The sequence below is a fragment of the Kitasatospora griseola genome (genome assembly GCF_044999035.1).
Lineage (GTDB): Bacteria > Actinomycetota > Actinomycetes > Streptomycetales > Streptomycetaceae > Kitasatospora > Kitasatospora griseola.
Genome location: NZ_CP173360.1, coordinates 5,228,684 through 5,286,354 on the forward strand (window position 1 = coordinate 5,228,684; position 57,671 = coordinate 5,286,354).

General features: G+C 71.6%; 44 protein-coding genes and 3 rRNA genes (2 of these 47 running past the window's edge). 31 read left to right on the forward strand and 16 right to left on the reverse strand.

Annotated features, from left to right (window positions below):
• The 5 genes from ACI1MP_RS23810 to ahcY all read left to right on the forward strand — a co-directional run.
• Nucleotides 1-684, forward strand: the 3' end of a protein-coding gene (locus ACI1MP_RS23810; protein ID WP_404870823.1) for a phosphomannomutase/phosphoglucomutase. It extends 705 nt beyond the left edge of the window; the window shows 684 of its 1,389 coding nt (coding positions 706-1,389); the start codon falls outside the window, past its left edge; its stop codon occupies nucleotides 682-684.
• 124 nt (nucleotides 685-808) lie between these two features.
• The gene (locus ACI1MP_RS23815) at nucleotides 809-991 is read left to right on the forward strand and encodes a Trm112 family protein (protein WP_043914240.1); all 183 of its coding nucleotides are present in this window, start codon (nucleotides 809-811) and stop codon (nucleotides 989-991) included.
• A 33-nt stretch (nucleotides 992-1,024) separates the two neighbouring features.
• The gene (locus ACI1MP_RS23820) at nucleotides 1,025-2,191 is read left to right on the forward strand and encodes an SIS domain-containing protein (RefSeq protein ID WP_380344022.1); all 1,167 of its coding nucleotides are present in this window, start codon (nucleotides 1,025-1,027) and stop codon (nucleotides 2,189-2,191) included.
• Nucleotides 2,192-2,261: 70 nt separating this feature from the next.
• Nucleotides 2,262-3,236, forward strand: coding sequence for a cation diffusion facilitator family transporter (locus ACI1MP_RS23825; protein WP_100590225.1), 975 nt, complete (start codon nucleotides 2,262-2,264; stop codon nucleotides 3,234-3,236).
• 185 nt (nucleotides 3,237-3,421) lie between these two features.
• On the forward strand, nucleotides 3,422-4,870 hold the full coding sequence (gene ahcY, locus ACI1MP_RS23830) for an adenosylhomocysteinase (RefSeq protein WP_404869426.1): 1,449 nt from the start codon (nucleotides 3,422-3,424) through the stop codon (nucleotides 4,868-4,870).
• A 68-nt stretch (nucleotides 4,871-4,938) separates the two neighbouring features.
• Here the strand turns inward: ahcY and ACI1MP_RS23835 are convergent, their stop codons facing one another.
• Together ACI1MP_RS23835 and ACI1MP_RS23840 are read right to left on the reverse strand one after the other, a co-directional pair.
• Nucleotides 4,939-5,946, reverse strand: coding sequence for a hypothetical protein (locus ACI1MP_RS23835; RefSeq protein ID WP_404869427.1), 1,008 nt, complete (start codon nucleotides 5,944-5,946; stop codon nucleotides 4,939-4,941).
• Nucleotides 5,943-6,455 (reverse strand): SigE family RNA polymerase sigma factor, encoded by a 513-nt coding sequence (locus ACI1MP_RS23840; RefSeq protein WP_404869428.1) that lies wholly within the window; start codon nucleotides 6,453-6,455, stop codon nucleotides 5,943-5,945. The genes ACI1MP_RS23835 and ACI1MP_RS23840 overlap by 4 nt, the downstream gene beginning before the upstream one ends.
• 222 nt (nucleotides 6,456-6,677) lie before the next feature.
• On the opposite strand from ACI1MP_RS23840, the gene ACI1MP_RS23845 reads away from it, so the two are divergent.
• Nucleotides 6,678-7,298 (forward strand): hypothetical protein, encoded by a 621-nt coding sequence (locus ACI1MP_RS23845; protein ID WP_100590222.1) that lies wholly within the window; start codon nucleotides 6,678-6,680, stop codon nucleotides 7,296-7,298.
• A gap of 42 nt (nucleotides 7,299-7,340) precedes the next feature.
• Here ACI1MP_RS23845 and ACI1MP_RS23850 read toward each other — a convergent pair whose 3' ends face one another.
• Complete coding sequence (locus tag ACI1MP_RS23850; protein WP_404869429.1) at nucleotides 7,341-8,420, reverse strand: RDD family protein; 1,080 nt, start codon at nucleotides 8,418-8,420, stop codon at nucleotides 7,341-7,343.
• 238 nt (nucleotides 8,421-8,658) lie between these two features.
• On the opposite strand from ACI1MP_RS23850, the gene ACI1MP_RS23855 reads away from it, so the two are divergent.
• From ACI1MP_RS23855 to rrf, 4 genes are all read left to right on the forward strand, one after another.
• Nucleotides 8,659-9,663 carry a stage II sporulation protein M gene (locus tag ACI1MP_RS23855; protein ID WP_189278049.1) on the forward strand — a complete coding sequence of 335 codons (1,005 nt, stop codon included), beginning with the start codon at nucleotides 8,659-8,661 and terminating at the stop codon, nucleotides 9,661-9,663.
• 540 nt (nucleotides 9,664-10,203) lie between these two features.
• A 16S ribosomal RNA gene (locus ACI1MP_RS23860) occupies nucleotides 10,204-11,720 on the forward strand.
• 281 nt (nucleotides 11,721-12,001) lie between these two features.
• A 23S ribosomal RNA gene (locus ACI1MP_RS23865) occupies nucleotides 12,002-15,107 on the forward strand.
• A 97-nt stretch (nucleotides 15,108-15,204) separates the two neighbouring features.
• A 5S ribosomal RNA gene (gene rrf / locus ACI1MP_RS23870) occupies nucleotides 15,205-15,321 on the forward strand.
• The 16S, 23S and 5S rRNA genes sit together here, the layout of an rRNA operon.
• A gap of 126 nt (nucleotides 15,322-15,447) precedes the next feature.
• Here the strand turns inward: rrf and ACI1MP_RS23875 are convergent.
• From ACI1MP_RS23875 to ACI1MP_RS23900, 6 genes are all read right to left on the reverse strand, one after another.
• Nucleotides 15,448-16,707 carry a hypothetical protein gene (locus tag ACI1MP_RS23875; protein WP_404869430.1) on the reverse strand — a complete coding sequence of 420 codons (1,260 nt, stop codon included), beginning with the start codon at nucleotides 16,705-16,707 and terminating at the stop codon, nucleotides 15,448-15,450.
• 27 nt (nucleotides 16,708-16,734) lie between these two features.
• Entirely contained in the window at nucleotides 16,735-18,048 is a 1,314-nt protein-coding gene (locus ACI1MP_RS23880; RefSeq protein WP_404869431.1) for a DUF58 domain-containing protein, read from the reverse strand.
• An 81-nt stretch (nucleotides 18,049-18,129) separates the two neighbouring features.
• Nucleotides 18,130-19,116, reverse strand: coding sequence for a MoxR family ATPase (locus tag ACI1MP_RS23885; RefSeq protein ID WP_373295502.1), 987 nt, complete (start codon nucleotides 19,114-19,116; stop codon nucleotides 18,130-18,132).
• Nucleotides 19,113-20,348, reverse strand: coding sequence for a DUF4350 domain-containing protein (locus ACI1MP_RS23890; RefSeq protein WP_380344710.1), 1,236 nt, complete (start codon nucleotides 20,346-20,348; stop codon nucleotides 19,113-19,115). The genes ACI1MP_RS23885 and ACI1MP_RS23890 overlap by 4 nt, the downstream gene beginning before the upstream one ends.
• Nucleotides 20,345-21,019 carry a DUF4129 domain-containing protein gene (locus ACI1MP_RS23895; protein WP_043914224.1) on the reverse strand — a complete coding sequence of 225 codons (675 nt, stop codon included), beginning with the start codon at nucleotides 21,017-21,019 and terminating at the stop codon, nucleotides 20,345-20,347. The genes ACI1MP_RS23890 and ACI1MP_RS23895 overlap by 4 nt, the downstream gene beginning before the upstream one ends.
• 5 nt (nucleotides 21,020-21,024) lie before the next feature.
• The gene (locus ACI1MP_RS23900; protein WP_380344706.1) at nucleotides 21,025-22,110 is read right to left on the reverse strand and encodes a glycerophosphoryl diester phosphodiesterase membrane domain-containing protein; all 1,086 of its coding nucleotides are present in this window, start codon (nucleotides 22,108-22,110) and stop codon (nucleotides 21,025-21,027) included.
• Between the two features lie 227 nt (nucleotides 22,111-22,337).
• Between ACI1MP_RS23900 and mtrA the strand changes: the two genes are divergently transcribed.
• From mtrA to ACI1MP_RS23915, 3 genes are read left to right on the forward strand one after another with little or no spacing between them, the layout of a single operon-like run.
• Entirely contained in the window at nucleotides 22,338-23,015 is a 678-nt protein-coding gene (mtrA, locus tag ACI1MP_RS23905) for an MtrAB system response regulator MtrA (RefSeq protein WP_030459579.1), read from the forward strand.
• 2 nt (nucleotides 23,016-23,017) lie between these two features.
• Nucleotides 23,018-25,117 carry an MtrAB system histidine kinase MtrB gene (mtrB, locus tag ACI1MP_RS23910; protein ID WP_100590244.1) on the forward strand — a complete coding sequence of 700 codons (2,100 nt, stop codon included), beginning with the start codon at nucleotides 23,018-23,020 and terminating at the stop codon, nucleotides 25,115-25,117.
• Complete coding sequence (locus ACI1MP_RS23915) at nucleotides 25,092-26,957, forward strand: LpqB family beta-propeller domain-containing protein (RefSeq protein ID WP_380344701.1); 1,866 nt, start codon at nucleotides 25,092-25,094, stop codon at nucleotides 26,955-26,957. Before mtrB ends, ACI1MP_RS23915 begins: the two co-directional genes overlap by 26 nt.
• Here ACI1MP_RS23915 and ACI1MP_RS23920 read toward each other — a convergent pair.
• Entirely contained in the window at nucleotides 26,941-27,720 is a 780-nt protein-coding gene (locus tag ACI1MP_RS23920) for a ComF family protein (RefSeq protein ID WP_404869432.1), read from the reverse strand. The genes ACI1MP_RS23915 and ACI1MP_RS23920 overlap by 17 nt on opposite strands.
• A 369-nt stretch (nucleotides 27,721-28,089) precedes the next feature.
• On the opposite strand from ACI1MP_RS23920, the gene hpf reads away from it, so the two are divergent.
• Both hpf and ACI1MP_RS23930 read left to right on the forward strand, forming a co-directional pair.
• On the forward strand, nucleotides 28,090-28,782 hold the full coding sequence (hpf, locus tag ACI1MP_RS23925; protein WP_404869433.1) for a ribosome hibernation-promoting factor, HPF/YfiA family: 693 nt from the start codon (nucleotides 28,090-28,092) through the stop codon (nucleotides 28,780-28,782).
• Nucleotides 28,783-28,962: 180 nt separating this feature from the next.
• On the forward strand, nucleotides 28,963-29,676 hold the full coding sequence (locus ACI1MP_RS23930; protein WP_043914218.1) for a response regulator transcription factor: 714 nt from the start codon (nucleotides 28,963-28,965) through the stop codon (nucleotides 29,674-29,676).
• An 18-nt stretch (nucleotides 29,677-29,694) separates the two neighbouring features.
• On the opposite strand, the gene ACI1MP_RS23935 is transcribed toward ACI1MP_RS23930, so the two are convergent.
• A complete protein-coding gene (locus ACI1MP_RS23935; protein WP_380340918.1) occupies nucleotides 29,695-30,861 on the reverse strand; it encodes a winged helix-turn-helix domain-containing protein in 1,167 nt (388 codons plus the stop codon).
• 219 nt (nucleotides 30,862-31,080) lie between these two features.
• On the opposite strand from ACI1MP_RS23935, the gene secA reads away from it, so the two are divergent.
• On the forward strand, nucleotides 31,081-33,855 hold the full coding sequence (secA, locus tag ACI1MP_RS23940) for a preprotein translocase subunit SecA (protein WP_189273322.1): 2,775 nt from the start codon (nucleotides 31,081-31,083) through the stop codon (nucleotides 33,853-33,855).
• Between the two features lie 70 nt (nucleotides 33,856-33,925).
• Here secA and ACI1MP_RS23945 read toward each other — a convergent pair whose 3' ends face one another.
• Entirely contained in the window at nucleotides 33,926-34,441 is a 516-nt protein-coding gene (locus ACI1MP_RS23945; protein WP_380340922.1) for an Rv3235 family protein, read from the reverse strand.
• 302 nt (nucleotides 34,442-34,743) lie between these two features.
• On the opposite strand from ACI1MP_RS23945, the gene ACI1MP_RS23950 reads away from it, so the two are divergent.
• The 9 genes from ACI1MP_RS23950 (at nucleotide 34,744) to ACI1MP_RS23990 (ending at nucleotide 46,564) form a co-directional block, all read left to right on the forward strand.
• A complete protein-coding gene (locus ACI1MP_RS23950; protein ID WP_100588564.1) occupies nucleotides 34,744-35,253 on the forward strand; it encodes a DUF6912 family protein in 510 nt (169 codons plus the stop codon).
• A 178-nt stretch (nucleotides 35,254-35,431) separates the two neighbouring features.
• On the forward strand, nucleotides 35,432-36,619 hold the full coding sequence (locus tag ACI1MP_RS23955; protein ID WP_404869434.1) for an MFS transporter: 1,188 nt from the start codon (nucleotides 35,432-35,434) through the stop codon (nucleotides 36,617-36,619).
• Nucleotides 36,620-36,651: 32 nt separating this feature from the next.
• Nucleotides 36,652-37,077 (forward strand): heme-binding protein, encoded by a 426-nt coding sequence (locus tag ACI1MP_RS23960; RefSeq protein ID WP_404869435.1) that lies wholly within the window; start codon nucleotides 36,652-36,654, stop codon nucleotides 37,075-37,077.
• Nucleotides 37,074-37,421, forward strand: coding sequence for a nuclear transport factor 2 family protein (locus ACI1MP_RS23965; RefSeq protein ID WP_380340928.1), 348 nt, complete (start codon nucleotides 37,074-37,076; stop codon nucleotides 37,419-37,421). Before ACI1MP_RS23960 ends, ACI1MP_RS23965 begins: the two co-directional genes overlap by 4 nt.
• 5 nt (nucleotides 37,422-37,426) lie before the next feature.
• Nucleotides 37,427-38,263 (forward strand): aldo/keto reductase, encoded by an 837-nt coding sequence (locus tag ACI1MP_RS23970; protein WP_404869436.1) that lies wholly within the window; start codon nucleotides 37,427-37,429, stop codon nucleotides 38,261-38,263.
• Nucleotides 38,264-38,329: 66 nt separating this feature from the next.
• Nucleotides 38,330-38,986, forward strand: coding sequence for an HAD family hydrolase (locus ACI1MP_RS23975; protein WP_380340932.1), 657 nt, complete (start codon nucleotides 38,330-38,332; stop codon nucleotides 38,984-38,986).
• Between the two features lie 91 nt (nucleotides 38,987-39,077).
• Entirely contained in the window at nucleotides 39,078-40,712 is a 1,635-nt protein-coding gene (gene pruA, locus ACI1MP_RS23980) for an L-glutamate gamma-semialdehyde dehydrogenase (RefSeq protein WP_100588711.1), read from the forward strand.
• Between the two features lie 294 nt (nucleotides 40,713-41,006).
• Complete coding sequence (locus ACI1MP_RS23985) at nucleotides 41,007-45,947, forward strand: NAD-glutamate dehydrogenase (protein ID WP_380340934.1); 4,941 nt, start codon at nucleotides 41,007-41,009, stop codon at nucleotides 45,945-45,947.
• Nucleotides 45,948-46,030: 83 nt separating this feature from the next.
• Nucleotides 46,031-46,564, forward strand: coding sequence for a hypothetical protein (locus tag ACI1MP_RS23990; protein WP_404869437.1), 534 nt, complete (start codon nucleotides 46,031-46,033; stop codon nucleotides 46,562-46,564).
• On the opposite strand, the gene ACI1MP_RS23995 is transcribed toward ACI1MP_RS23990, so the two are convergent.
• Together ACI1MP_RS23995 and ACI1MP_RS24000 are read right to left on the reverse strand one after the other, a co-directional pair.
• Nucleotides 46,515-47,651, reverse strand: a complete 1,137-nt coding sequence (locus ACI1MP_RS23995; protein ID WP_404869438.1) for a sensor histidine kinase — start codon at nucleotides 47,649-47,651, stop codon at nucleotides 46,515-46,517. The two genes, ACI1MP_RS23990 and ACI1MP_RS23995, sit on opposite strands and share 50 nt — an antisense overlap.
• A complete protein-coding gene (locus ACI1MP_RS24000; RefSeq protein WP_100588572.1) occupies nucleotides 47,648-48,310 on the reverse strand; it encodes a response regulator transcription factor in 663 nt (220 codons plus the stop codon). The genes ACI1MP_RS23995 and ACI1MP_RS24000 overlap by 4 nt, the downstream gene beginning before the upstream one ends.
• 144 nt (nucleotides 48,311-48,454) lie before the next feature.
• Between ACI1MP_RS24000 and ACI1MP_RS24005 the strand changes: the two genes are divergently transcribed.
• Entirely contained in the window at nucleotides 48,455-48,988 is a 534-nt protein-coding gene (locus tag ACI1MP_RS24005) for a M15 family metallopeptidase (protein WP_404869439.1), read from the forward strand.
• A gap of 27 nt (nucleotides 48,989-49,015) precedes the next feature.
• Here the strand turns inward: ACI1MP_RS24005 and ACI1MP_RS24010 are convergent, their stop codons facing one another.
• Nucleotides 49,016-51,721: an FtsK/SpoIIIE domain-containing protein gene (locus ACI1MP_RS24010; RefSeq protein WP_380341104.1), complete on the reverse strand. Its 2,706-nt coding sequence runs from the start codon at nucleotides 51,719-51,721 to the stop codon at nucleotides 49,016-49,018.
• Between the two features lie 342 nt (nucleotides 51,722-52,063).
• Here ACI1MP_RS24010 and ACI1MP_RS24015 point away from each other — a divergent pair, with 342 nt between their 5' ends.
• The 3 genes from ACI1MP_RS24015 to prfB all read left to right on the forward strand — a co-directional run bounded on the left by ACI1MP_RS24015 (nucleotide 52,064) and on the right by prfB (nucleotide 56,419).
• Nucleotides 52,064-53,893 carry a protein kinase domain-containing protein gene (locus ACI1MP_RS24015; protein ID WP_404869440.1) on the forward strand — a complete coding sequence of 610 codons (1,830 nt, stop codon included), beginning with the start codon at nucleotides 52,064-52,066 and terminating at the stop codon, nucleotides 53,891-53,893.
• A 136-nt stretch (nucleotides 53,894-54,029) separates the two neighbouring features.
• The gene (locus ACI1MP_RS24020; RefSeq protein WP_404869441.1) at nucleotides 54,030-55,280 is read left to right on the forward strand and encodes a serine/threonine-protein kinase; all 1,251 of its coding nucleotides are present in this window, start codon (nucleotides 54,030-54,032) and stop codon (nucleotides 55,278-55,280) included.
• Between the two features lie 35 nt (nucleotides 55,281-55,315).
• A complete protein-coding gene (gene prfB / locus ACI1MP_RS24025; protein WP_043916412.1) occupies nucleotides 55,316-56,419 on the forward strand; it encodes a peptide chain release factor 2 in 1,104 nt (367 codons plus the stop codon).
• 96 nt (nucleotides 56,420-56,515) lie between these two features.
• Here the strand turns inward: prfB and ACI1MP_RS24030 are convergent, their stop codons facing one another.
• Nucleotides 56,516-56,704: a hypothetical protein gene (locus ACI1MP_RS24030; RefSeq protein WP_043914202.1), complete on the reverse strand. Its 189-nt coding sequence runs from the start codon at nucleotides 56,702-56,704 to the stop codon at nucleotides 56,516-56,518.
• 260 nt (nucleotides 56,705-56,964) lie between these two features.
• Between ACI1MP_RS24030 and ftsE the strand changes: the two genes are divergently transcribed.
• Together ftsE and ftsX are read left to right on the forward strand one after the other, a co-directional pair.
• A complete protein-coding gene (gene ftsE, locus ACI1MP_RS24035) occupies nucleotides 56,965-57,654 on the forward strand; it encodes a cell division ATP-binding protein FtsE (RefSeq protein ID WP_033253741.1) in 690 nt (229 codons plus the stop codon).
• An 11-nt stretch (nucleotides 57,655-57,665) separates the two neighbouring features.
• Nucleotides 57,666-57,671 carry the beginning of a permease-like cell division protein FtsX gene (gene ftsX, locus ACI1MP_RS24040; RefSeq protein WP_043914200.1) on the forward strand. Its footprint extends 903 nt past the window's final position, so the window shows 6 of its 909 coding nt (coding positions 1-6); the start codon lies at nucleotides 57,666-57,668; the stop codon falls past the right edge of the window.

The following is a 57,671-nucleotide window of genomic DNA, read 5'->3' on the forward strand; positions in this document are numbered from 1 at the left end:
CGCGAGGTCGGCGCCGACCTCGGCCTGGCCTTCGACGGCGACGCCGACCGCTGCTTCGTGATCGACGAGAACGGCGACCCGGTCTCCCCGTCCGCGATCACCGCCCTGGTCGCCGAGCGCGAGATCGCCCGCGCCCAGGCCGCCGGCGAGGCCAACCCGACGATCATCCACAACCTGATCACCTCCTGGACCGTCCCCGAGGTCGTCCGTGACCTCGGCGGCGTCCCGGTCCGCACCCGGGTCGGCCACTCCTTCATCAAGCAGGAGATGGCCGTCACCGACGCGGTGTTCGGCGGCGAGCACTCCGCGCACTACTACTTCCGGGACTTCTGGCGCGCCGACACCGGCATGCTGGCCGCCCTGCACGTGCTGGCCGCCCTCGGCGGGCAGCAGGCGCCGCTGTCCGCGCTGACCGAGCAGTACAACCGGTACGCCGCCTCCGGCGAGATCAACTCCACCGTCGCCGACCAGGCCGCCGCCACCGAGCAGGTCCGGGCCGCCTACGCCGGCCTGGAGGGCGTCACCGTCGACGAGCTGGACGGCCTCACCGTGGCCGGCCCGGACTGGTGGTTCAACCTGCGCGCCTCCAACACCGAGCCGCTGCTGCGCCTGAACGCCGAGGCCAAGGACCCGGCGAAGATGGCGGAGCTGCGGGACGGCGTGCTGGCCATCGTGCGGGCCTGACCGCCGGGTCAGCCTGCCGCTGACTTTTCGAGTGCCCCGGCCGGTAGGGTTGCCACCGGCCGGGGTACTGCTGTGTCACCGGCCATCCGTACCGCGACAGCCCACAGACCGGAGCCCGACCACCATGAGCCTGCCGTCCTTCCTGCTGGAGATCCTGGTCTGCCCGGAGTGCCGTGCACCGCTCGCCGAGGAGATCGAGGGCGAGACCCACGAGCTGCGCTGCACCGGTGAGGGCTGCGGCCTGGTGTACCCGGTGCGCGACGGCATCCCGGTCCTGCTGGTGGACGAGGCCCGCCGCCCGTCCTGACCCTGCCCCGCCAGTCGCTGGAGGCCAGCCGCCATGTTCGACGACTCCCTGCTGGACGACCCGGCCGCCCTGCAGCGCGCCGACCGCCGACGTGAACTGCTGGCCCTGGCCGGGGCGGGCGCCCGGATCCGGGTCGCGCTGCGCCGGGCCGACGCGGCCGGCGTCAACGCGCTGAACCCGGAGGGCCGCCCGCGCGCGGTGCTGGTCGCCGGGCACGGCGGAGTGCTGACGGCGGCCGCGGTGCTGGCCGCGCTGGCGGTGCCCAACTGCCAGGTGTGGCCGCTGCCGCCGTCCGACGCGCGCCCCGCCGGGCCCGCCTTCACCGACGGCGAGTCCTGGCAACTGCCCGGCTGGGCCGGCCCGTTGGACCTGGTGGTGCTGGCCAGCGAGGGCGGCCGCGAAGGCGGGATGATCAACCTCGCCGAGCAGGCCTACACCCGCGGCTGCGCGATCGCGGTGATCGCCCCCGACGGCTCGGAGCTGGCCGAGGCCGCCCTCCAGGTGCGCGGCCTGCCGCTGCCGTTCGAGCCGAGCGCGGTGGAGCCCGACGGCGCCGACGCCGAACCCGACCTGCCCGCCGAGGACCCGGCCGCGCTGTGGGCGGTGCTCGCTCCGCTGCTCACCCTGGCCGACCGGATCGGCGTGGCCCCGCTCGCCCCCGGCTCGCTGGAGGCCGCCGCCGACCGGCTGGACGAGGTGGCGGTGCGCTGCCGCCCCGACGCCCAGGCGTACGACAACCCGGCCAAGACGCTGGCGGGCCAACTCGCCGAGACCGTCCCGCTGCTGTGGTCCGACGGGGCCGCGGCCGCGGCCGTGGGGGAGCGGTTCGCCGCCGCCCTCGCCGACCGGGCCGGCCTGCCCGCGCTGACCGCCCGCCTCCCGCAGGCGCTGACCGCGCACCGCGGCATGTTCAACGGCCGGCTCGGCGCCGGGGCCGACCCCGACGACTTCTTCCGCGACCGGGTCGACGAGCCGGTGCCGCTGCAGCTCCAGGTGCTGATGCTCCGTCACACCCCGGGCGTCGCCGAACTGGAGGAGCCGGCCTGGCCGGTGGCCCGGGCCCGCCGCCTGGCGGCCGCCCACGAGGTGCGGATCACCGAGCACGCCTCCAGCCTGGAGGACCCGCTGCAGGCGCTCGCCGAACTGATCGGCCTGACCGACTTCGCCGCCGTCTACCTGGGCCTGGCCACCCGGAACTGACACGGTATCGTCCCCTCTCGTCAACCAAGGCCCGGCAAAGTCCGGGCCCGCTGCGGAGGGAAGTACCGGGTTGAGTACCGAAGGCGGCACCAAGGCTCTGGTGGCGGCACTGTCCGCGAACCTCGGCATCGCGGTCAGCAAGTTCGTGGCGTTCGCGTTCTCCGGCTCGTCCTCGATGCTCGCCGAAGGCGTGCACTCGCTGGCGGACTCCGGCAACCAGGTGCTGCTGCTGGTCGGCGGCAAGCGCTCCAAGCGCGCCGCCACCGAGGAGCACCCGTTCGGGTACGGCCGCGAGCGGTACGTGTACGGGTTCCTGGTCTCCATCGTGCTGTTCAGCCTCGGCGGCATGTTCGCCATCTACGAGGGCTACGAGAAGATCACCCACCCGCACGAGCTGGAGAACTGGTACTGGCCGGTCGGCGTGCTGGTGTTCGCCATCCTGCTGGAGGGCTGGTCCTTCCTCACCGCGTTCCGCGAGGCGTCCAAGGCCAAGGGCAAGCACGGCTGGGCGTCCTACATCCGCCGCGCCAAGGCCCCCGAGCTGCCCGTGGTGCTGCTGGAGGACAGCGGCGCGCTGGTCGGCCTGCTGCTGGCGCTGCTCGGCGTCAGCCTGACCGTCGCCACCGGCGACGCGGTGTGGGACGGCATCGGCACCCTGTGCATCGGCCTGCTGCTGGTGGTCATCGCGCTGGTGCTGGCGCTGGAGACCAAGTCGCTGCTGATCGGCGAGTCCGCCGACGCCGAGGTGGTGACGAAGATCCGCGAGGCGCTGGTCGACCACGACACCGTCACCGGCGTGATCCACATGCGCACCCTGCACGTCGGCCCCGAGGAGCTGCTGGTCGCCGCGAAGATCGGCGTCAACGCGGAGGACAGCGCCGCCGTGGTCGCCGAGGCGATCGACCGGGCCGAGGTCCGGGTCCGCAAGGCCGTGCCGATCGCCCGCGCCATCTACCTGGAGCCCGACATCTGGTCCGAGGAGAAGGCGCTCGCCGGCCCCGACGCCGATGCCACGCCGGGCGGTCCCGGCCCGAACGCCCACTGACTCGCGCCCGATCGGTGTAGATTCGTCGGCAGTGCCAAACGTCGCTGCTGATGGCGGTCGATCGGAGCCCGCTCCGGTCGAGGGAGAGAGGTCCTCCGACGGATTGTGCCGCAGCAGAGGGTCGCCACCGTGCCCCTCTGCCGCTCAGCACACCCGTAACCAGGCCCATGCAGCGAGGAGTTCGCATGTCCACCCAGCCCGCCGGCGACTACAAGGTCGCCGACCTCTCCCTGGCCCCGTTCGGCCGCAAGGAGATCCAGCTCGCCGAGCACGAGATGCCCGGCCTGATGGCGATCCGCGCCGAGTACGCCGAGTCCCAGCCGCTGGCCGGCGCCCGGATCACCGGCTCGCTGCACATGACCGTGCAGACCGCCGTGCTGATCGAGACCCTCACCGCCCTGGGCGCCGAGGTCCGCTGGTGCTCCTGCAACATCTTCTCCACCCAGGACCACGCCGCCGCCGCCATCGCGGTCGGCCCGAACGGCACCCCCGAGGACCCGCAGGGCGTCCCGGTCTTCGCCTGGAAGGGCGAGACCCTGGAGGAGTACTGGTGGTGCACCGAGCAGGCGCTCACCTGGCCGAACGGCCAGACCCCCAACATGATCCTGGACGACGGCGGTGACGCCACCCTGCTGATCCACAAGGGCGTCGAGTTCGAGAAGGCCGGCACCGCGCCGTCGCCCGACACCGCGGACAACGACGAGTTCCGGATCATCCTGGAGCTGCTCAACCGCACCCTGGTCGAGACCCCGCAGAAGTGGACCGAGGTCGCCGCCACCATCAAGGGCGTCACCGAGGAGACCACCACCGGCGTCCACCGCCTGTACGAGATGCACCGCGACGGCAAGCTGCTGTTCCCGGCCATCAACGTCAACGACTCGGTCACCAAGTCGAAGTTCGACAACAAGTACGGCTGCCGCCACTCGCTGATCGACGGCATCAACCGCGCCACCGACGTCCTCATCGGCGGCAAGGTCGCGGTCGTCTGCGGCTACGGCGACGTCGGCAAGGGCTGCGCCGAGTCGCTGCGCGGCCAGGGCGCGCGCGTCATCGTCACCGAGATCGACCCGATCTGCGCCCTGCAGGCCGCGATGGACGGCTACCAGGTCACCACGCTGGACGAGATCGTCGAGCTCGGCGACATCTTCGTCACCACGACCGGCAACAAGGACATCATCATGGCCTCCCACATGGCCCGGATGAAGCACCAGGCCATCGTCGGCAACATCGGCCACTTCGACAACGAGATCGACATGGCCGGCCTCGCCAAGCTCCCCGGCGTGGTGAAGACCGAGATCAAGCCGCAGGTCCACGAGTGGCGCAAGGAGGACGGCAAGACCATCATCGTCCTCTCCGAGGGCCGCCTGCTGAACCTCGGCAACGCGACCGGCCACCCGTCCTTCGTGATGTCCAACTCCTTCGCGAACCAGACCATCGCGCAGATCGAGCTGTTCGCCAAGACCGAGCAGTACCCGGTCGGCGTCTACGTCCTGCCGAAGCACCTGGACGAGAAGGTCGCCCGCCTCCACCTCGACGCCCTCGGCGTCAAGCTCACCACCCTCACCCAGGAGCAGGCCGACTACATCGGCGTCCCGGTCGAGGGCCCGTACAAGGCGGAGCAGTACCGCTACTGACGCAGCGCCAACCACCGGTGCCCGGCACCCCCGTTTGCAGGGGGTGCCGGGCACCGGCGCGTTCCGGCCTACGGGATGAGGACCGGGCGCCAGGCCGACTCGTCCGGGCCGTGCGGATTCAGCCGGCCGAACCAGGCCTTCACGTCGCTCTCCGAGACCTTCGGCGACGGGCCGTCCGGCCAGAACGGCGCGGCACACCACCACATGCCCTCACCGGACGCGCACTGCCGGGCCGGCGAGGGGTCCGCCGGAAGGCTGCCCGACTCCGCCGAAATCACCACCGTCGCGTTGTCACGCACCGACACCTGCACACTCAGCTGCCACCCGACCGCACCACGGACCGTCCGGCGGAAGTCCGCCGCGATCACGCTCGACAGCGGCGTCGACGCGTCCAGCGAGACCGGAACCGGCAGCACGTACCGGCCCACCTGCACCCCGGCCGCGATGCGCGACAGGACATCCTTGTCGAGCGCCCGGCTCCCCATGCCCGACACGGACAGCCAGCGCCCGTCCTGATCCCGGAACCGGAGCTCCATCAGGGTCACGCCCTTCACCGAAACCCAGAACGCCTCCCGGCCGTTGACCGCCGGCGCGGGCGTCCGCGTGATCTCCGCCTCGCCCGGCTCGGGCTGCCAGCCCGGGGGACGGGGCGGATCCGTCCGCGGATCCTCGTCCGACGAGCCCAGCATCCACTGCCGGTCGCTCGCGGCGGTGGCCAGCTGCTGGTCACTGGAATCGTGACGCCAGCTGGTGTCGACCGTGGCCACGTCGTCGGGCAGCCACCCGAATCGGACATGCCCCGCCAACGGCGACGGGTCGGTGCGCGCCGGACCACCGGTCGGAACCGCCGGCTGCACCGTAGCGGGGCGGCCGCCGCCCTGGAGCAGGCCCACCGTCAGCGAACCCAGCAGCACCGCCGCCACCCCGGCCGTCGCCGCCGCCCGGCGCCGCCGCACCTTCCGGCCCCGGCGAAGTGCCGACACCGAATCCACCGCCGACACCGGGGCCGAGCGCTCCTCCGACATCACCAACTCCTCCAGTTGCGACGACAGTTCCGCTTCCCAGTCCCGACTCATGCCGCCGACCTCCCCTGCTGCCGCAGAGCCGTCGAGCGCCGCAGCGCCTCCAGCGCCCGCGAACTCTGGCTCTTCACATTGCCGTTGGAACACCCCATCGCCGCCGCCGTCTGTTCGACCGTCAGATCGCAGTAGTAGCGCAGTACGACGGTCGCCCGTTGCCGCGGCGGCAGGGCCACCAGCGCCTTCTGCAGGTCCAGTGACACCGCCAGGTCCGCAGCCTCCGGCACCGCCCGCTCCGGCGGCTGTGCGGCTGGCCTGGACCGCCGCCACCACGCCGTGCGCTGCTCCGCCAGGAACACGTTCACCAGCACCGTCCGGGCATACCCGTCCGGGTTGTCCGCCCGGCTCGCCCGCCCCCAGTGCAGATACAGCTTGGTGACCGCCTCCTGCACCAGGTCGTCCGCACGATGCCAGTCCGCGCACAGCAAGTACGCGACCCTCCGCAACCAGACCGCCCTGGAGGCCACGAACGCGGTGAACTCCTCGTCCCGCGTCAGCTCAGCCATCTCCGGTGCCCCTCCTCCCCCTGAACCCGCGGCACGAACGCCGCCGCCGACCCCCTGATGCGGTCGGGCGCGGAGAAGGTTGCACGGCGGATCCCGCGGGATTCCCGCCCGTGCCGAACGGACGGGAACCGGGCGGCGGACGCCAACGGCAGCACGTCCGCGCTCCAGCCGCCCCGGCCTGCCCCGCCCGGCCCGCCCGATGGATTACGTAGGCTTTCCCCCATGCCGAACGGCCGCTACTCCCTCCACGACCCGCACGACGGAACACCGCTCGGCGAGGAGCGCTTCCAGTGCGCTCCCGGCCCCGCCGGCTGGCGCTACGTCGCCAAGAGCTACCGGCCCGACGGCACCGTCCTCGGCACCACCGACCTCACCCTCGACGCCCGGCACCGCCCGATCCGGGTCGAACTCCGCAGCGGCGGGTGGCAGGTGCGCGGCGGCGCACTCGACGGCGTGCACTGGGTCCGGGCCGCCACCGACCCCGCCACGGACACCGACGCCACCGAGGGAGCGGACCGGGCACACGCCTTCACCGGCGACTCGCCCGCGTTCCTGATCGCCACCGCCCGGCTGCTCGACCTCGACCCCGGCGCCAGTACCCGGATCCGCCTGGTCTCCTTCACCGGCCAGGCCCTCGCCCCCCGCACCCTCGACCAGAGCTGGCAGCTGCTCACCGTCGAGGACCACCCCACCGACACCGGCCCGCTCCCCGTCGAGCACTACCGCGTCACCGACCTCGAAACCGGCGAGGTCCGCGACGTCCACCTCACCGGGGACGTGCTGCTCGCCGCCCCCGGCATCGACCTCGAAGAACTCGAAAGCCCGCCCAACCCCCGCCGCTGACACCCCCGTTCGGCTGCCTCGCCCCCTACTCGCTCACGTCGCTCACGCGGGAGGCGCGAACCCCCCGCCCGCCGGCGGCTGCGACGGCATCGCGGGAGCACCGGGGGCCGGCCGGACGACCGGCTCGGGCTGCATCACCGGAGCCGGGGGAGCGGCCGGGGCCGGCGGCGCGACCACGGTGGGCTGCGGCTGCGGTGCCTGCTCCGCCTGCGGGACGCCGAGCACGCGCACCGGCTTCCCGTTCGGCTGCTGCGGCGGAGCGGTCGGCGCCGGGCCGGCCTGCGTCGGCACCGGCAGGTACATCGGCGCCGCCTGCGCCGGCCCCCCGTGTGTCGGGGCACCGTATGCGGGCGCACCGTACGTCGAGGCCGCCCGCTCCCACTCGCGGCGCTGGCGCTCCATCGTCACCGCGCCCAGGTACACCATCGACGGCAGGCCGTGCGGCACCGGCCAGCCGATCCGAGCGGCCAGGTCCACGGCCAGCCGGTCCGCCAGACCCGCCGCCACCGGCTGGTCCAACTCATTCATCCGGCCCAGCAGTTGGCGCATCGAGAGCCACAGTCCGTCCGGCACGGCGGACAGGTCCAGCGCCACCAGGTCGGCCCCCAGCATGTGCATCACGTGCGGCGGCACCGGCGGCACCGCGCCGTGGCTGCGGGCGCTCTGCGGCAGCCGTTCCCGGATCACCAGCGTCCCCGCGAAGATGTCGCCCAGCCGGCGACCCTGCTCCGAGAACAGCGACACCACCACGGCCGGCATCGCCATCAGGCCGAAGTCGATCACCCCCACCAGACCGCGCACCAGGGCGTGCCGGAACCGGATCGGCCCGCCGTCCGTCCGCACCACCCGCAGCCCCAGCGCCATCTTCCCCAGCGACCGGCCGTGCGACAGCGTCTCCACCATCACCGGCAGCAGCACCGTGAAGAACACCATCAGCGCGATGACGAACGCGTCCCCCGCCACCCCCTCGACCGACGACAGTCCGAGGACCATCGCGAGCGAGACGAAGAAGTACGCCGCCATGTACACCACCGCGTCCAGCAGCCGGGCCAGGGCCCGCGACGGCAACCTCGCCGTCCGCAGCCCCAGGACGACCGCCTCACCGGTCACCAGCTCGCTCACGCCACCCACCCGTTCCGCTCCCGGGCCCGCCGGACGACCCACGTCGCGCAGCCCGACCCCTCGATCAACAGCGGCAAACATACGGCCGAGCACCCCCACCCGGTAACCCCGGGCACCGCAACCGAGATCCCCCGACACACCGCGCGCAGCCTCTGGCATGCTGAGCCCCGCACCGCCCCGGCCGCACACCAACCAGTGCCCGCCGTCCTGCCCCGCCGCGCACCCGGAGAGAGCCGCAATGGACCTGGACGTCTTCGTCGCCGCCCACCAGGCGGAATGGCACCGGCTGGAGACCCTCAGCGGCCGCCGCCGACTCACCGGCGCCGAGTCCGACGAGCTGATCACCCTCTACCAGCGCGCGACCAGCCACCTCGCCCAGGTCCAGGCCTCCGCCCCGCACGCCGGCCTGGAAGGACGCCTGACCGCACTGGTCGTCCGCGGCCGCAACGCCGTCGCCGGCGCCCGCAGCTCGTCCTGGCGCGACGCCGTCCGCTACTTCACCGTCAGCTTCCCCGCCGCGCTGTACCGCTCCCGCCGCTGGTGGCTGACCATCGGCCTGCTCTTCTTCGTCCTCAGCGCCCTGGTCGCGTGGTGGATCGGCACCAACCCGGACGTCCGCAACGCCATCGTGCCGCCCGACCACCTGAACGATCTCACCAAGCCCGGCGGCGAGTACGAGGCCTACTACTCCGACCACCCCTCGGCGAACTTCGCGGCCAAGGTGTGGACCAACAATGCCTGGGTCGCCGCCTACTGCCTGATCTGCGCGGTCGTGCTCGGCATTCCGGTCGTGTTCATCCTGCTCAGCAACATGCTGAACCTCGGCGTTGGCCTCGGACTGATGGCCTCCGCCGGCCGCCTCCCCCTCTTCCTCGGCCTGCTCATCCCGCACGGCCTGCTCGAACTCACCGCCGTCTTCGTCGCCGGCGGCCTCAGCCTCCGCCTCGGCTGGACCGTCATCGACCCCGGCCCCCGCACCCGCACCGTCGCCCTGGCCGAGGAAGGCCGCGCCGTCATCGGCTCCGTCATCGGCCTCACCGCCGTCCTCCTGGTCACCGGCATCATCGAAGGCTTCGTCAGCGGCTCCGCCCTCCCCACCTGGCTCCGGGTCGGCATGGGCCTCACCGTCGAAGCCCTCTTCCTCGTCTACGCCCTCGTCCTCGGCAAGCACGCCGCCGCCCGCGGCGAGCTCGGCGACGTCGAGGCCGCCGACCGCACCGACCACCAGCCGATGGCCGCGTGACGACGGCGTGCCAGGTCAGGGTGCCGTTTCAAACCTGGTAACCTGGTGATCACCCCGAGGGACCATTGACTTGATCTCTTCGGGTCAGTAGGTTTGAACGGTTGGGCGGTTGGACATACAGTCCGCCCGAGCGTAGAATCTACGAAGTCGCCGGGACAAGGTGAGCATCCGAAAGGGTGCGGAACCGAATTCCAGCGAAAACCCCGAAACAGAGCAACGCAGAACCTTTGATAAGGTCTGTAGCGAAGTCGAAGGAATTCCCACTCCAGCGGGAAGCGAAAATCGGAGCGAAAAACCTCTGATAAGCTGGAAACACGAAAGAACGAAGCGCCCGGAGGGCCGGTCGGAAGGCCGCCTGAAGGAAGTGTCCGTTCCTTGAGAACTCAACAGCGTGCCAAAAGTCAACGCCAGATATGTTGACATCCCCGGCCGGTCCTTCTGGATCGGTTGGAGATTCCTTTATGAAGTATTACTAGCGAGGACGCAGTGCGCAGGATCACCTTATTCCGGTGGTTGCTGTGCCGCTCTTTCGTGGAAGCATTCACGGAGAGTTTGATCCTGGCTCAGGACGAACGCTGGCGGCGTGCTTAACACATGCAAGTCGAACGGTGAAGCCCTTCGGGGTGGATCAGTGGCGAACGGGTGAGTAACACGTGGGAAATCTGCCCTGCACTCTGGGACAAGCCTTGGAAACGAGGTCTAATACCGGATATGACCTGCTCCTGCATGGGAGTGGGTGGAAAGCTCCGGCGGTGCAGGATGATCCCGCGGCCTATCAGCTTGTTGGTGGGGTAATGGCCTACCAAGGCGACGACGGGTAGCCGGCCTGAGAGGGCGACCGGCCACACTGGGACTGAGACACGGCCCAGACTCCTACGGGAGGCAGCAGTGGGGAATATTGCACAATGGGCGAAAGCCTGATGCAGCGACGCCGCGTGAGGGATGACGGCCTTCGGGTTGTAAACCTCTTTCAGCAGGGAAGAAGCGCAAGTGACGGTACCTGCAGAAGAAGCACCGGCTAACTACGTGCCAGCAGCCGCGGTAATACGTAGGGTGCGAGCGTTGTCCGGAATTATTGGGCGTAAAGAGCTCGTAGGCGGCCTGTCGCGTCGGATGTGAAAGCCCGGGGCTTAACCCCGGGTCTGCATTCGATACGGGCAGGCTAGAGTGTGGTAGGGGAGATCGGAATTCCTGGTGTAGCGGTGAAATGCGCAGATATCAGGAGGAACACCGGTGGCGAAGGCGGATCTCTGGGCCATTACTGACGCTGAGGAGCGAAAGCGTGGGGAGCGAACAGGATTAGATACCCTGGTAGTCCACGCCGTAAACGTTGGGAACTAGGTGTTGGCGACATTCCACGTCGTCGGTGCCGCAGCTAACGCATTAAGTTCCCCGCCTGGGGAGTACGGCCGCAAGGCTAAAACTCAAAGGAATTGACGGGGGCCCGCACAAGCAGCGGAGCATGTGGCTTAATTCGACGCAACGCGAAGAACCTTACCAAGGCTTGACATACACCGGAAACTGGTAGAGATATCAGCCCCCTTGTGGTCGGTGTACAGGTGGTGCATGGTTGTCGTCAGCTCGTGTCGTGAGATGTTGGGTTAAGTCCCGCAACGAGCGCAACCCTTGTTCTGTGTTGCCAGCGAGTAATGTCGGGGACTCACAGGAGACTGCCGGGGTCAACTCGGAGGAAGGTGGGGACGACGTCAAATCATCATGCCCCTTATGTCTTGGGCTGCACACGTGCTACAATGGCCGGTACAAAGGGCTGCGATGCCGTGAGGCGGAGCGAATCCCAAAAAGCCGGTCTCAGTTCGGATTGGGGTCTGCAACTCGACCCCATGAAGTTGGAGTTGCTAGTAATCGCAGATCAGCATGCTGCGGTGAATACGTTCCCGGGCCTTGTACACACCGCCCGTCACGTCACGAAAGTCGGTAACACCCGAAGCCGGTGGCCTAACCCGTAAGGGGAGGAGCCGTCGAAGGTGGGACCAGCGATTGGGACGAAGTCGTAACAAGGTAGCCGTACCGGAAGGTGCGGCTGGATCACCTCCTTTCTAAGGAGCACATAGCCGCTTGCGAGCGAATGTCTCGCACGGTTGCTCATGGGTGGAACGTTGACTATTCGGCACACACGGTGATGACCGCCAGTACTGCCCTCTTGGGGGCGTGGAACGCGGGTTCGGAGTCGGGTGTGTCGGGCACGTTGTTGGGTCCTGAGGGAACGAGTGATCGTTTCTTCTGGGATGCCGGCCTCATGCGAGGCGCCCTGTTGGGGTTGCCGAGTTTGGGTGTCTGGTCGTTGTTTGAGAACTGCACAGTGGACGCGAGCATCTGTGGCCAAGTTTTTAAGGGCGCACGGTGGATGCCTTGGCACCAGGAACCGATGAAGGACGTGGGAGGCCGCGATAGGCCCCGGGGAGCTGTCAACCGAGCTTTGATCCGGGGGTGTCCGAATGGGGAAACCCGGCAGTCGTCATGGGCTGTCACCCGCTGCTGAACACATAGGCAGTGTGGAGGGAACGCGGGGAAGTGAAACATCTCAGTACCCGCAGGAAGAGAAAACAACCGTGATTCCGGGAGTAGTGGCGAGCGAAACCGGATGAGGCTAAACCTTGAGCGTGTGAGACCCGGCAGGGGTTGCGCTCAGGGGGTTGTGGGAAAGTTCTTCAGTCGTCTGCCGGCGGCTGGGCGAGTCAGAAACCGTATGGGTAGTCGAAGGACATGCGAAAGGTCCGGCGTAGAGGGTAAGACCCCCGTAGACGAAATCTGTACGGCTCGCTTGAGCTTCTCCCAAGTAGCACGGGGCCCGAGAAATCCCGTGTGAATCTGGCGGGACCACCCGCTAAGCCTAAATATTCCCTGGTGACCGATAGCGGATAGTACCGTGAGGGAATGGTGAAAAGTACCGCGGGAGCGGAGTGAAATAGTACCTGAAACCGTGTGCCTACAAGCCGTGGGGGCAGCCTTCGGGCTGTGACTGCGTGCCTTTTGAAGAATGAGCCTGCGAGTTTGCGGTGTGTAGCGAGGTTAACCCGTGTGGGGTAGCCGTAGCGAAAGCGAGTCCGAACAGGGCGTTTGAGTTGCATGCCCAAGACCCGAAGCGGAGTGATCTAGCCATGGGCAGGTTGAAGCGCGGGTAAGACCGTGTGGAGGACCGAACCCACCAGGGTTGAAAACCTGGGGGATGACCTGTGGTTAGGGGTGAAAGGCCAATCAAACTCCGTGATAGCTGGTTCTCCCCGAAATGCATTTAGGTGCAGCGTCGTGTGTTTCTTGCCGGAGGTAGAGCACTGGATAGGCGATGGGCCTCACCGGGTTACTGACCTTAGCCAAACTCCGAATGCCGGTAAGTGAGAGCACGGCAGTGAGACTGTGGGGGATAAGCTCCATGGTCGAGAGGGAAACAGCCCAGAACACCGACTAAGGTCCCTAAGCGTGTGCTAAGTGGGAAAGGATGTGGAGTCGCAGAGACAACCAGGAGGTTGGCTTAGAAGCAGCCACCCTTGAAAGAGTGCGTAATAGCTCACTGGTCAAGTGATTCCGCGCCGACAATGTAGCGGGGCTCAAGCACATCACCGAAGTCGTGTCATTGCAGCAATACTCCCAACGGGGGCTGTGATGGGTAGGGGAGCGTCGTGTGCCGGGTGAAGCAGCCGAGGAATCGAGTTGTGGACGGTTCACGAGTGAGAATGCAGGCATGAGTAGCGATACAAGAGTGGGAAACTCTTGCGCCGATTGACCAAGGGTTCCTGGGTCAAGCTGATCTGCCCAGGGTAAGTCGGGACCTAAGGCGAGGCCGACAGGCGTAGTCGATGGACAACGGGTTGATATTCCCGTACCCGCTTTGAAGCGCCAACGCTGAACCTCTTGATGCTAAGCCCGTGAAGCCGGCCCGGAGTCTTCGGACAATGGGACGTGGTGGAGCCGGTGACCCAACGGGGTAGTAGGTGAGCGATGGGGTGACGCAGGAAGGTAGTCCAGCCCGGGCGGTGGTAGTCCCGGGGTAAGGGTGTAGGACGTTGCGTAGGCAAATCCGCGCAACACATAGTCTGAGACCTGATGCCGAGCCGATTGTGGTGAAGTGGATGATCCTATGCTGTCGAGAAAAGCCTCTAGCGAGTTTCATGGCGGCCCGTACCCCAAACCGACTCAGGTGGTCAGGTAGAGAATACCGAGGCGTTCGGGTGAACTGTGGTTAAGGAACTCGGCAAAATGCCCCCGTAACTTCGGGAGAAGGGGGGCCATTGCTGGTGATGGGACTTGCTCCCTGAGCTGGTGGTGGCCGCAGAGACCAGCGAGAAGCGACTGTTTACTAAAAACACAGGTCCGTGCGAAGCCGTAAGGCGATGTATACGGACTGACGCCTGCCCGGTGCTGGAACGTTAAGGGGACCGGTTAGTCCGATTTCGGTCGGGCGAAGCTGAGAACTTAAGCGCCAGTAAACGGCGGTGGTAACTATAACCATCCTAAGGTAGCGAAATTCCTTGTCGGGTAAGTTCCGACCTGCACGAATGGCGTAACGACTTCTCGACTGTCTCAACCACAGGCCCGGTGAAATTGCATTACGAGTAAAGATGCTCGTTTCGCGCAGCAGGACGGAAAGACCCCGGGACCTTTACTATAGCTTGATATTGGTGTTCGGTTCGGCTTGTGTAGGATAGGTGGGAGACTTTGAAGCCGTGACGCCAGTCATGGTGGAGTCGCCGTTGAAATACCACTCTGGTCGTGCTGGATGTCTAACCTGGGTCCGTGATCCGGATCAGGGACAGTGTCTGGTGGGTAGTTTAACTGGGGCGGTTGCCTCCTAAAGAGTAACGGAGGCGCCCAAAGGTTCCCTCAGCCTGGTTGGCAATCAGGTGTTGAGTGTAAGTGCACAAGGGAGCTTGACTGTGAGACTGACGGGTCGAGCAGGTACGAAAGTAGGGACTAGTGATCCGGCGGTGGCTTGTGGAAGCGCCGTCGCTCAACGGATAAAAGGTACCCCGGGGATAACAGGCTGATCTTCCCCAAGAGTCCATATCGACGGGATGGTTTGGCACCTCGATGTCGGCTCGTCGCATCCTGGGGCTGGAGTAGGTCCCAAGGGTTGGGCTGTTCGCCCATTAAAGCGGTACGCGAGCTGGGTTTAGAACGTCGTGAGACAGTTCGGTCCCTATCCGCTGTGCGCGTAGGAGTGTTGAGAAGGGCTGTCCCTAGTACGAGAGGACCGGGACGGACGAACCTCTGGTGTGCCAGTTGTCCTGCCAAGGGCATGGCTGGTTGGCTACGTTCGGGAGGGATAACCGCTGAAAGCATCTAAGCGGGAAGCCTGCTTCGAGATGAGCACTCCCACCTCCTTGAGAGGGTAAGGCTCCCAGTAGACGACTGGGTTGATAGGCCGGATATGGAAGCCCTGTGAGGGGTGGAGTTGACCGGTACTAATAGGCCGAGGGCTTGTCCTCAGTTGCTCGCGTCCACTGTGTTGGTTCTGAAACCACGAACAGAACCCCGCTCCACTCTGTGGGGTGTGCGGGTTCCGGTTCGACAGTTTCATAGTGTTTCGGTGGTCATAGCGTGAGGGAAACGCCCGGTTACATTCCGAACCCGGAAGCTAAGCCTCACAGCGCCGATGGTACTGCAGGGGGGACCCTGTGGGAGAGTAGGACGCCGCCGAACAATTCTTCTGGAAAGGGCTCCAGCCATATGGCTGGGGCCCTTTCTGCATTTCCGGACGCGGATTCGGCAGCGGGAAGCCGAAAGGCCGGCGAGCCAGGAGCCCGCCGGCCCGGAGACCGGCAGGGCTCAGGCCTCCTTGGCCGTCTCCGCCTCGCCGTCTCCGCGGCGGCGGAGCGCCCGTCCGGCGATCCCGATCCCGCTCGAAAGCTTGCCCGTCACCGCTTTGGCGCGGTCGAGGGTCTCGGCCCCGATGCGCTTGGCGGCGTCGACGCCTTCGGCGCCGGTTTCGAGCATCCGGTCCCTCGTCTCGCCGGCCGCGTCCACCCAGCGCCTGGCGTCCGATGACTTCCGATCGCGTTCGATGCCGAGCCGTCCGCGGAAGTCGTGGACGGTGGTGGCGACCTGGTTGCCCGAGTTGACCACGGCGGGGGAGGCGGTCGGGTGCAGCAGGACCTTGGTGTTGGCGGTGTCGACGGCCGCGTCGATGCGGGCCAGGAGGCGTTCGGTGCACCGGGAGATGAGCTCCACCCGGTTCTGCCGGGCGGCGCGGATCGCGAGGCGGTGCAGGTCGAGTTCGTCCGGGGAGGTGTCCAGGACGCGGTCGAGTTCCAGGACGGCGATCGCGTCCTGCAGCTGGAAGCAGCGGGCCAGTACGGCGAGCCACTCCCGGGTGGTGGTCTCGGCGTCCTTGGCGGCCTTGGCGAGGTCGCCGACCTTGGTCTTGTTCTCCAACTTCTCGGCGAGCGCGTCGAGTTGGCGCAGTGCGTAGGCCTGGGTGCGGGCGATCGTGATCGAGGTGAGCGACACCTTCGACCAGGTGACGTCGGAGACCCGGCCGACCTGGTCCCGGACGGTCAGGCCCTCTTCGATGACGAAGCCGGCTCCGATCATGTCCGCCAGTACCGCGTCCTTCTGGGCGCGGAGCACGTCGTCGACCTTCTCGTCGATCGCGGCGAGGTAGTCGGTGATCTCGTCCATGGTCTGTTGCATGGCGAGCTGTGCCATGAGGCCCGCGGCACCTGCCAGCAGGGCCGGGTTGGACAGCATCGAGCCGGGTGTCCGCACCAGCTGGAGGATTCCCTTGATCTTGCCGTTCTCGGTCAGCACGGCCCGGCTGGTGTCGGCGGTCGAGCCCTTCATCAGCGGGTGCTTGCTGAGGGCCTGGGCGGACTCCTTGGTCAGCTTCACCCAGCGGCCCGAGTTGGCCGCGATCTCGGAGCCGACCTGGGTGGCGCCGGCCGTGGCGTTGAAGGCCGAGCCGAGTCGTGCCAGTCCGAGGTCCCGGGACGGCAGGCCTTCGGAGACCAGGAACCGTTCGACGGCGGTGGGGTCTCCGATGACCGCCAGGCCGTCGCCGTCGTTGATCAGCTGGAGGTCGGTGTTCAACGCGGCTCCTGAGTGGGCCGGGGCGGGTCAGAGCCGGCCGGCAGCCTTGAGGGTGAGGTAGGTGTCGGCGAGGGCGGGGGCGATGGACTCGGGCGGGGCGTCGAGGACGGTGATGCCGCGGCGGGTGAGGAGGTCTGCGGTGCGGCGGCGGTCGGCCCGGGTCTGTTCGGCGGCGGCGGCGCCGTAGACGTCGCGGACGGTGGTGCGGGGGGCGTTGACCAGCTGGTCGAGGCGGGGGTCGGCGACGGAGGCCAGGACGACCTCGTGGCGCTTGGTGAGGAGGGGGAGCTGGGGGAGCAGGCCGTCCTCGATCTGGTGCGCGTCGAGGCCGGTGAGGAGGACGATCAGGGAGCGGTGGGGGGCCATCCGGAGGGCGGTGGAGACCATGGCGCGCAGGTCGGTCTCGATCAGGGCGGGTTCCAGGAGGGCCATCGCGTCGGTGAAGGCGGGGAGGATCTCGGAGGGGGAGCGTCCGGCGACGGCGGTGCGGCGGTGGCGGTCGTGGGCGAGCAGGTCGACCCGGTCGCCGGCCTTGGTGGCGAGGGCGGTGAGCAGCAGGGCGGCGTCGAGGGCCGCGTCCAGGCGGGGGGCGTCGCCGACGCGGCCGGCGGAGGTGCGGCCGGTGTCGAGGACGATGAGGACGTGCCGGTCGCGTTCGGGCCGCCAGGTGCGGACGGCGACGACGCTGCGGCGGGCGCTGGCGCGCCAGTCGATGGAACGGACGTCGTCGCCGGGGAGGTATTCGCGCAGCGAGTCGAACTCGGTGCCCTGACCGCGGGTCAGGACGGAGGTGCGGCCGTCGAGTTCGCGCAGGCGGGCGAGGCGCGACGGGAGGTGCTTGCGGCTGGCGAAGGGCGGCAGGGCGCGGACCCGCCAGGGGGCGTCGAGGGTGGCCTGGCGGCCGGCCAGGCCGAGCGGGCCGAGGGAGCGGATGGTCACGCGTCCGCTGTGGTGGTCGCCGCGCCGGGTGGGGGCGAGCCGGGTGGTGAGGCGGCGGCGTTCTCCGGCGGGGACGGTGACGGAGTGCCGGGAGGCGGTGAGGGAGGTGCCGGGGGCCCACGCGGAGGGGTACCAGGCGTCGCGGATCCGGGCGCGCATCGGGCGGCGGGACGGGTTGGTGACGAGCAGGTCGACGCCGACGGTCTCGCCGAGGCGGACGCTGGGGTCGCCGGACCGTTCCAGGGTGAGGCGGCGGACGGGGGCGGCGAGCACCAGGTCGGCGACGATCGCGGCGAGCAGCGGCAGCATGACCACGCCGATGCCGGTCCAGGAGGGGAGCACGAGGCCGACCAGGAGGGCGCCGAGGGCGGCGATGAGGGCCGTGCGGCCGGTCAGGGCCATGGGGTGCTGGGCTCGCTTTCTGGAACGGTGGACGCTGAGGGGGAGAGGCGGGCGGCGTGCTCTCCCCCGGGGCGGTGGCGGCTAGCGCGGTGCGGGCGTCTGGGCGAGGACGGCCTGGATGACGCTGTCGGCGGTGGTGCCCTCCATCTCGGCCTCGGGGCGGAGCTGGATGCGGTGCCGGAGGGTGGGCAGGGCGAGGGCCTTGACGTCGTCGGGGGTGACGTAGTCGCGGCCGGCCAGCCAGGCCCAGGCGCGGGAGGTGTTGAGCAGTGCGGTGGCGCCGCGGGGCGAGACGCCCATGGCGAGCGAGGGCGACTGCCGGGTGGCGCGGACCAGGTCGACGATGTACGCGAGGATCTCGGGGGAGACCGTGAGGGCGCGGATCTCGGCGCGGGCGGTGGCCAGGTCGGCGGGTCCGGCGACGGGGCGGACGCCGGCAGCGGCGAGGTCGCGGGGGTCGAAGCCGCCGGCGTGCCGGGCGAGGACCTGGAACTCCTGCTCGCGGGTGGGCAGCGGGAGGATCAGCTTGAGCAGGAAGCGGTCGAGCTGGGCCTCGGGCAGCGGGTAGGTGCCCTCGTACTCGACGGGGTTCTGGGTGGCGGCGACCAGGAACGGCTCGGGGAGCTTGCGGGGTTCGCCGTCGACGGTGACCTGCTTCTCCTCCATGGCCTCCAGCAGGGCGGCCTGGGTCTTCGGCGGGGTGCGGTTGATCTCGTCGGCGAGCAGCAGGTTGGTGAAGACCGGGCCGGGCTGGAACGAGAACTCGGCGGTGCGGGTGTCGTAGACCAGGGAGCCGGTGACGTCGCCGGGCATCAGGTCGGGGGTGAACTGGATGCGCTTGGTCTCGACGTCGAGGGCGGTGGCGAGGGTGCGGACCAGCAGGGTCTTGGCGACGCCGGGGACGCCTTCGAGCAGGACGTGGCCGCCGCAGAGCAGGGCGACGACCAGGCCGGTGACGGCGGCGTCCTGGCCGACCACGGCCTTGCCGATCTCGTCGCGCAGGCCGGTGAGGGCGGTGCGGGCGTCGCGGGTCTGGCCGGGGTCGGTCTTGTAGAGCTGGTCGGTCACGGCTGTCGTACCTGCCATTCCATGTCGTCGAGGTCGTCGGCGAGCCGCAGCAGGGCGGCGTCGTCGGTGGGGGCCGGGCCGTACAGCAGCTGCTGGAGGTCGGCGGCGGGGCGTCCGAGCCGGGCGGCGGCGGCCTCGGTGAGGGCGGCCGGGTCGGGGTCCCCGGAGGTGTGCGGGAGGCCGAGGGCGGCGGCGGCCCGTCGGCGGGCGGCGCGGCGCAGCGTCTCGGCGGCGTGGCCGCGGGCGTTCGCGCGGTGGTAGAGCCGGGCGCGGCCTTCGGTGGTCTCGGAGGCGCGGACCACGGCGGGCAGCCGTTCGCTGAGCACCGGGCCGAGGCGGCGGGCGCGCCAGACGACGGCGAGCAGCGCGGCGAGGAGGAGCTGCAGGGCGCCCCAGTTCCAGCCGTCGGGGATCAGCTCGTCGAAGCTCTTGCGCTGCTCGGCGGGGGCGACGGAGGTGGTCGGGTCGGGGGTCTGCCAGACCAGCCGGTGGTGGGCGCCGAGCAGGCCGAGGACGAGGGCGGCGTTGCCGTCCTGGTCGAGGTGGGCGTTGGTGAACGGCCACTCGGTGCCGACGACGATCACCTGCTGGGTGCCGGTGGTGCGGCTGACCAGGCCCAGGCGGGAGCTGCCGTGCGGGTAGCAGCCGACGTCGCGGGCGGCGGGGGCGTAGCTCTGGCCGCCGAGTTGGGCGGCGCCGGCGTTGACGGCCTCGGGCAGCGTGCAGGCGGGCGGGACGGCGGTGGTGTCGATCGCGGAGTAGTAGGTGGAGATGCCGGGGGTGAAGGCGTTCAGGACGGGCTGGTCGGGGGCGACCAGCACCAGCCGGCTGTTGGCGCCGCGGGTGAGCGCGGCGAGCCGGGTGAGTTCCTGGCGGGGGAGCTGGTCGGGGCGGCCGAGGACGACGGTGGTGTCGTCGGCGCGCAGGGCCGCGACGAGGTCGCTCTCGGTGGCGGCGGTGCGGCTGGTGACGCCGTGCCGCTGGAGGATCTGGTCGGCGGCGCGGGTGCCGTCGACGTCGCCGGAGCGGGGGTCGAACGGGCCGTAGCCGTTGTTGCCGGGTATGCCGGCGACCATCGCGCCGACCAGCAGCAGGGCGAGGCCGGCGAGCAGCCACCAGCGCCAGCGCCGCCACAGGGTGCGCAGGGTGGTGCGGGGTGCGGCGGCGGCCGGTTCGACGGGGGGCTGTTCCGCGGGTTCGGCGGTGGCGGGCGGGGGTGCGGTGGTGGTCATGCGGTTCCTCCGCCGGCCGCCACGGGCGTGGGGCGGGTGCGTTCGAGGGCGCGGTCGAGGTCGGCGAGGAGCCGGTAGGAGGCTTCGTCGGCAGTCCGTTCGCCGAATGCGATGTCGTCGAACAGCCGTGCCGCGGAGGCGAGTTCGCGGGCGCGCTCGGGCAGGGCGCGGCCGGCTTCGGCGGCTGCCTCGTCGGCGGTGCGGCCGGGGCGCGGGTCGAGGACGGTGCGTTCCTCCAGGCCGCGGACCAGGGCGCGCATCTGCTCGCGGACGGCGTCGGCCCAGGCGCCGCGTTCGGCGTGGGCGGCGGCGTCGGCGCGGTGCTGGTCGGCGCTGCGCGGCCCGTCGGCGGCGAACAGCCGGCCGGCGGAGCGGGCCTCGCGGCGGGGCGCGCCGTAGCGTCGCCAGAGCAGTACGGCGATGATCGCGGCGAGGACGATCAGCACCACCAGGGCGGAGCCGTCGCCGCCGCCGAGCGGGCCGCCGACGCCGTTGAACAGGTGGTCGAGCTGGTCCTGGATCCAGGTGATGAAGCGGTCGACCAGGCCGGGTTCGTGCTGGTGGTAGACGGCCTTGCGGAGTTCTTCGTGTGCGGCGTCGCGGGCGGCGTCGCGCGGCACGGTGACCGGGACGCCGTCCGCGAGCAGCGCCCCTCCCCCCCGGAGTCCCATGGCGGTCAGGCCCCCGGCGGGGGGTACTGGCCCGGGACGGGCGCGCCGGCGGCGGGCGTCCACTGGCCGGGCAGGCCGGCGGCGCGGGCGAGTTCGAGGTCGAGCGCCTCGCGGCGGATCCGCTGGTCGATGTAGAGCAGGCCGATCATGTTGCCGGTGAGCGGGATGGTGAGGGTCTTGGCGAGGACGCCGCAGACCGCCATGACGCCGATGCCGATCGCGGCCTCGCCGTCGGTGGCGTAGATGTCGGCGGGGCCGCCGCCGATCAGCAGGGTGATGATCGCGCCGGGGACGGTGAGCACTGCGGCGAGCAGGCCGACGGCGATGCCGAACACGAGCATGGTGCCGAACACCCGCCACCAGGAGCCGCGGACCAGGTGCCAGGAGCGCTTGAGGGCGCCGACGACGCTCTGCCGCTCCAGGATCAGCGCGGGGGCGGCGAAGGAGACCTTGACCCACAGGAAGACCGCGGGCAGCACGGCGGGCGGCACGAGCAGCAGCAGGGCGGGCTGCATGGTGGCGCCGGTCAGCGCGAAGATCGGGACCAGCGGCACGGCGAGCGAGCCGAGCAGGATCGCGGTCTGCAGCAGGGCCAGGCCGGTCAGTCGGCCGAGGTGCGGCCGGGCCTGCTCCCAGGCCTGCTTGGGCGTGGTGTCACGGCCGAGCAGGCTGTTGCCGATGACGGGGGCGAGCAGTCCGGTGGAGACCACGCCGGCGAGCATTTCGAGCGGCAGCGTGTAGTAGCCGTCGAACATGGCTTCGGTGCGGGTGCCGGAGGTGTGGAGCCACCAGGAGACGCCGGCCTGGACGAGTTCGAGCACGCAGGCGAGGACCAGGCTGAGCCCGAAGGCGGTCTTCCAGTACCGGCGGACGAGGGCGAACGCGCCGTCCATCAGTTCGCCGAAGCCGAGGGGGCGCAGCGGGATGATGCCGGGTCCGGGCGTCGGTCCGGGCGGCACGGCCGGGCCGGGGTGCGGCGGTGCGGGTGCGGCGGTGGTCTGGGGGACCGGGGGAGCCTGGTGGCCGGATTCGGACGGGCCGGGCGCGGGCTCGGGAGAACCGGGTGAGGTCCAACCCGGGGTCTCGGACAATCGACGCTCCTCGTCGGGGCACCCTTGGCGCGGGTGCTTCGGGGGCCCATCGTGCCATGGTGCGCACGCGCACCCCAGGGGTATCCCGTTGCTGATCGGCAACGGTCCGAGCAAGGCCGCAAAGCCGATACCTTTGCGATGGTATGACTGGTTCGGCCGACGGTCGGGGGGCCGGGAACGGAACAGCTGTGCGTTAGGTCACATTCGGGTGATGAGAAGATGGAGCCATGAAGGGACGTGTCCTCGTCGTCGATGACGACACCGCACTGGCCGAGATGCTCGGCATTGTGCTGCGTGGTGAGGGTTTTGAGCCGTTTTTCGTCGCGGACGGGGACAAGGCGCTGGCCGCCTTCCGGGAGACCAAGCCGGACCTCGTACTGCTCGACCTGATGCTGCCCGGGCGGGACGGCATCGACGTGTGCCGCCAGATCCGGGCCGAGTCGGGCATTCCGATCGTCATGCTGACCGCGAAGACCGACACGGTCGACATCGTGGTCGGCCTGGAGTCCGGCGCCGACGACTACGTGACGAAGCCGTTCAAGCCCAAGGAACTGGTCGCCCGGGTCCGGGCCCGACTGCGGCGGGCCGAGGAGCCCACGCCGGAGCAGCTGACCATCGGTGACCTGGTGATCGACGTCGCCGGGCACTCGGTGAAGCGCGAGGGCCGCGGCATCCCGCTGACCCCGCTGGAGTTCGACCTGCTGGTCGCGCTGGCCCGCAAGCCCTGGCAGGTGTTCACCCGCGAGGTGCTGTTGGAGCAGGTCTGGGGCTACCGGCACGCCGCCGACACCCGGCTGGTCAACGTGCACGTGCAGCGCCTGCGCTCCAAGATCGAGAAGGATCCGGAGCGCCCGGAGATCGTGGTCACGGTTCGCGGCGTCGGCTACAAGGCCGGGCCCAGCTGAGGATGAGCGAGGAGCAGGCCGCCGCCTCCCCGTCGGACGAGACCTCCGGCGGGGAGGCTGCTGTGCGCGGCGACGTGCTGAGTTCCACCACCGGCCGGCCGCGCCGGCGCCGGTGGTGGTCGGTGCTGTTCGCGCCGGTGATCCGCCAGTTCCGGCACCCGGTGGGCCGGGTGCTGGCGCTGTACCGCCGCTCGATCCAGCTGCGGGTGGTGGCGGCGACCCTGCTGCTGTCCTTCGTGGTGGTGCTGGTGCTCGGCGTGGTGGTGGTCGCCCAGGTGCGCACCGGCCTGCTGGAGGCCAAGCAGAAGGCCGCCCACGGGCAGGCCATCGGCGGCTTCCAGATCGAGCAGGACAAGATCAACGAGGCGATCAACCTGCAGGCCAAGGCCGGCGCGACCGCCGACCCGACCCGCGACCGGATCAACGCCTGGCTGACCAAGCAGGTCTCCGACCTGGCGTCCGGCGGCGCCGGCGTCTACTCGGTGATCGCGATCGCGCCCAGCGGCCAGGAGGAGAGCGCCTCCAGCGCCGGCCTGCGCGGCGCCCGCTACTCGGGCTCGATCCTGCCCGACTCGATCACCCCCGAACTGCGCGCCCTGGTCGCCGCCGAGCCGTCCATCCCGCACGAGCAGCCGGTCAAGCTGCACCGCGCGCCGGACAGCCAGGCCAAGCCCGACGACAACAAGGGCCTGGCGATCGGCAAGCAGTTCACCGGCCCGGACGGCAACCCGTACCAGCTGTACTACGTGTTCTCGTTCTACCAGGAGACCAGCACCCTGAACCTGGTGATGGGCACCCTGGCCACCGCCGGGCTGTTCCTGGTCATCCTGCTGGGCTGCATCGCGTGGCTGGTGGTCCGCCAGGTGGTCACCCCGGTGCGGATGGCCGCCGGGATCTCCGAGCGGCTGGCCGCCGGGCACTTCGACGAGCGGATGAAGGTCACCGGCACCGACGACATCGCCCGCCTCGGCGACTCGTTCAACCGGATGGCCAACGGCCTGCAGGCGCAGATCCGCAAGCTGGAGGAGCTCTCCCGGGTGCAGCGGCGGTTCGTCTCCGACGTCTCGCACGAGCTGCGCACCCCGCTGACCACGGTGCGGATGGCCGCCGACCTGATCTACGACAGCCGCGAGGACCTGGACCCGATGGCGGCCCGCTCCGCCGAGCTGCTCCAGGACCAGCTGGACCGCTTCGAGTCGCTGCTCGCCGACCTGCTGGAGATCAGCCGCTTCGACGCCGGCGCGGCCATCCTGGACGCCGAACCCGTCGACCTGCGCGACATCGTGACCCGTGTCGTGGAGGCCGCCGACCCGCTGGCCCGCGCCAAGGGCAGCGCGGTGCTGATCCGCGGCGGCGAGACGCCGGTGATCGCCGAGGTCGACAGCCGCCGGATCGAGCGGATCCTGCGCAACCTGGTGGTCAACGCGCTGGAGCACGGCGAGGGCCGGGACGTGGTGATCCGGCTCGGCGCGGGCGACGGCGCGGTCGCCGTCGGCGTGCGCGACTACGGCATCGGCCTGAAGCCCGGCGAGGCCTCCCGGGTGTTCCACCGCTTCTGGCGGGCCGACCCGTCGCGGGTGCGCACCACCGGCGGCACCGGCCTCGGCCTGTCCATCGCGGTCGAGGACGCCCACCTGCACGGCGGCTGGCTGCAGGCCTGGGGCGAGCCCGGCGGCGGCTCGCACTTCCGGCTGACGCTGCCGCGCACCCGCGGCGGCGAGCTCTCCCGGGCCCCGTTCCGGCTGGAGCCGGAGGACTCCCGGCACAACCGCGGCATGGCCTCGGTCGGCGCGCCCTACCGGCGCGCGGTGCGCGGCACCGAGCCCGCCGCCGTCCCGGAGACCCCGGACACCGAGCGGCAGACCTTCGGCTCCGGGCTGGGCGGGGTGCTCAGCATCGGCCCGGGCCTGGGACGGCCCAGCGCGGCCCCGGTCGCGAACCCGTCCGACGTCCGTGCCGGAGCCGCCGGTTACGGCGCCACCGGCGCGCAGATCGTGGTGGACCGCAGCGGCCGCCCGACCCAGCCGGCCCCGCCCGCACCGGACGGCGCCGACACCGACCAGGAGGGGACCGCCGGTGCACAGGAACGACAGGACGGCTGAGCGGCGGACCCGCGCCCTGGGCGGCGCGGCACTGCTGGCGGCCGCCGTGACCGGCTGCGCCACGATGCCCTCCGGCGGCCCGCCGCAGCGCCTGGAGGTGCCGCAGGGCGCCGCCGACGGCGTCCAGGTGCACGTCTACCCGGTCGCCCCGCACAAGGACGAGAGCCCCGACGACCTGCTGGCCGGGTTCCTCGACTCCTCCAACGCGGACCAGGCCGACTACGACACCGCCAAGCAGTACCTGACCGCGGAGGCCGCCAAACGCTGGCGCCCCGACGCGCAGGTGGTGGTGCTGGCCGACGCCCCGCGCCTGAGCCACCCCGTCCTGGGGCAGGACGACACCAGGGCGCACCTCAGCGTCAGCGGCAAGCAGGTCGCCGAGCTCGACGGCCGGCACACCTACCAGGCCCGGTACACCGACGACTACGAGCAGGAATTCACCTTCGTGAAGGTCGGCGAGGGCCCCGACGCCGGCCAGTGGCGGATCGACACGCTCCCCGACGGCCTGATCGTCGACCAGACCAACTTCAAGAACACCTACAAGCCGGTCCACCGGTACTTCTTCGCCACCGCCGACCCGACCAGCGAACGCACCCAGGCCAACCCGGTGCTGGTGCCCGACCCGATCTACCTGCGCCGCCGGATAGACCCGCTCACCGAGGCCGCCCAGGCCACCGCCGACGGGCCCTCGCAGTGGATCGGCCCGGTGGTGTCCTCCAAGCTCGACGGCGTCAAGGTGTTGAGCGCGACCGCCGGCGACAACCGGATCGCCACCGTGAAGGTGGACGGCGTCGACCTCGGGAAGAACCAGACCGGCTGCCGGCAGATGGCCCAGCAGCTCTTCCAGACCCTGGCCGACCAGCAGGGCAAGCTGGACCGGCTCGACCTGTCCTCGCCCAAGGGCGGCTGCACCCTCAGCGCCGCCGAGGCCGCGCAGGTCGCGCCCGGCGTGCTGGCCGGCGGCGAGGGCGGCACGCAGGCGTACATCCAGCTGGTCGACGGCCGGCTCACCCGCTACCAGGACGGCCTGGACCCCGCCCCGGTCGCCGGGGTGCTCGGCCAGGTCGCGCCGGGCGGCCAGCCGCGCCCCGGCGAGCTCGCCGTCCGCCGGGACGGCAACGCCGTCGCGGTGATCGGCCAGGACGGCCGCAACCTGTACCGCACCGGCCTGACCGAGACCGACAAGTACGGCGACCCGATCGTCTCCAGCCGCGCCCCGCAGCCCGGCCAGGGCCTGGCCTCGCCGAGCTGGGACGGCCGGCAGGACCTGTGGCTGGTCGACCGCGACCCGGCCGCGTCCCGGGTGCTGATGGTGCGCGAGCGCACCGTCGTCCCGGTGACGGTGGACGGGCTGGACGGACGCACCGTGCAGTCGCTGCGGATCTCCTCCGACGGCACCCGGGTCGCGATGCTGGTGCACCGCGGCAACGACCCGACCACGCTGGCGCTCGGCCTGGTGGTGCACGGCGGCACCGCGGTCAACCCGACCGTCCGGATCACCGCGCTGCGCAACATCGCCCCGCAGCTCACCGAGGTCGCCGCCGTCTCCTGGGGCGACGCCGACCAGCTGGTGGTGCTCGGCAAGGAGGCCGACCGGCTGCAGCAGCTGCACTTCCTGGGCACCGACGGCTCGCAGTCCACGGACTCCCCGCTGCAGGGCGGCGAGTCGATGACGGCGCTGTCCGCCACCGAGGCCCGGGCGCCGGGCGACCAGGTCGGCCCGGCGGTGCTCGCCGCCTCGACCAACGCGTCCGGGCAGCGCCTGTACCGGCTGAAGGACAACCAGTGGCACGCGGCGTCCAGCAAGTGGCCGTCCGCGGCGTTCATCTACCCGGGCTGAGCCCGGCCTCCCCGGCGGGCGCGCCGCGCCGGCCGGGCCCGGGGCCGCGCCGGGCGACCGCCGCGACGGTGGCCGCCGCCCGCGGCGGGCAGCCCGCCGCGCGCAGCGCCCGGGCCGCCTCGGCGAGGCTCGCGCCGGTGGTGACCAGGTCGTCCACCAGCACCAGGCGGTGCCCGGCCAGCCGGCCCGCCAGCCGGGTCGGGACGGTCAGCGCCCCGTGCAGGTTGCGGTGCCGCTCGGCGGCGCCCAGGCCCGCCTGGTCGGCGACCGGCCGGGCCTGCCGCAGCACCGGGGCGACCAGCGTGGCCACCCCGCCGCGGCGCAGTTCGCGGGCGGCGGCCCGGGCGAGGCGCAGCATCGGGTCGTGGCCGCGGGCCCGGGTGGCGGCGGGCGCGGACGGCACCGGCACCAGCAGCAGCGGGGCGGCGCCCGGGCCGGTGGCGGAGCGGACCGCGACCGCCAGCGCGCGGCCGAGCGGGGCGGCCAGCCGCAGCGCGCCGCGCTCCTTGTGGGCGAGCAGCAGTTGGCGCACCGGCCCGGCGTAGGGGGCGGCGGCGTGCACCGGCGGCAGGCCGGGCGGTGGGCGCAGCGGCCCGGCGGGCCCGGCGGCGGTGCCGTCGAGCAGCGCCCGGCAGGGCGGGCACAGGCCGGTGCGGCCGTCGCCGCAGCCGGCGCAGCGGGCGGGGACCAGCAGGTCGAGCAGGGCGGCGAGGACCGGTGCGGGGCCGGATCCGGGCCGGTGGGCGGTGCTGCGGCTCGTCACGGAAACCCCTCCGGAACGCTCGCCGGGCGGCGACTTCAGCCATACGGTGGGCGGTGTCAGGCGTGTTGTCCAGTTGTTCACCACTGTTTCACCCGTAGGAGGGTAAACAGGGGAGAACAGCCGGACCGTCGGGCGCCCGTCGGTACGTTCGTTCGACTGGGGAGGCGAGATCCCCGGGTGAGGTGTTGCATAAGGGCTCCAGGGGTTTCGAACGCTCCTGGTGGGGAGGAAGTGAGGTAAGGGGCCGGCGGTTCTCGCGGGTCTCCGGGCGGTGTTCCGGGGACGGGCGGTGACCGGCTGGTCCGGCTGGGTCTCACGCCGGTCCGGGACGCACTCCGGGCCGGTCAGCACAAGGGATCGGAGTTCTGCGTGGACATCGTCGTCAAGGGCCGCAAGACCGAGGTGCCCAAGAGGTTCCGCGAGCACGTGGCCGAGAAGCTGGAGAAGGTCCAGAAGTTCGACACCAAGGCGATCAGCCTGGATGTCGAGGTGTCCAAGGAGCACAACCCGCGGCAGGCCGACCGCTCCGATCGGGTGGAGATCACCCTCCGCAGCCGGGGCCCGGTGATCCGGGCCGAGGCGTCCGCCAACGACGCGTGGGCCGCGCTCGACCTGGCCTCGGCGAAGTTGGAGGCGCAGCTGCGCAAGTCCGCCGACCGCCGCCGGGTGCAGAAGGGCGGCACCAACGGGCGAGGCCCGCTGAGCGTCGCCGCGGCCACCGCCGCGCTGGCGGCACTGCCGTCGACGGAGGCCACCGAAGGCTTCGACGGCACGCCGCGCAAGACCATGGCGGGCAGCCTGGAGGTGGAGGGCGACGGCCCGCTGGTGGTCCGCGAGAAGACCCACTCCGCGGCGCCGATGTCGCTGGACCAGGCGCTGTACGCGATGGAGCTGGTGGGCCACGACTTCTACCTGTTCCAGGAGAAGGACAGCGGCCTGCCGAGCGTGGTCTACCGCCGACACGGCTACCACTACGGCGTGATCCACCTGAAGGAGGACCAGGCCGCGGCGGCCGACTTCGCCGGGGCCGGGGGCGCGATCAACGGCCCCGACGAGGAGTAGCGACGGCCGCGTCCGTCGAACGGAGGAAGTGGTGACCCCGGTGGCCGTGAACGGCCGCCGGGGTCACCGGTGTTCGGGGGGGCACCCAGCCGGGCGGTTCGGCGGCGCAGGGTGATCCCAGGCCGTCCCGGGCGTGGAATGATGGGCGCGTCACGTGACCGGAGGGCGGGGGAGGAGCGGATGGGGGAGAGCCTGGGCGCGGAGGACGCCGGCTACCCGCCGCGTCGCGCGGAGCCGATCCGGGTGCTGGTGGTGGACGACCACGCGCTGTTCCGCCGCGGCCTGGAGATCGTGCTCGCCGAGGAGGAGGACATCCGGGTCATCGGCGAGGCCGGGGACGGCGCGGAGGCCGTGCTGAAGGCCGCCGACCTGCTGCCCGACATCATCCTGATGGACGTCCGGATGCCCCGGCGCAGCGGCATCGAGGCGTGCACCGCGATCAAGGACGTGGTGCCCAGCGCCAAGATCATTATGCTGACGATCAGCGACGAGGAGGCCGACCTCTACGAGGCGATCAAGGCGGGAGCGACCGGCTACCTGCTGAAGGAGATCTCCACCGACGAGGTGGCCACCGCGATCCGCGCGGTCGCCGACGGCCAGTCGCAGATCAGCCCGTCGATGGCGGCCAAGCTGCTGACCGAGTTCAAGTCGATGATCCAGCGCCGCTCCGACGACCGGGAGCTGGTGCCCGCGCCCCGGCTGACCGACCGGGAGCTGGAGGTGCTCAAGCTGGTGGCCACCGGGATGAACAACCGGGAGATCGCCAAGGAGCTGTTCATCAGTGAGAACACCGTGAAGAACCACGTGCGCAACATCCTGGAGAAGCTCCAGCTGCACTCCAGGATGGAGGCCGTGGTCTACGCGATGCGTGAAAAGATCCTCGAAATAGGCTGAGTGAACGCTGCGGGCCCCTCAGGCCAGCAGCTTCTCCAGGGCCGGCCGCAGCGCCTCGTCGTCCAGCCGCTCGACCCGGACGTCCGAGCAGCCCACCCAGGCGGCGGCCTCGCGGAGCGCCTCGGCGAGGGCCGGCACCGACCGCGGGCCGTCCAGCGAGACCTGCCGGGCCACCAGGGTGGCGCCCTCGCGGGCCGGGTCGACCCGGCCGACGAGGCGGCCGCCGGCCAGCAGCGGCATCGCGAAGTAGCCGTGCACCCGCTTGTGCTTGGGGGTGTACGCCTCCAGGCGGTGGCTCATGCCGAAGATCCGCTCGGTGCGGGGGCGGTCCCAGATCAGCGAGTCGAACGGGGACAGCAGCGCGGTGCGGTGCCGGCCGCGCGGCTCCGTCCCCAGCGCCGCCGGGTCGGCCCAGGCCGGGGCGGACCAGCCCTCCACCTCGACCGGGACCAGGCCGGAGGCGGGCAGCGCCGCGTCCACCTGGGCGCCCTTGAGGCGGTGGTAGTCCATCAGGTCGGCCCGGGTGGCCACCCCGAGCGCCGCGCCGGCCTGCGCCACCAGCCGCTCCAGGCACTCGGCGTCCGTCAGGTCCTGCTCGAACAAATCGCCGGGGACCGCCCGTTCGGCGAGGTCGTACACCCGCTTCCAGCCGCGCCGCTCGGTGACCACCACGTCGCCGAAGGCCAGCGCCCGCTCCACCGCGATCTTGGTGTCGGACCAGTCCCACCACTCGGCGGTCTTCTTCGCCCCGCCGAGGCCGGTGGAGGTCAGCGGGCCCTCGGCGCGCAGCTGGTCGATCACCTGCGCGTACACGTCCTCGTCGATCTGGTGGCCCCAGACCCGGCCCTTGGCGCGGTTGGCGCGGCGGCGGAACGCGAACAGCGGCCACTCCTCGATCGGCAGGATGCAGGCGGCGTGCGACCAGAACTCGAAGGCCGTGCCGCGCCCCCAGTACGCCTCCTCCACCGGGCGGCGGCCGACCGCGCCGAGCCGGGCGTAGGGCACCAGTTCGTGCGAGCGGGCGAGCACCGAGATGGTGTCCAACTGGACGGCGCCGAGCAGGCGCAGCACGCCGCGGGCACCCGCGCGGCGGTCGGGGGAGCCGAGCAGGCCCTGGGCGCGCAGCGCGAGCCGGCGGGCGTGGTCGGCGGAAATCCGGGCGGTCGGGGCAGGGGTCGCGGCCATGGGGCGAGGCTAGGGCAAGGCACTGACAGAGCGGCCACGCCCGAGCGCTTTGACCGTTTGCACCCTGCTTCGGCCGATGTGCCCCCAGGGGTGACACAGGAATAGCGTGCTGACGGACCTCCCGGGGGCTCGGCCTCCTCGCATACGATGACCCGTACGGTGGGGTGGACTCCCCACCGTCAGTAATCCAGAGCCGATCCAGGCAAGGAGCCCGCTCACGTGTCCGTCTTCGACAAGATCCTGCGCGCAGGCGAGGGCAAGATCCTCCGCAAGCTGCAGCGGATTGCCGCCCAGGTCAACTCGATCGAAGAGGACTTCGTCAACCTCACCGACGACGAGCTGCGCGCACTGACCGACGAGTACAAGGCCCGGCTCGCCGACGGGGAGAGCTTGGACGATCTCCTCCCCGAGGCCTTCGCGACCGTCCGGGAGGCCGCGAAGCGCGTCCTGGGCCAACGCCACTACGACGTGCAGATCATGGGCGGCGCCGCGCTGCACCACGGCCACGTCGCCGAGATGCGCACCGGCGAGGGCAAGACCCTGGTCGGCACCCTGCCGGCGTACCTGAACGCGCTGACCGGCAAGGGCGTCCACCTGATCACCGTCAACGACTACCTCGCCGAGCGCGACTCGGAGTGGATGGGCCGGGTGCACCGCTTCCTGGGCCTCGAGGTCGGCGTGATCCTGGGCAACATGACGCCCGCCGAGCGCAAGAAGCAGTACGCGATGGACATCACGTACGGCACCAACAACGAGTTCGGCTTCGACTACCTGCGCGACAACATGGCCTGGTCGCAGGACGAACTGGTGCAGCGCGGCCACAACTTCGCGATCGTCGACGAGGTCGACTCGATCCTGATCGACGAGGCCCGTACCCCGCTGATCATCTCCGGCCCGGCCGACCAGGCCACCAAGTGGTACAGCGACTTCGCCAAGCTGGTCCAGCGGCTGAAGATCGAGCGCGACTACGAGGTCGACGAGAAGAAGCGCACCGTCGGCATCCTGGAGGACGGTGTCACCCGGGTCGAGGACTACCTGGGCATCGACAACCTCTACGAGTCGGTGAACACCCCGCTGGTCGGCTTCCTGAACAACGCCATCAAGGCGAAGGAGCTGTACAAGCGGGACAAGGACTACGTCGTGATCAACGGCGAGGTCATGATCGTCGACGAGCACACCGGCCGTATCCTGGCCGGCCGCCGCTACAACGAGGGCATGCACCAGGCGATCGAGGCCAAGGAAGGCGTCGAGGTCCAGAACGAGAACCAGACGCTGGCCACCATCACCCTGCAGAACTTCTTCCGCCTGTACGACAAGCTGTCCGGCATGACCGGTACCGGCACCACCGAGGCGGCCGAGTTCCACCAGATCTACAAGCTCGGCGTGGTCCCGATCCCGACCAACAAGACCCCCAAGCGGATCGACCAGCCGGACCTGATCTACAAGTCCGAGCCGGCCAAGTTCGCCGCCGTGGTCGAGGACATCGCCGAGCGCCACGAGAAGGGCCAGCCGGTGCTGGTCGGCACCGTGTCGGTCGAGAAGTCCGAGTACCTGTCGCAGGAGCTGCGCAAGCGCGGCATCCCGCACGAGGTGCTGAACGCCAAGCACCACGAGCGCGAGGCGCAGATCGTCGCCCAGGCCGGCCGCAAGGGCGCCGTCACCGTGGCCACCAACATGGCCGGCCGCGGCACCGACATCATGCTCGGCGGCAACCCCGAGCACCTGGCCGCCGCCGAGCTCGCCCAGCGCGGCATCACTCCCGAGGACACCCCGGAGGAGTACGAGGGCGCGCTGCCGGCCGCGATGGAGAAGGCCAAGGCCGCGGTCAAGGCGGAGCAGGAGGAGGTGCAGGAGATCGGCGGCCTGTACGTCCTCGGCACCGAGCGCCACGAGTCCCGCCGGATCGACAACCAGCTGCGCGGCCGCTCCGGCCGTCAGGGCGACCCGGGCGAGTCCCGGTTCTACCTGTCGCTGGGCGACGACCTGATGCGGCTGTTCAAGGCCGGCATGGTCGAGCGCGTGCTCTCCATGGCGAACGTCCCCGAGGACGTGCCGATCGAGTCGAAGATGGTCACCCGCGCCATCGCCTCCGCGCAGACCCAGGTCGAGCAGCAGAACTTCGAGATCCGCAAGAACGTCCTCAAGTACGACGAGGTCCTCAACCGCCAGCGCGAGGTCATCTACGGCGAGCGCCGCCGCGTCCTGGAGGGCGAGGACCTGCAGGAGCAGGTCGGCCACTTCATGGACGACACCGTCGCCGCGTACGTCAACGCCGCCACCGGCGAGGGCTTCGAGGACGACTGGGACCTCGACAAGCTGTGGACGGCGCTCAAGCAGCTCTACCCGGTCTCCCTCGACCTCGACGAGCTGGAGGAGGACGCCGCGGAGAACGGCGGCCTCACCCCCGAGTACCTCACCAAGGTCATCCAGGAGGACATCGCGGCCTCCTACGGCCGGCGCGAGGACCAGCTCGGCGAGCAGATCATGCGCGAGCTGGAGCGTCGCGTCGTCCTCTCGGTGCTGGACCGCCGCTGGCGCGAGCACCTCTACGAGATGGACTACCTCCAGGAGGGCATCGCGCTGCGCGCCTACGCCCAGCGCGACCCGCTGGTCGAGTACCAGCGCGAGGGCTTCGACCTGTTCTCCGCGATGATGGAGGGCATCAAGGAGGAGTCCGTCGGCTACCTGTTCAACCTGGAGGTCCAGGTCGAGCAGCAGGTCGAGGAGGTCCCGGTTCCGGACGACGAGCAGGTGCTGCTCGACAAGCTGGAGAAGGACGCCATCCCGGCCGCCCGTCCGGAGATCCGCGCCAAGGGCCTGGAGGCCCCCGAGCGCAAGAAGCTGCACTACACCGCCCCGTCCGACGAGGTCGGCGGCGGCGTGGTCGAGGGCGACTTCGACGACGACGGCCTGGTGCCCGACGGTGACGGCCTGACCCGCGCCGAGCGCCGCAAGGCGGCCAAGGCCGCGAAGGGCCGGCGCCGCAAGGGCTGACCCGCAGCAGCGGATCGACGGGGCGTCACCTCCCTCCCGGGGGTGGCGCCCCGCCTTTTTCTTCACGGGGTCAGCGGGTCTCCACGGCGGCGCACTGCCACTGCCCGGTGCGGGTGTGCTGCTCCAGCCGGAACGCCAACATGTGGTGACGGGGCCCGAGTTCGACCCGGACGCAGGCCTCCACCGCGCCCGGCGCGGGCGCCGAGTCGTGCACGTGGCCCAGCCGCGGCTGCCAGGACCGCCCGCGCGGGCGCAGCGGGCCGCTGCGGGTGAGCGCCGCGAGCTGATGGAACCCCGGCAGCGTGGTGTGCCGCTGCAGCTGGTGCACCGGACGCACCCCGCACAGCACCTCCACCAGCCGGCGCGCGAACCGGGTCGCCAGGTCGCTGTGCCCCGTCCGGGACGGCGCGGGGCTGCGCGGCCGGGCCGGGCGCTCGCCCCCGCCGCAGGCCGCCCGCGGGCTGCGGACCGTCCGCGCCGCCTCCCCGACCGGGTGCGGATGCCGGACCGGGCGGCGGGCGGAGTGCACCGGATGGACCAGCGGACGAATACGGGGGCCGGGAGTCCGGGTGAGCTGCTCGGTCATCGGGGCCTTCTCGGGGTGGGGGAGCGGCGGGGAGTGTCCGACCTTGTTATCGGGCCCACGACGGCCGACCCAAGCGGCGTCCCGCCCGCGCGGAAGGCCCGGGAAGTCCACCCGTGCGGGTGGCGTGCGCGGCGGCGGACGGGGTCCGGCGGCCCCGGCCGGTCACCGAGTTGACGCACTGTCGGCGGCCGAGCGGCACCAAGGGGGACACCGCCCGTCCCCTGACCGGCCCAGCGCGGACCGGCGGCCGCGGGCCTGCGTATTCTTGGACCGTCGCACAGTGACCTATGAAGGGTGCCCCCATGCGCGTGTACGTGCCCACCACGTTGAACGACCTGGCGGTGGCGCACCCCGAGGGGGTCCTGGAGCAGAGCGTCGCGTACGCCGTGACTCCGGCGCTGCGCGAGTGGTACGTCAGCGACGACCTGGAGGAACTGGAGTACGCGGCGCTCAACCGCGCCGCGCTGTCCTCCGTCCGGCTGCTGGCCGCCGACCCGAAGGCGCCGCGCCGACGCGTGGTGGTCGCCGTCGAGGTCTCCGACTCCGCGGTGACGCCGTTCCCCGGGGACGAGTACCAGGACCAGGCCTCACTGGGCCGCGTGGTGCTGGCCGGCCCGATCCGGCTGGCCAAGGCCGCGTCCGTGCACGCCGACGACGCGGACCCGGACGTGGCGGCCGACGTGGCGGCCGCGGCCGAGGCGATCGTCGCCGCGGACCGGGGCGACCAGGACGCGCAGTTCACGGTGGACGGGGCGGACGACCACGAGCTGCTCTGGTTCGCGACGCAGGAGATCCCCGGTCTGATCGCCTGATCGTCGAGAGCTCACCGCAGGACCCCGTCACGGCCACCCGGCCGGGGCGGGGTCCTCGCGTTTGCCGGGGCCGTGCGGGAGGAGCGCCTTCGCCGATCGTTGCGTTTGCAAGAAGATGCGCCTGCAATTATTGTCGAAGCTCGTAAGGCGCATTCGCAATCGCTTGGAGGTCGGCACCATGCCGCTCGCGCTCCTCGCCCTGGCCATCGGGGCGTTCGGCATCGGAACCACCGAGTTCGTGATCATGGGCCTGCTGCCCGAGGTCGCCTCGGACTTCGGGGTGACGATCCCCACCGCAGGCCTGCTCGTCACGGGCTACGCGATCGGCGTGGTCGTCGGCGCACCGCTGATGACCGTGCTCGGCACCCGGATCAGTCGCAAGCGGATGCTGATGCTGCTGATGGTCCTGTTCACCGTCGGGAACCTGCTCTCGGCCGTCGCGCCGAGTTTCGGGGCGATGCTCGCCGGGCGGATCGTCGCCTCACTGGCCCACGGCGCGTTCTTCGGCATCGGGTCGGTGGTGGCGGCCGAGCTGGTCGCACCCGAGAAGAAGGCCGGGGCGATCGCCACCATGTTCACCGGCCTGACCGTGGCCAACATCGTCGGCGTCCCGCTCGGCACCTTCGTCGGCCAGAGCGTCGGCTGGCGGGCCACCTTCGCGATCGTGGCCGTGCTCGGCGTGGTCGGACTGCTGGGCATCGCCCGGCTGGTGCCGGACCTGCCCCGGCCGGAGGGCGCGCACCTGCGCCGCGAGCTGGCCGCGTTCCGCAACGTGCAGGTGGTGCTGGCGATGGCGATGACCGTCCTCGGCTTCGGCGGCGTGTTCGCCGCGATCACCTACATCGCGCCGATGATGACCCAGGTCGCGGGCTTCTCGGACGGCGCGGTGACCTGGCTGCTGGTGCTGCTCGGCGTCGGCATGTTCCTCGGCAACCTGCTGGGCGGCCGGTTCGCCGACCGCCGGCTGATGCCGATGCTGTTCACCACCCTCGGCGGGCTGGCCGTCGCGCTCGCGCTGTTCACCGTCACCGCCCACAACGAGATCACCGCCGCGGTCACCCTGCTGGTGATCGGCGCCCTCGGCTTCGCCACCGTGCCGCCGCTCCAGAAGCGGGTCCTCGACCAGGCGCACGGCGCGCCGACGCTGGCCTCGGCCGTCAACATCGGAGCGTTCAACCTGGGCAACGCGCTCGCCGCGTGGCTCGGCGGCGCCGTCATCGCGGCCGGCCTCGGCTGGACCGCACCCAACTGGGTGGGCGCGGCGCTGGCCGCCGCCGCCCTGCTGCTGGCCTTCGTCTCGGCCGCCCTGGAGCGCCGCGACGCGGTGGCCCCCGCGGCGGTCCGCGCGCCGGCCCTGAACCACTGAACCACCGTCACTCCCCGTACCGGAGAAGCACCATGAGCACCACCGCCACCACCGCCCCGCTGTCCACCGCCGACGCCGAGACCCTGGTCGCCGCCGCCCGCGCCGCCGCCGAGGCGGCCGGGGTCGCGGTCAGCGTCACCGTCCTCGACGCGGGCGGCCACCTGCTGGCCTTCCGCCGCGACGACCGGGCCGTGCTGATCTCCGGCGAGACCAGCACCCGCAAGGCGTACACCGCGCTCCAGCTGAACGCCCCGACCGCGGACCTGGTCGAGCTGGTCAAGCCGGACGGCCCGTTCCACTCGCTGCCGACCGCACTGGACCGGCCGCTGCTGTTCATCGCCGGCGGCCTCCCGGTGCACCGCGACGGCCGGCCGGTCGGCGCCATCGGCGTCGGCGGCGGCGCCCCCGAGCAGGACCACGCGTTCGCCGCCGCCGCGCTGCGGGAGCTCGCCCGATGAGCGCCCGCACCCCGCAGGAGGTGTTCGCCGAACACGGCCGGCGCCTCGCCACCGGCGACCTCGACCTGATCGCCGGGAGCTACACCGAGGACGCGGTGTTCCTGACGCCCGACGGCGTCCGCACCGGCCGCGACGGCGTCAAGCAGGTCATCGGCCGGCTGCTCGCCGAACTGCCCGACGCCGAGTGGCAGCTCACCCCGCTGTTCGCCGAGGACGTGCTGTTCCTCCGCTGGAGCGCCGCCACCGCCACCCGGCAGGTGACCGACGGAGTCGACACCTTCGTCTTCCGGGACGGCCTGATCCGCGCCCAGACCCTCAACTGCACCCTCACCGAAAAGGCTTGATTCCCATGACCGCCCCCACCGTCCCCACCGTCACCCTCAACAACGGCGTCGAGATGCCGCAGCTCGGCTTCGGCGTCTTCCAGGTCCCGGACGAGGAGACCACCGCCGCCGTCGCCACCGCCCTGGAGTCCGGCTACCGCAGCATCGACACCGCCGCGATCTACGGCAACGAGCGCGGCGTCGGCAAGGCGCTGGCCGCGTCCGGGCTGCCCCGCGAGGAGCTGTTCGTCACCACCAAGCTGTGGAACGCCGACCAGGGCTACGACGCGACGCTGCGGGCCTTCGACGCCAGCCTCGACAAGCTCGGCCTGGAGACCGTCGACCTGTACCTGATCCACTGGCCGACCCCGGCCCGCGACCTGTACCTCGACTCCTGGCGGGCCGTCGAGCGCCTCGCCGCCGGCGGCCGGATCCGCGCCGCGGGCGTCTCCAACTTCCAGCCCGCGCACCTGACCCGGCTGATCGAGAACGGCGGCCTCGTCCCCGCCGTCAACCAGGTCGAGCTGCACCCGGGCCTCCAGCAGTCCGAGCTGCGGGCGTTCCACGCCGCGCACGGCATCGCCACCGAGGCCTGGAGCCCGCTCGCCCAGGGCGCCGTCCTGAACGACCCGGCGATCACCGCGATCGCCGAGCGCACCGGCAAGTCCGCCGCCCAGGTGGTGCTGCGCTGGCACCTCCAGCTCGGCAACCTGGTGATCCCGAAGTCCGTCACCCCGGCCCGGATCCGCCAGAACCTCGACGTCTTCGACTTCACCCTCACCGACGACGAGATGGCCGCCATCGCCGCTACCGACCGCGGCCTGCGCACCGGCCCGGACCCGGACGAGTTCAACGCCGCCTGATCCGCCCCGCGGCCGGGGCCCGGAATTCCCGAACGGGGTTCCGGGCCCCGGCCGTACCCTTGGCGGGTGCGTACACACATAGTCTGGGACTGGAACGGCACCCTGCTGTCGGACATGCCGGCCGTGCTGGGGGCCAGCAACGCGGCGCTCTCGCTGGTCGGCGTCGCGCCGATGACGCTGGACGAGTACCGGGCGCAGTACGAGATCCCGATCCCGAACTTCTACCACCGGCTGCTGGGGCGGATGCCGAGCCGGGACGAGTGGCTGGAGCTGGACGACGCGTTCCACGTCAAGTACACGGAGCTGTTCCCGAGCTGCGGGCTGACGCCGGGTGCCGAGGAGCTGCTGACCGGGTGGACGGCGGGCGGGCGCAGCCAGTCGCTGCTGTCGATGTACGAGCACGAGCAGCTGGTGCCGGTGGTGGACGGCTTCGGGCTGACCAGGCACTTCGTGCGGGTGGACGGCCGGCGCGGAGCGTCCGGCGGGCGCAAGGCGGAGGAGCTGGCGGGGCACCTGGCGGCGCTGGGCGACGGCATCGACCGGCAGCGCACCGTGCTGATCGGGGACGCGGCGGACGACGCGCGGGCGGCGCTGTCGCAGGGCATCAAGTCGGTGCTGTGGACGGGCGGCTCGCACACCCGGGAGAAGCTGGTGCACGTGGGCGTGCCGGTGGTGGACTCGCTGGCGGAGGCCGTCGCGGTGGCGGAGGAGCTGGCCCGCTAGGCGTGTCACAGCGCGTCAACACGGGCGGGTGCGTTCACCCTGGGAGGGGAAGTACCCGCACCACCGTACGGAGCAGTTGAACAGCATGCCGATCGACGCGGTCACCACCGTCCCCACGCCCGTCAACGAGCCGCCGCTGGCGTACGCGCCGGGCAGCCCCGAGCGGGCCCGGCTGCTGCGGCGGGCGGACGACCTGGCGGGGCAGCACACCGCGCTGCCGATGACCGTCGGCGGCGAGCAGCGGCTCGGCGGCGGGGAGCGGATCGAGGTGGTGCAGCCGCACCACCACGCCGCGAAGCTCGGCGTGATGGGCAACGCGACCGCCGCCGACGTGCGGGACGCGGTGGACGCGGCGCTGGCGACGGGACCGGAGTGGCGGGGGCTGTCGTTCGACGACCGGGCGGCGGTGTTCCTGCGGGCCGCCGACCTGCTGGCCGGGCCGTGGCGCGGGACGCTGGTCGCCGCCACCGTGCTGGGGCAGTCGAAGACCGTGCAGCAGGCCGAGCTCGACATCTGCGAACTGGTCGACTTCTGGCGGTTCAACGTGCACTTCGCCCGGCAGATCCTGGCCGAGCAGCCGATCTCCGCGCCGGGGGTGTGGAACCGCGCCGACCACCGCCCGCTGGAGGGCTTCGTCTGCGCGATCACCCCGTTCAACTTCACCGCGGTGGCCGGCAACCTGCCGACCGCGCCCGCGCTGATGGGCAACACCGTGGTGTGGAAGCCCGCGCCGACCCAGACGCTGGCCGCGCACTTCCTGATGCGGCTGCTGGAGGCGGCCGGCCTGCCGCCCGGTGTGGTCAACCTGGTCACCGGCGACGGGCAGGCGGTGACCGAGGTGGCGCTGCGGGACCCGGCGCTGGCCGGGCTGCACTTCACCGGCTCCACCGCCACCTTCCAGCACCTGTGGCAGGAGATCGGCCGGAACATCGGCCGCTACCGCGGCTACCCGCGGATCGTCGGCGAGACCGGCGGCAAGGACTTCCTGATCGCCCACCCCTCGGCCGACCCGGCGGTGCTGCGCACCGCGATGCTGCGCGGCGCGTTCGAGTACCAGGGCCAGAAGTGCTCGGCGCTGTCCCGGGCGTACCTGCCGCGCAGCCTGTGGCGGCGGATCAAGGACGACTTCCTCGGCGAGGTGGACGCGCTGACCGTCGGCGACGTCACCGACCTGAGCAACTTCATGGGCGCGCTGATCGACGCCCGCGCCTTCGCCCGCAACCGGGACGCCCTCGCCCGGGCCACGGCCGACCCGCAGGTGCAGCTGCTGGCGGGCGGCCAGCTGGACGACGCCATCGGGTGGTTCGTCCGGCCCACCGTGCTGCTCGGCGGCGACCGGCGCGGCGAGATCTTCTCCACCGAGTACTTCGGGCCGATCCTGGCCGTCCAGGTGTACGAGGACACCCGCTGGGAGGACGCGCTGGACCGGGTCGACGAGGCCGCCCCGTACGGGCTGACCGGCGCGGTGATCGCGCAGGACCGGCGGGCCATCGCGCGGGCCGTGGACCGGCTGCGGTTCACCGCCGGAAATCTGTACGTCAACGACAAGCCGACCGGAGCGGTGGTCGGGCAGCAGCCGTTCGGCGGCGGCCGGGCCTCCGGCACCAACGACAAGGCGGGCGCGGCGCAGAACCTGCTGCGCTGGACGTCCACCAGGTCGATCAAGGAGACGTTCACCCCGCCGACCGACTACGTCCACCCGTACATGGAGTGGTCACCCGAGTGACGTACACGGTGCTCGGAGGGCTTTGGACAACGTGTCCAGGAAGGAACGATCTTCCTGCAGGTTTGCGCCTTCGTGTCCCCTGACACCCTGGTTGCGCCACGTTAGGCTGGCTGGCGTCGCCGGTTTCGGTCACGCAGGCCAAACGACTTGTCGTACCCGGGCGGAACGCGACTCATGCGTGCCATGAGTGCTTTTCCGTCCAGTGCGTGCGGGAGGATTGCGGACGGGGCCCGGCGGTGCACCCACCAGTCATCACCGAGTCACGCAACGGCGCGCGACAGGAGCCAAACAGCCATGCAGACCAAGCTGGACGCAGCCAAGGCCGAACTGCTCAAGAAGGCAGCAGCAGCCGCTGAGAACAGCCAGGTGGGGGGAGCGGCGCCCGGGGAGGGGCTGAGCAACGGCGCTCTGGCCGCCTACCTGCACCACTACTACCTCCACACGGCCCCCGAGGACCTGATCAGCCGGGACCCGGTGGACGTCTACGGTGCCGCCGCCTCCCACTACCGGCTGGGCCTCAAGCGGCCCCAGGGCACCGCCGAGGTCCGGGTCTCCACCCCGACCGTGGAGGAGAACGGCTGGTCCTGCGGCCACACCGTGGTCGAGGTCGTCACCGACGACATGCCGTTCCTGGTCGACTCGGTCACCAACGAGCTGACCCGCCTGAACCGCGCCATCCACCTGGTCGTGCACCCGCAGCTGGCGGTCCGCCGCGACCTCACCGGCAAGCTGCTGGAGATCCTCGACATCGACGCGTGCAACCGCGCGCGGGCCGCCGGCGCCGAGTGGCCCGCGGACGCCGTCGTCGAGTCCTGGATGCACATCGAGATCGACCGCGAGACCGCCCGCGAGGACCTGCGCGACATCGAGTCGGGCCTGCGCCGCGTGCTGGGCGACGTCCGCGAGGTCGTCGAGGACTGGTCGAAGATGCGCGACTCCGCGCTCCGACTGGCCGACGAGCTCGCCGAGCAGCCCCCCGCGCACCTGCCCGAGCAGGAGGTCGGCGAGGCCTGGGAGCTGATGCGCTGGCTGGCCGACGACCACTTCACCTTCCTCGGCTACCGCGAGTACGACCTGGTCGAGCACGAGGGCGAGGAGGTGCTCAAGGCGGTCGCCGGCACCGGCCTGGGCATCCTGCGCGCCGACCCGCTCAGCCACGACACCGACCACCACCCGGTCTCCGAGGCCTTCGGCCGGCTCTCCGCCCCGGTGCGCGCCAAGGCGCACGAGAAGAAGCTGCTGATCCTCACCAAGGCCAACAGCCGCGCCACCGTGCACCGCCCCGCGTACCTCGACTACGTCGGCGTGAAGAAGTTCAACGCGGCCGGCGAGCCGATCGGCGAGCGCCGCTTCCTCGGCCTGTTCTCCTCCGCCGCCTACACCGAGTCGGTCACCCGGATCCCGGTGGTGCGCCGCAAGGTGCAGGAGGTCATGGAGGGCGCCGGCTTCTCCGGCGAGAGCCACGACGGCCGCGACCTGCTCCAGATCATGGAGACCTTCCCGCGCGACGAGATGTTCCAGACCGCCGTCGCCGAGCTGCAGTCCGTCGCCACCAGCGTGCTGTACCTGCAGGAGCGCCGCCGGCTGCGGCTGTTCCTCCGCCAGGACGAGTACGGCCGCTACTTCTCGGCGTACGTGTACCTGCCGCGCGACCGCTACACCACCCGCATCCGGCTCGCCCTGATGAGCATCCTCAAGGAGGAGCTGGACGGCGACACCATCGACTACACGGTGTACGCCACCGAGTCGGTGCTGACCCGCCTGCACTTCGTGGTCCGGGTCGCCCCCGGCACCGAGCTGCCGCAGCTGACCGACGCCGACATCGAGCGGATCGAGAACCGGCTCGCCGAGGCCGCCCGGTTCTGGATGGACGGCTTCAACGACCAGCTGCAGACCGAGTTCGGCGAGGAGAAGGCCGCCGAGCTGGGCCACAAGTACGCCACCGCCTTCCCCGACGGCTACCGCGCCGACTACTCGCCGCGCACCGCCGTCGCCGACCTCAAGCAGATCGAGTCGCTCACCGGCGAGGGCGACTTCCGCCTGAACCTGTACCAGCCGGTCGGCGCGGGCGACGACGAGCGCCGCTTCAAGATCTACCGGGTGGGCGGCCCGATCTCGCTCACCGAGGTCCTGCCGGTCCTGCAACGACTGGGCGTCGAGGTGCTCGACGAGCACCCGTACGCGCTGCGCCGCACCGACGGCACCACCGCGTGGGTGGTCGACTTCGGCCTGCGGCTGCGCGAGGGCACCGACCTCACCGACGAGGACCGCGAGCGCTTCCAGGACACCTTCTCGGCGGCCTGGCGCGGCCAGGCCGAGAACGACGGCTTCAACGAGCTGGTCCTCACCGCCAAGCTGACCTGGCGTCAGGCCGTAGTGCTGCGCGCGTACGCCAAGTACCTGCGGCAGGCGGGCTCCACGTTCTCCCAGGACTACATGGAGGACGCGCTCAACAACAACACCCACACCACCCGGCTGCTGGTCAACCTGTTCGAGGCCCGGCTGTCGCCGAGCCACCGCTCCGGCGGCGACGAGCTGACCGACGCCATCCTGGAAGAGCTGGCCGGCGCCCTCGACGAGGTCGTGTCGCTGGACGAGGACCGCATCCTGCGCTCCTTCCTGCACCTGATCAAGGCCACCCTGCGGACCAACTTCTTCCAGCACGACGCCGAGGGCGACTGGCACTCGTACGTGTCGATGAAGTTCGACCCCAAGGCCATCCCGGACCTGCCCGCGCCGCGCCCCGCCTTCGAGATCTGGGTGTACTCGCCCCGGGTCGAGGGCGTCCACCTGCGCTTCGGCAAGGTCGCCCGCGGCGGTCTGCGCTGGTCCGACCGGCGTGAGGACTTCCGCACCGAGATCCTCGGCCTGGTCAAGGCCCAGATGGTCAAGAACACCGTCATCGTGCCGGTCGGCGCCAAGGGCGGCTTCGTCGCCAAGCAGCTGCCGGACCCGGCGGTCGACCGCGACGCGTGGCTCGCCGAGGGCATCGCCTCGTACAAGACCTTCATCTCGGCGCTGCTCGACATCACCGACAACCTGGTCGCGGGCGAAGTCGTGCACCCGGTCGACGTGGTCCGCCACGACGAGGACGACACCTACCTGGTGGTCGCCGCCGACAAGGGCACCGCAACGTTCTCCGACATCGCCAACGGCGTGGCCGAGTCGTACGGCTTCTGGCTGGGCGACGCGTTCGCCTCCGGCGGCTCGGCCGGCTACGACCACAAGGGCATGGGCATCACCGCCCGCGGCGCCTGGGAGTCCGTCAAGCGCAACTTCCGCGAGCTCGGCGTCGACACCCAGTCCGAGGACTTCACCGTCATCGGCATCGGCGACATGTCCGGCGACGTGTTCGGCAACGGCATGCTGCTGTCCGAGCACATCCGCCTGGTCGCCGCGTTCGACCACCGGCACATCTTCCTCGACCCGAACCCGGACGCGGCCGCCTCGCACGCCGAGCGCCGCCGCCTGTTCGACCTGCCGCGCAGCTCCTGGGACGACTACGACAAGTCGCTGATCTCGGCCGGCGGCGGCGTCTTCCCGCGCTCCGCCAAGTCGATCGCGCTGTCCGCCCAGGTCCGCGAGCGGCTCGGCATCGAGGCCGCCAAGCTCACCCCCGCCGAGCTGATGAAGGCCATCCTGCAGGCCCCCGTGGACCTGTTCTGGAACGGCGGCATCGGCACCTACGTCAAGGCCTCCACCGAGACCAACGCGGAGGTCGGCGACAAGGCCAACGACTCGATCCGGGTCAATGGCAGCGACATCCGCGCCCGGGTGGTCGGCGAGGGCGGCAACCTCGGCTGCACCCAGCTCGGCCGGATCGAGTACGCCTCGCAGGGCGGCCCGCAGTCCAGCGGCGGCTGGATCAACACCGACGCCATCGACAACTCGGCCGGCGTGGACACCTCGGACCACGAGGTGAACATCAAGATCCTGCTCAACCAGGTGGTCGCCGACGGCGACATGACGGTCAAGCAGCGCAACACCCTGCTCGCCGAGATGACCGACGAGGTCGGCCGCCTGGTGCTGCGCAACAACTACGCGCAGAACGTGGTGCTGGCCAACGCCGTCGCGCAGGCCGCCAGCATGGTCAACGTGCACTCGCGCATGATCAACCGGCTGGAGTCCAACGGCCAGCTCGACCGGGCGCTGGAGTTCCTGCCCACCGAGAAGCAGATCCGGGAGCGCCAGCAGGCCGGCCGCGGGCTGTCCCAGCCCGAGCTGTCGGTGCTGCTCGCCTACACCAAGATCACCCTGGCGGACGAACTCCTCGCCACCGACCTGCCCGACGACCCGTACTTCCGGGACGTGCTGCACCAGTACTTCCCGTCCGCGCTGCGGGCCCGGTTCGCCGAGCAGATCGACAACCACCCGCTGCGCCGCGAGATCGTCACCACCCTGATCGTCAACGACACGATCAACCGAGGTGGCTGCACCTTCGCGTTCCGGCTCCGCGAGGAGACCGGCGCGACGATGGAGGAGATCGCCCGCACCCACGCCGCAGCCCGCGCGGTGTTCGGCCTGGAGCAGCTCTGGGACCGGGTCGAGGGCCTCGACAACCAGGTCGGCGCCAAGATCCAGACCACCATGCGGCTGCACGCCCGCCGCCTGGTCGAGCGCGCCACCCGCTGGATGCTGGGCAACCGCCGCCAGCCGCTCGACATCGCCGGCACCATCGAGTTCTTCCACGACCGGGTCAACCAGGTCTGGGACTCGCTGCCCAAGCCGCTGCGCGGCGAGGACCTCGCCTGGTACGAGTCGGTGTACCAGAAGCTGTCCTCGGCCGGCGTCCCCGACGAGCTGGCCGGCCGGATGGCCGGGCTGTCCTCCGCGTTCCCGACGCTGGACATCGTCGGTGTCGCGGACCGCTCGGACGCCGACGTGATGGACGTCGCCGAGCTGTACTACGACCTCGGCGACCGCCTGGAGATCAGCCACCTGCTCGACCGGATCATCGAACTGCCGCGCACCGACCGGTGGTCCTCGATGGCCCGCGCCGCGATCCGCGAGGACCTGTACGCCGCGCACGCCGCGCTCACCGCGGACGTGCTGGCCGTCCGCCCCGCCGGGGCCAGCCCCGAGGAGCGCTACACCGAGTGGGCCGAGCTCAACGGCAACCTGCTCGGCCGGGCCCGCACCACCCTCGACGACATAAGGGGTTCGGACAACTACGAGCTGTCCAGCCTCTCGGTCGCCATGCGGGTCATCCGCACCCTGCTGCGCGCCGATCGCTGACCGCACCGAAGGGGCCCCGGGCACTGCGCCCGGGGCCCCTTTGGGCATTTTTGGCACAGGGCGTTTCCGGCACAATGGCGGGCATGACCGATCCCGTGTTCGACCGGCTCGCGGAACTCCTCGGCGAGCCCGACGGGCAGGCCCCGCAGGCGAGTTGGGACGCCTCCGAGGCCATGCTCGGGGTCCGGCTGCCGACCGGCTACAAGACCTTCGTGGACCGCTGGGGCCCCGGCACCCTGGACGGCTTCCTGAGCGTGCTCGGGCCGCTCGACGGCACGGAGGACGAGGCCCGCGAGCTGTGGGGCCTCTGGTACGGCTGGAAGCCCGGCCAGCAGCGCAACCTGGACTTCGACCCGTTCCCGTACCACCCCGAACCCGGTGGGCTGATCGGCTGGGGCGCCGACAAGTACGGCGGCGCCTGGTTCTTCCTCGCCCAGGGCCCCGACCCGGACCGCTGGCCGATCGCCGTGGTCAGCGACACCGGCCAGTGGTACGCCACCCGCGGCACCTTCCCCGAGTTCCTGCTGCGCTGCCTGGAACGCGAGAACTACCCGCTGTTCCTCGACCTCACCTGGCCGCGCCCGCAGCCCCACTACCGGCCGTACCGGGCAGACTGAGCACCGCCGTCAGCCCCCCGTCCGGGTTGCCCGCCAGTCGCAGCCGCCCGCCGTGCGCCTCCGTCACCGCCGCGACGATCGCCAGCCCCAGGCCGTGCCCGCGCCGCACCGGACCACGCTGCGCCGTCCGGCCGCCACCGCGCAGGAACGGCTCGGTGAGCGTGGCGACCAGCGGACCCTCCAGCACCGGGCCGGAGTTGCGCACCGTCAGCCGCACCCGGCCCGGGTGCTCCGGGTCCGGCCCGGTGGTCAGCTCCACCCGGCCGCCGGCCGGTAGATTGTGCCGGACGGCGTTCTGCAGCAGGTTCACCGCCGCCTGCCGCAGCAGCACCTCGTTGCCGACGGCCGGGGCGGCGGACAGCTCCGCGTCGACGGCGACACCCAGCTCGGCGGCCTCGGCGGCCACCGCCGCCAGCGCCTCGCGGACCGGCGCGGACAACTCCAGCGGCGCCGAATCCGGCGCGCCGTGCGAGAGTTCGGCGAGCTGCAGCAGCGCCTCGGTGACCTCGATGCCGCGCCGGTTGGTGTCCAGCAGCCGCTCCACCAGCCGCGGCCAGTTCTGCCCCGCCGGGTCGGCCGCCGCCACCTGCAGCATCGTCCGGTTGATCGCCAACGGCGTGCGCAGCTCGTGCGAGGCGTTCGCCGCGAAACGCTGCTGCGCCTCGAACGAGCGCTCCAACCGGGCCAGCATCTCGTCGAAGGCGTCCGCGAGCTCGGTGAACTCGTCCCTCGGCCCCGCCAGTGCGATCCGGTGCCCCAGATCCCCGCCGGACGCCCGCCGGGCCGCCGCCGTCACCTCCTGCAACGGCCGCAGCACCCGCCCCGCCACCAGCCAGCCGCCCGCCATCCCCACCACCGTCAGCAGCGCCAGCGCGTACCCCGAGGCGGTCAGCAGCGAGTTCAGGATCTCCTGCCGCGACGGGGCGTCCGAGCGGTAGCGCGGATTCGCCGACGTCAACGGGTAGTTGGGGACGTACTTCATGCCGACGTACACCACGCCCAGACACAGCACGCCGGTGGTCACGGTGAACAGCGTGTAGCTCAAGGTCAGCCGCAGCCGGGCGGTCAACCGGCGCGGGCGGCTCACACCGCGTCCAGGCGGTAGCCGACACCCGGCACGGTGTGGATCACCCACGGCTCACCGAGACGCTTGCGCAGACCCGAGATGGTGATCCGCACCGCGTTCGTGAACGGGTCCGCGTGCTCGTCCCAGGCCCGCTCCAGCAGGTCCTCCGCGCTCACCACCCCGCCGCGCGCCGCCATCAGCACCTCCAGCACCGCGAACTGCTTGCGCGCCAGCGCGACGTACCTCCCGTCCCGGAACACCTCGCGCCGGAACGGATCCACCCGCAGCCCCGCGAACTCCAGCACCGGCGGCGCGGACTGCTCCGGCCGACGGGCCAACGACCGTAGCCGCACCACCAGTTCGGCCAGATCGAACGGCTTGGTCAGGTAGTCGTCCGCCCCCAGCTCGAACCCCGCCACCTTCTGGTCCAACCGCGCCGCCGCCGTCAGCATCAGCACCCGGCAGCCCAGCCCCGCGGCGACGATCCGCCGGCACACCTCGTCCCCCGACATCCCCGGCAGGTCCCGGTCCAGCACCACCACGTCGTACCGGTGCACCCCCAGCCGTTCCCACGCCGCCTCCCCGTCCCCCGCGACGTCGCAGGCGATCGCCGCCAAGCGCAACCCCGCCTGCACCGCCTCGGCGAGGTACTCCTCGTCCTCCACCACCAGCACCCGCACGCGACAGCTCCACTTCTCGACGATCGGACATCCATTGAACCCGACGCCGCGTCTCGAAAACGTATGCGGAAACGCAGACGCCCTCGCAACACCGCCCGCCCTGCAATGGAGCCCGGAAACGAGCGCACGGAGCAGGAGACGGATATGCGGAAGACCACACGGCGGACGATCACCGCAGTCGGGGCGGTGGCGGTGCTCGGAGCGGTGGCGGCGTTCGCCGTGGGGGGACCGGGGCAGGTGCGGGCCGCCGACGGCGAGCTGGCCACCGGTGTCTCGGCCAGCCCGTTCGACGACGGTTCGGCAGCGGTGAGCAGGCTCGATCCGGCGCTGCTGGCCGCGTTGCGGGCGGCGGCCACGGACGCGAAGGCGCAGGGGATCGAGCTGCGGGTCACCTCGGGGTGGCGCAGCCGGAGCTATCAGCAGCGGCTGCTGGACGCCGCGGTGCAGAAGCACGGCAGCCTGGAGCTGGCACGGCGGTTCGTGAACACGCCGGAGAAGTCCTCGCACGTGTCGGGCAAGGCGGTGGACGTCGGGCCGACCGACGCCGACGACTGGCTGAACCGGAAGGGCGCCAGGTACGGGCTGTGCCAGGTGTACGCCAACGAGATGTGGCACTTCGAACTGCTGACGACGCCGGGCGGCCGTTGCCCGGCGCAGCTTCCGGACGCCGCCGGCTGAGCGGCGCCGTCCGGAAGCCCGGAGCGGTCAGCTCTCGGTGGCGCGGCGCAGGGCGGAGGCGAGCAGGGCGAGGTCGGTGGGGCCGTTGCCGAGTTCGCGGACGGGGCGGGGGGACGGGGCGGCGCCGTGGTCCTCCAGGCGCTGGGCGACGACGGTGGGCCGGAGCGTCGCGGTGCGCGGGATGCGGCCGCTGACCCGGGCGCCCTGGAAGGCGGTGACGGCGCCGTCGGGGCGGCGCAGGTAGCCGCGGCCGGGGGTGGTGCCGGGGAGGGCGGCGGCGTCGGGCAGGTCGATCAGGAGGTCGGAGTCGCCGGGCCGGTCGGTGCGCAGGGCGATCCGCAGCTGTGCGGCGTCGTCGAGTTCGGTGCCGACGGTGGTCTCGGGCGAGCCGGTCGCGGCGACCACGTGCACGCCGAGGCGGGCGCCGCGGGTGGCGGCGGCGGCCAGGGCGCGGGCGAGCGGCCGGCCGCCGGGGGAGGCGGGGCCGAGCAGTGCGTCGAGGTCGTCGACGACGACGACCAGGCGGGCGGGGGCGGTGTCGGCGGCCGGGGCGTCGGGGGAGCGGCGGGGTTCGACCACGCGGCGGCGGTCGCCGGGGTCGTCGGCGGGGCCGCCGACCAGTGCGGGGGTCTTGTCGAAGATCCGCCGGGTGTGCCACTCGGTGAAGCTGAGCCCGTCGAACAGGGCTTCGCGGTGGGCGAGCTCGTCGAGCAGGCGTTCGGCGGCGAGGAGGGCGCCGCGCGGGTCCTCGGCGGCGTTGACGTGGTCGGTGACGTGCGGCAGGTCGGTGCAGCCGGCCAGGCCGCCGTCCTCGGCGCGGTCGCCGTCGATCATCAGCAGCGACAGCCGGCCGGGGCGTTCGGAGACGGCGAGCGAGGCGGCCAGGCTGCGCAGCAGTTCGGACTTGCCGGAGCCGGGGCCGCCGCCGATCAGCAGGTGGTCGCCGTCCTCGGCGAGGTCGACGGCGCAGGTCTCCTCGCCGGCCGGGCCGCGGGCGGTGCCGAGCAGGGCGGCGGCGGCGCCCGCGCCGGCGGGCAGCGCGTTCCAGTTCTCGGCGAGCCGGGCGGGGGAGAGCGATTCGGAGCGCAGCAGATCGAGCAGGCGCAGCGCCTCGGGAAGCGGTCCGCGGGCGGCCTCGGTGTCGGTGGCGGCCTCGCGCAGCGGGGCGAGGGTGCGGGCGAGGCGCTCGGCCCAGGCGGGGGAGACCGCGTCGAGGGCGATGTCGGTGAGGCGTTCGCGGGCGCCGCCGGCCGGACGGTCGAGGGTGAGGCGGGTGGCGACCTCGCCGGTGATCAGGCCGAACGCGCCGAGCCCGGTGGGGAGGTCCTCGGGGGCTTCGGCGAGGCAGAGGACGAACACGCCGGCCGCGGGGCCCTGCCGGAGCAGCAGGCCGAGGGCGCGCCGACCGGCCTCGGTGCCGGGGTCGCCGTCGATCAGGACGACGGTGGCGGGCACGGCGGCGGTGGCGGAGGCGAGTTCGGTGAGCCGGGCCTCGGCCTGGTCGGGGCCGAGGCCGTACAGCAGTCGGCAGGCCTGGTTGTGGGCGGGCCGCAGGTGGGGCAGCCACTGGGCCCAGGCCCAGTCCTCGGCGTGCTGCTCGGGGGCGATCACCACCAGGGCGAGGCCGCTGGGCGGGTGCAGCGCGGCGAGTTGGGCGAGCGCGGCGCGGGCCAGGCCGGTGAGGCGGTGGCGCGGGCCGGCCAGGCCGAGGCTGCCGGCGGTCTGCAGGTCGACGGTGGCGGGGACGGCGGGCAGCAGGGTGCCGGGGGCGGTGCCGGGGCCGCCGGGGAGGTCGGCGGTGCCGAGGCGCAGGGTGAGCGCGTCGGGGTGGTCGGGGCCGCGTTCCCACAGCCGGGGGCCGGCGCCGAGGGCGGCGAGCAGCAGGGCGGCCGGGTCGGGCCAGCGTTCGCGCTGGTTGGCGGCCTGCCTCAGGCGGGCGGTGGCGTGCTGCCGGTCGGTGTCGACGGCGGGCGGCTCGGGGCGGGTGCGGCGCAGCCAGCGGCCGCGGCGCTCGCCGGTCTCGGCGACGGGTTCGGCGGCGGGTGCGGGGCCGGCCGGGCGGGCGGGCGCAGTGCGGGCGGTGGGGCGGGGGGCGAGCCGGAGCCGGCCCTCGCCGTCGGGGGTGGCGGTGCGGGCCGCTATGTCGGCGGGGTGGGCGAGCTGGAGGGTGGACTCGCCGATCCGCAGCAGTGCGCCGGGCGCGAGTTCGGCGCTCTCCTCGCGCAGGTAGCGCTCGTCCAGCAGGGTGCCGTTGGTGGAGCCGAGGTCCTGGACGGTGGCGTGGCCGTCGGCGCTCAGGTGCAGGGCGAGGTGCAGCCGGGACACGTCGGGGTCGTCGAGCGGCACGTCGGCCTCGGTGGAGCGGCCGATCCGGATGCGTTCGCCGTGCAGGCGGTGGACGCCGCCGGCGTCGGGGCCGCCGACGACGCGCAGTTCGGCGGCGGGCCGGCCGGCGGTGTCCTCGGTGTCCGGGTCGGGTTCGCCGAGGGCGAGGACGGCGCCGTCGACCAGCGGGGGGTGGCCGAGCGGGAGCTGCTCGTCCAGCCGTTCCTCACCGGCGTACAGGTGGACGTGGGTGGCGGAGCGCGGGCCGCGGACGCCGACCGCTCCGGCCAGCGCGGTGGCGACGGCGCCGAGCGTGGTGCCGGCCGGTGCGGTGACCAGGACGTCGGCAGAGCTCCCGGGGCCGGTCGGGCCGCTGCGCGGTCGAAGGACGGTGAGCCGGATCTGCATCACGCCCGGGGTCCCTTCTGCACACGTGTGGTGCCTGCCATCCTGCCACTCGGGACGGACAGTCCGCGCACGGTACCGGATTTGACGATCTTGCGATCATCGACATGGTGAATCCGACGCCGAGTCAGGTCAAGGATGCCCGGACACCCCAGGTGGCCGACAGTGCGCGTCCGACCTCGGCAACACCTCGGAAACCCGCGCGGGCACCGTTAGAGTTGCCGAAAAACCGGGAGCCCTCGCGCGCGGGCGGTTCACCGGAGGCCCCGGCGCCGTTCACGGGAACGGGGGAGTGCCGGAACGCGGCCCCGCAGCGGGCGCGGGGTGACCGAACGGAGTGCACAGGTGCGGCCTGTCGGAAGCAAGTACTTGCTCGAGGAGAGCCTCGGACGCGGAGCGACCGGCACGGTCTGGCGCGGCCGGGTGCGCGAGGACGTCGCCGTGCCGGGCCTGCAGCCCGGCCAGGCGGTCGCGGTGAAGGTGCTGCGCGAGGAGCTCGCCGCCGACCCGGACGTGGTGATGCGCTTCCTGCGCGAGCGCTCCGTCCTGCTGCGGCTGACCCACCCCAACATCGTGCGCACCCGCGACCTGGTGGTCGAGGGCGAGCTGCTCGCCCTGGTGATGGACCTGATCGACGGCCCCGACCTGTTCCGCTACCTGCGCGAGTCCGGCCCGCTGTCGCCGATCGCCAGCGCGCTGCTGATGGCGCAGATCGCCGACGCGCTGGCCGCCAGCCACGCCGACGGCGTGGTGCACCGGGACCTGAAGCCCGCCAACGTGCTGCTGGCCACCCTGGCCGTGGACGGGGGCGAGCAGATGTACCCGATGCTCACCGACTTCGGCATCGCCCGCCTCGCCGACTCCCCGGGCATCACCCGCACCCACGAGTTCGTCGGCACCCCCGTGTACGTCGCCCCGGAGTCCGCCGACGGCCGCCCGCAGACCGCCGCGGTGGACGTCTACGGCGCCGGCATCATGCTGTACGAACTGGTCACCGGCCGCCCGCCGTTCCAGGGCGACAACCCGCTGGCGATCCTGCAGGCCCACCTCGCGCAGGAGCCGCAGCGGCCGCGCACCATGCCCGAGCCGCTGTGGACGGTGGTCGAGCGCTGCCTGCGCAAGGACCCGGCCGAGCGGCCCACCGCCGTCTCGCTGGCCGAGGCGCTGCGGGTGGTGGCGGCCGGCATCGGCGTGCACTCCTCCCCGGCCGCCGTGGACGCCGCCCTCTCGGTCGGCGCGCTGCTGGTGCCCGACCCGGCGCCGGCCCCGCCGGCGCCCGCCCACGAGCCCGCGCTCGGCGGCAACGGGTACGACCCGGCGGCCGCCACCCAGGTCATGACGCACCGTCAGGCCGTCCCGGGCGCCGAGGACCGCACCCAGCTGATGAGCCCGCAGCCGCCCGCGCCGCCCGCCGACCGGACCGCGGTGATGCCCTCGGTGCCGCCGGCGCCGCCCGAGCAGCAGCCGGACGGGCCGCACCCGTGGCAGACCCAGATGCAGGCCGCCCGGGACCGCAACGAGCAGACCCGGATCGGCTACTTCGAGCCGGAGGACCTGGCCGACCCGCAGGTCGCGCCCCGCCCGTACCAGGCCGGCCAGTACCCGCCGCCCGGGCAGCGCCCGCCGGTCGCCCCGCCGCCGTACCAGGCCCCGCACCCGCAGCAGCCCGGCGGCGGCCGGTACGCCCCGCAGCAGGGCCCGTACCAGCCGCAGCCCGGCCGGCACCCGCAGCAGGGCGGTCAGTACCCGCCGCAGGGCGGCGGCCAGCAGGGCGGCCAGTACCCGCAGGGCCGCGGCGGGCGTCCGCCGGTCGCGCCGCCGCCGTACCAGGCGCAGCAGCAGCCCGCCGGCCCGCCGCCCGGCTACGACGGCCGGCCGCAGGGCCACGGGGCCCCGCAGCGCCGGGCCGAGCCGGCCCCGCCGCGTCGCCAGGAGCCGCCGTACCGGGAGCCGGAGCCGCCCCGCGAGCGGGAGCGCGAGCCGCGCCGGCGCAGCCGCAACCGGATGTGGATCCCGGGCCTGGGCTGCGCGAAGGGCTGCCTGCTGGTGCTGGTGGTGCTGGCGCTCGGCTGCCTGGCGCTGTGGAACTTCACGCCGCTGCCGCACTACTGGGACAACGTGGTGGGCTGGTTCGACTCGGCGAGGGACTGGGTCGGCAGCCATACCGGCAACTAGGATTGACGCTTTGTCGACAATGCCGCGAAATTCCACCGGATCGGAACCTCTCCGGGGGCCCTCCACGGCCCCCGGAAGCCGCTCGGGCGCGTAGGTTGTTCGTCGAGCACCGACCTCACGAGCCCACGGAGCAGCATTGGCACGCAAGATCGGCAGCCGGTACACGGTCCACCAGGTGATCGGCCGCGGCTCGGCCGGCACGGTGTGGCTCGGCGAGGGCCCGGACGGGCCGGTGGCGGTGAAGCTGCTGCGCGAGGACCTGGCCGCCGACCAGGTCCTGGTCGGCCGCTTCGTCCAGGAGCGCACCGCCCTGACCTGCCTCGACCACCCGCGGGTGGTCGGGGTGCACGACATGGTGGTGGACGGCAGCGACCTCGCCCTGGTGATGGACCTGGTGCAGGGCACCGACCTGCGCACCCGGCTGGAGCACGACGGCGTGCTCGCCCCGCTGGTCGCCGCCTCGGTGATCGCCGACGTCGCCGACGGCCTGGCCGCCGCGCACGCCGCCGGCATCGTGCACCGCGACGTCAAGCCGGAGAACGTGCTGCTCGACCTGGCCGCCCCGCCCGGACCCGGCGGCGCCCCGCGGGCCAAGCTCACCGACTTCGGCATCGCCCGCCTGGTCGACGCCCCCCGCCGCACCCGGGCCACCCGGATCATCGGCACCCCCGACTACCTCGCCCCCGAGATCATCGAGGGCCTGGAGCCGCGGGCCGCCGTCGACATCTACGCCCTCGCCACCGTGCTGTACGAGCTGCTCACCGGCACCACCCCGTTCGGCGGCGGCCACACCGGCGCGGTGCTGCGCCGGCACGTCACCGAGAACGTCCCCCCGGTCGAGGGGATGCCGGACGGCCTGTGGCGGATCATCTCCGAATGCCTGGCCAAGGCCCCCGCCTCCCGGCTGCGCGCCTCCGAGCTGGCCTCCCGGCTGCGCCTGCTGCTGCCCGAGCTGGCCGGCGTCGGCCCGCTCGCGGTGCCCGCCCAGCGCACCGCCACCGAGGAGGCGCCCACCCCCGGCGAGGCCGTCTACGCCGAGGCGGACGCCGGCCGCGGCACCCACCGCCGCCGGCGCGGCCCCGCCGTCCCGCTGGTGCCCGGGCCCACCCCCGACTCCACCCGGGACACCCACACCAGCCTGCGCCGCCCGTCGGCCGGGGAGCTCGCCTCCTACGCGGAGGAGTCCCGCGCCCAGCGCACCCAGCCCGCGCCCGGCACCCACCGGCGCACCCGGGCGCAGCAGATCCGCCGCCGCCGCACGCTGGCCGTGCTGATCGCCGTGATCCTGCTGCTCGCGGGGGCCGCCGCCGCCTGGACGGCGTTCGCCGCCGAGCCCCCCGCGCACGCCGCGGGCGCCCTGTCCGGCACCTGGCACCCCCGGTTGTAGCCGAGCCCCCCCGGCGAACCATTACCCTTGTGGGCGTGGCAGCCGTCGATCCTTCCGAAGAGCTCAAGAACCTCGATTCGACCATGGCGTCGATCGAGGCCGTCCTCGACCTGGACAAGATCCGGGCCGACATCGCGACCCTGGAGGAGGAGGCAGCCGCCCCCAGCCTGTGGGACGACGTCGCAAACGCGCAGAAGATCACCAGTCGGCTCTCCTTCCTGCAGGGCGAACTGCGCAAGGTGGAGTCCCTGCGCGGCCGGGTCGAAGACCTGGGCGTCCTGTTCGAGCTCGCCGAGGCCGAGGACGACGCGGACACCCGCGTCGAGGCCGAGAACGAGCTGGAGGCCGTCAAGAAGGCCGTCGAGGAGCTGGAGGTGCGCACGCTGCTCTCCGGCGAGTACGACGCCCGTGAGGCCCTCGTCAACATCCGTGCCGAGGCGGGCGGCGTGGACGCCGCCGACTTCGCCGAGCAGCTGATGCGCATGTACCTGCGCTGGGCCGAGCGGCACGGCTACCCGACCGAGGTCTACGACACCTCGTACGCCGAAGAGGCCGGCATCAAGTCCGCGACCTTCACCGTCAAGGCCCCCTACGCCTACGGCACCCTCTCCGTCGAGCAGGGCACCCACCGCCTGGTGCGCATCTCCCCGTTCGACAACCAGGGCCGCCGGCAGACCTCCTTCGCCGGCGTCGAGGTGCTCCCCGTCGTCGAGCAGTCCGACCACGTCGACATCGACGAGGGCGACCTGCGCATCGACGTGTACCGCGCCTCCGGCCCCGGCGGCCAGGGCGTCAACACCACCGACTCCGCGGTCCGCATCACCCACATCCCCACCGGTGTGGTGGTCTCCTGCCAGAACGAGCGCTCGCAGATCCAGAACAAGGCCTCGGCGATGAACGTCCTCCAGGCCAAGCTGCTGGAGCGGCGCCGCCAGGAGGAGCGCGCCGCGATGGACGCGCTCAAGGACAGCGGCAGCTCCTGGGGCAACCAGATGCGCTCCTACGTCCTGCACCCGTACCAGATGGTCAAGGACCTGCGCACCGAGCACGAGGTCGGCAACCCGCAGGGCGTGCTGGACGGCGACATCGACGGCTTCATCGAAGCGGGCATCCGCTGGCGCAAGCAGCGCGAGAGCTGAAACCGGCAGTAGCGAGCCGAAGCCGGTGGTCACCGGCACGAAGAAGGGCCCCACCGCCTCGGCGGTGGGGCCCTTCCCGTCGAACGGTCCCGGGGGTCAGCGCATCAGCAGTGCCAGCGCGAGCACCGCGGCGCACAGGACGGCCAGCAGCACCGTCGGGTTGAGGGTGGCGAACGGCCCGTGCTGCTCCTGCTGGAGCCGGGCGCGGTTGGCGCGACACACCGGGCAGCGGCCGTCGATGACGCGGCCGTTGCAGTTGGCGCACACCAGTTGGTCGCAGGTCATGCGTGTCCTCCTTGCTGCAGAGCCAACGTGCCGGAGGCGGCTTCGGTTCCGACTCTCCTACCACTCTGCCAGGTTCCGGACACCTGGGCCCCCGGAGGGGAAGGGTCGGCGAGCTGTGACGTAGCTCGCAATTCCGGGTCCGAACCGGAACCGAAGCACACGGAATCCCGATCGGTAGCCGTGCGGTTACTGCGGGTACGCGAGGACGTCGCGTAAGGTCGCTGACTCCGATCCACCTAGGATGGCCCCGTGATGCAGCCGTGATCAGATTCGACAACGTCTCCAAGACCTATCCCAAGCAGAACCGTCCGGCCCTGGACAACGTCTCGCTGGAGATCGAGAAGGGCGAGTTCGTCTTCCTGGTCGGCTCGTCCGGTTCGGGCAAGTCGACGTTCCTGCGCCTGTGCCTGCGCGAGGAGCGCCCGTCCACCGGCGCGGTGCACGTGCTCGGCAAGGACCTGGGCAAGCTCTCCAACTGGAAGGTGCCGCACATGCGGCGCCAACTGGGCACGGTCTTCCAGGACTTCCGCCTGCTGCCGAACAAGACCGTGGGGCAGAACGTGGCGTTCGCCCTGGAGGTCATCGGCAAGCCGAAGAGCGCCATCAACAAGGTGGTGCCCGAGGTGCTCGACCTGGTCGGCCTCGGCGGCAAGGAGGAGCGGATGCCCGGCGAGCTGTCCGGCGGTGAGCAGCAGCGCGTGGCGATCGCCCGCGCGTTCGTGAACCGGCCGATGCTGCTGATCGCCGACGAGCCGACCGGCAACCTCGACCCGCAGAACTCGGTCGGCATCATGAAGCTGCTGGACCGGATCAACCGGACCGGCACCACCGTGCTGATGGCCACTCACGACCAGGCGATCGTCGACCAGATGCGCAAGCGCGTCATCGAGCTCGACAAGGGCCTGCTGGTTCGCGACCAGGCCCGCGGCGTCTACGGCTACCAGAGCTAGAAGAGAGAAGCATGCGC

Excerpts from the sequence above, each read along its gene's own strand:
- ACI1MP_RS23970 (WP_404869436.1), top strand. The coding sequence starts at position 37,427 with ATGACCGCCCCCACCGTCCCCACCGTCACCCTCAACAACGGCGTCGAG.
- mtrA (WP_030459579.1), top strand. The coding sequence starts at position 22,338 with ATGAAGGGACGTGTCCTCGTCGTCGATGACGACACCGCACTGGCCGAG.
- ACI1MP_RS23950 (WP_100588564.1), top strand. The coding sequence starts at position 34,744 with ATGCGCGTGTACGTGCCCACCACGTTGAACGACCTGGCGGTGGCGCAC.
- ACI1MP_RS23855 (WP_189278049.1), top strand. The coding sequence starts at position 8,659 with ATGGACCTGGACGTCTTCGTCGCCGCCCACCAGGCGGAATGGCACCGG.
- ACI1MP_RS23840 (WP_404869428.1), bottom strand. The coding sequence starts at position 6,455 with ATGGCTGAGCTGACGCGGGACGAGGAGTTCACCGCGTTCGTGGCCTCC.
- ACI1MP_RS23935 (WP_380340918.1), bottom strand. The coding sequence starts at position 30,861 with ATGGCCGCGACCCCTGCCCCGACCGCCCGGATTTCCGCCGACCACGCC.
- ACI1MP_RS23890 (WP_380344710.1), bottom strand. The coding sequence starts at position 20,348 with ATGACCACCACCGCACCCCCGCCCGCCACCGCCGAACCCGCGGAACAG.
- ACI1MP_RS24010 (WP_380341104.1), bottom strand. The coding sequence starts at position 51,721 with ATGCAGATCCGGCTCACCGTCCTTCGACCGCGCAGCGGCCCGACCGGC.
- ACI1MP_RS23815 (WP_043914240.1), top strand. The coding sequence starts at position 809 with ATGAGCCTGCCGTCCTTCCTGCTGGAGATCCTGGTCTGCCCGGAGTGC.
- ACI1MP_RS23960 (WP_404869435.1), top strand. The coding sequence starts at position 36,652 with ATGAGCACCACCGCCACCACCGCCCCGCTGTCCACCGCCGACGCCGAG.
- ACI1MP_RS23835 (WP_404869427.1), bottom strand. The coding sequence starts at position 5,946 with ATGAGTCGGGACTGGGAAGCGGAACTGTCGTCGCAACTGGAGGAGTTG.
- ACI1MP_RS23845 (WP_100590222.1), top strand. The coding sequence starts at position 6,678 with ATGCCGAACGGCCGCTACTCCCTCCACGACCCGCACGACGGAACACCG.
- ACI1MP_RS23820 (WP_380344022.1), top strand. The coding sequence starts at position 1,025 with ATGTTCGACGACTCCCTGCTGGACGACCCGGCCGCCCTGCAGCGCGCC.
- ACI1MP_RS23930 (WP_043914218.1), top strand. The coding sequence starts at position 28,963 with ATGGGGGAGAGCCTGGGCGCGGAGGACGCCGGCTACCCGCCGCGTCGC.
- ACI1MP_RS23945 (WP_380340922.1), bottom strand. The coding sequence starts at position 34,441 with ATGACCGAGCAGCTCACCCGGACTCCCGGCCCCCGTATTCGTCCGCTG.
- ahcY (WP_404869426.1), top strand. The coding sequence starts at position 3,422 with ATGTCCACCCAGCCCGCCGGCGACTACAAGGTCGCCGACCTCTCCCTG.
- ACI1MP_RS23985 (WP_380340934.1), top strand. The coding sequence starts at position 41,007 with ATGCAGACCAAGCTGGACGCAGCCAAGGCCGAACTGCTCAAGAAGGCA.
- ACI1MP_RS23990 (WP_404869437.1), top strand. The coding sequence starts at position 46,031 with ATGACCGATCCCGTGTTCGACCGGCTCGCGGAACTCCTCGGCGAGCCC.
- mtrB (WP_100590244.1), top strand. The coding sequence starts at position 23,018 with ATGAGCGAGGAGCAGGCCGCCGCCTCCCCGTCGGACGAGACCTCCGGC.
- ACI1MP_RS24005 (WP_404869439.1), top strand. The coding sequence starts at position 48,455 with ATGCGGAAGACCACACGGCGGACGATCACCGCAGTCGGGGCGGTGGCG.
- ACI1MP_RS23955 (WP_404869434.1), top strand. The coding sequence starts at position 35,432 with ATGCCGCTCGCGCTCCTCGCCCTGGCCATCGGGGCGTTCGGCATCGGA.
- ACI1MP_RS23895 (WP_043914224.1), bottom strand. The coding sequence starts at position 21,019 with ATGGGACTCCGGGGGGGAGGGGCGCTGCTCGCGGACGGCGTCCCGGTC.
- ACI1MP_RS23965 (WP_380340928.1), top strand. The coding sequence starts at position 37,074 with ATGAGCGCCCGCACCCCGCAGGAGGTGTTCGCCGAACACGGCCGGCGC.
- ACI1MP_RS24030 (WP_043914202.1), bottom strand. The coding sequence starts at position 56,704 with ATGACCTGCGACCAACTGGTGTGCGCCAACTGCAACGGCCGCGTCATC.
- ACI1MP_RS23880 (WP_404869431.1), bottom strand. The coding sequence starts at position 18,048 with ATGGCCCTGACCGGCCGCACGGCCCTCATCGCCGCCCTCGGCGCCCTC.